Origin of the sequence: Idiomarina sp. UBA3176 (assembly GCF_002364295.1) — a bacterium.
Taxonomy (GTDB): Bacteria; Pseudomonadota; Gammaproteobacteria; order Enterobacterales; family Alteromonadaceae; genus Idiomarina; species Idiomarina loihiensis.
Map to the genome: position 1 here is coordinate 57,541 of NZ_DEXU01000024.1, position 57,671 is coordinate 115,211.

The window sequence follows — 57,671 nt, forward strand, 5'->3', positions numbered from 1 at the left end:
TGCCGTTGCTGATATTGTCCATCAGCACAACTGCGTCACGAATAATCTGAGAGCTTTTTAATGGACGAATGTTGACGTCGGTTGAATCAAGGTTCTGAAGCACCGTCGGTGTGCTGTTATCCAGCTCCGGCAAAGCAATAGGTTCTGGCTCAGGTTCAGCCGGCTCTTGTTCCGGTTCAGACTCTGGTTCGGTTGGAACCGGTTCTGGCTCAATTTCAGGCTCAGGTTCTTCAGACTCTTCTTCATACCCCTCAACCTGAACTTCGGTTGATTGCTGCTGATCAACTTCTACCGTTTCGGTTTGTTGCTTCTTGTCTTCAGAAGCCGGCAGCCACCACCATACTATGGCAGCGATAACCGCCAGCACAATAAGCGTAACAACAATCCAAGTCGTTTTGCGACTTGCTTCTTCTGTTGCCGTTGATGTTTCAACCTGATCGTCACTCATTGTGCGCTCCTTTATTTTTGCTCAGCACGACAAAAAACCAATTGTTTATCGCTGGACATAGCCTCATTGAAACTATAGCCGTTTGCATCAAATTCTTTTAGATCAGACACGGATTCTGGCTTTTGGTTCAGGATAAATCGCGCCATTAGTCCCCGTGCCTTCTTGGCATAAAAACTGATGACTTTATATTGACCATTTTTTTCATCTTTAAACACGGGTGTAATAATATCCGCATTTAATGCTTTTGGCTTAACCGCCGAGAAATACTCATTAGAAGCTAAATTCACTAAAGTTGAACTTCCCAGCTCAGCCAGGTCATCATTTAGTGTCTGCGTAATGGTATCGCCCCAGTATTCATACAGGTTTTTGCCTTTAGGGTTATCCAGCTTGCTACCCATTTCCAGTCGGTATGGCTGCATCAAATCCAGAGGTCTTAAGACACCATAAAGACCGGACAAAATTCGTAACTGCTTTTGTGCCGTATTAATGGCCTCTGAATTCAGACTGGCAGCATCTAAACCAGTATAAACATCACCATTAAATGCAAACATAGCCGGGCGTGCATTGTCTTCATTAAAAGGCCGTTGCCACTCCTGAAAGCGAGCAGCATTCAGGCCCGCCAGCTTGTCGCTAATTTTCATTAGCGACCCCAGTTGTTGCGGGCTTAGTTGCCGACAAACCTCAACCAGTTCTTCAGCGTTATCCAGCAACCGTGGCTGAGTAACATTAAGTTCCGGCAAGTCACTTTCGTAATCCAGGTTTTTAGCAGGTGAAACAACGGCCAACATGTCTATGCACTCCAATCAAATTATACCGTAAGGCTAGTTCAGCGGATCTTGGTCCGCACCTTCTTTTTCCACTTCCGGCGGCATTAAGTCTTCACGGCTAACACCAAATTTCAGTGCGACGGTACTGGCAATATAAATGGATGAATAGGTACCAATAACCACACCAAATAATAACGCCGTAGCAAAACCATGAATTAATGGCCCACCCAGGAAGAACAAGGTCAATAACACCAGTATCGTTGTCAACGAGGTCACTAATGTCCGACTTAATGTGTCGGTTAGTGCCCGATTAACGGCTTGAACTGGCGTTAACTTAGCAAACTTACGGAAGGTTTCCCGAATACGGTCACAAACCACCACCGTATCGTTAATTGAGTAACCAATAACCGCCAGCAGGGCCGCCAGAACCGTTAAGTCGAACTCTAGCTGTAATACAGAGAATAGTCCTAAGGTTAAAATGACGTCGTGCGCTAACGCAGCCACTGCGCCCACGGCTAAGCGCCACTCAAAACGCATTGCAATGTAAAGTAGAATACAGATTAAAGCGGTTAGCATAGCCAACCCGCCCTGCTCTATAAATTCGTCGCCCACATTTGGGCCAACAAATTCTATACGACGCATTTCAACGGTTTGGTCAAACTCGGTGCGCAGAGATTCAAGTATTGTGGTACCCAGCTGCTCCGCTTTTACTCCTTCCCGAGGCTCCAGACGAATCAGTATCTCTTCCTGCGAGCCGTAGTTTTGAACTACTGCGTCACTGAACCCTTCTTCATCTAATGCGCCACGAACACGACTTAAATCTGCCGCGCTATCAAAGCCAACTTCAAGTAAGGTTCCGCCAGTAAAGTCCAACCCAAAGTTGAGCTTATTGACTGACAACGAAACTATGGAAGCCACTACCAGTACTGCACTGATAATGCCCATAATTCCGCGGAAGCGCATGAAGGGAAGTCGTTCATCGGTTTTAATTATCTCTTGCATGGCTCCCCCTAAATAGACAGTTTAGACAGCTTTTTGCCGCCCCAAACTGAGTTAACAATGGCACGGGTTCCGACTATCGCAGTAAACATGGACGTTATAATCCCGATAGCAAGAGTGATAGCAAAGCCTTTAATAGGGCCGTTACCAATAGCGAACAAGATAAGCGCTGCAATCAGCGTTGTTACGTTCGCGTCGGCAATGGTCGACAAGGCGCTGTCATAACCGTGATGAATTGCCTGTTGAGGGCTTCGTTTCGCTTTTATTTCTTCACGTATGCGCTCAAAAATAAGTACGTTGGCATCTACTGCCATACCAACCGTCAGTACAATACCTGCCATACCCGGCAAAGTCAGTGTGGCTCCCGGAATCATCGACATAACACCGATAATAAGAACCAGGTTTGCTGCCAGAGCACAGTTGGCAACCAGACCAAACTTTTTGTAGTACAACAACATGAAGGCAAGAACTAAAACAAAGCCCCAAAAAATTGCCTGAGTACCAGAATCAATGTTCTGCTGACCTAAGCTTGGACCTACAGTACGCTCTTCGACAATTTGAATCGGCGCGATAAGTGCACCGGCGCGTAATAACAACGCTAAATTCTGAGCTTCGTTTGCGCCTACCCCGGTAATACGGAAATTGCTGCCTAAGCGAGACTGAATTGTTGCAACGTTAATAACTTCCGCGTTCTTAGTGAACTGTAAGTTACCTTCTTCGTCGCGCTCGTCTGTGGCTTTATATTCAATAAAGACGGTAGCCATAGGCTGACCAACATTGTCTTTAGTCGATAAAGACATCTTGTTACCGCCAGCGCCATCCAGAGTAATATTAACCTGCGGGCGGTTGTACTCATCATAACCAACCCCAGCATTAACAATATGGTCACCTGTCAGAATAACGTCTTCTTTCAGCAATTGATCCGGGCCGTCGCGCATTGGCATTAACTCGCTGCCAAAAGGTACACGACCGTTCTGTGCGTCACGCACGTCGTTCTCGGAATCAACCATACGGAACTCCAGCGTTGCTGTAGCTCCTAAAATCTCTTTCGCGCGAGCCGTGTCCTGTACGCCCGGTAGTTCCACCACAATGCGGTTTGAACCCTGCCGCTGAATAACCGGCTCGGCAACACCTAACTCGTTAACCCGGTTACGCATAATGGTGATATTTTGAGATACTGCGTAATCTTGAGTTTCGGCAAGCTTCTGCTCGCTCATTTGCAATTGCAGCAGTTGGTTTTCGTCATCTTCTAATAAGGTGTAACCCTGATAACGACCATCCAGATAGTTGGCAGCTTCTGCATAAGCTTCTTCATTACGAAGCTCAATTTCAACCGTCGTGTCATTAACACGAACAGCGCTGTAACGAATACGTTCTTCACGCAGTTCGGCACGAATCGTGTCCTTCATACCATCGACAATTTTACGAACGGCTTCGTCCATGTCGATTTCCATCAAGAAGTGTACACCGCCACGTAAATCCAGCCCCAGTTTCATTGGCTGAGCACCAACACTCTTCAACCACTCAGGAGTTGCAGGAGCAAGGTTCAAAGCGACTATGTAGTTATCACCTAAACTCTCCAGGATACTCTCCCGGGCTTTTAACTGCTCATCATCGGAATTCAGTCGAACTAAAAGCTGCTCTTCTTCTAAAGCTATACTTTTAGCTTGTATGCCAACGTTTTCCAGACTGCTCTTTACGCGATCCATGGTGCTGGTATCGATGGTCGCATTTCGGTTTGCGGAAATTTGAACTGCTGGATCTTCACCGTAAATGTTTGGCAGCGCATAGAGCGCTGCCACCAATACGACAAAAATAACCAGCAGATTTTTCCACAACGGGTATTTATTTAACACGTCGTGCCCCTGTTTCTAATGTCAGAGATTAGAGAGACTTCATTGTTCCTTTCGGAAGAACGGAAGTCACAGAACCTTTCTGAATGGTTACTTCAAGCTCGTCAGTCAAAGCAATAACGAGAAAGTCTTTATCTTCGCTTACTTTAGTGATTTTACCGACCAAACCACCTTGAGTCAGCACTTCATCACCCTTGCTCAAAGCACCCATCAGCTCTTTATGCTGCTTGACACGTTTTGCTTGTGGACGATAAATCATGAAGTAAAAAATTAACGCAAACATGACCAGCATGAAAATCAGTTCCATACCACCACTGCCTTGGCCGCCAGCGTCTTGCGCGTATGCTGAGCTAATAAAAAAGTCCATAAAATTCCCTCAGTTAATTTAAATTTATTATTAAATTTCGGATAACCATCTCACGATATGGGGACAGTTACTCCAGAATGCAATTCAATTTTTCTAAGGCGGCTATACTATCAGAAAGTTTAACGCCGCTCAGTATTATCAAATATCATATCCCAAACTTTTAAGCCGACGCCGTAAACCTATTTGAGACACTTGCAAATCCCACATCATTTTTTCAGTATCGGAACGGTTCTGTTCATAACTCTTTTTAATCTCTTCTTCGGATAAATCCTGCGCTGTACGAACCCCTTCAAAGCGCTGAATAAGCTGATATACCGATGCCCGTGAGATGCCCAGAGCTTTTGCTGTAGCCTGTAGCTCAAACCGGCAGCTACGCAAGGTTTCCAGTAACTCATCTCGACTAACACTGTTGGGCTTACGATGAACGCTGGTTTCATTTTCCCAATGCCCGGGGTTGCTCGGCTTAAGCATAGATAAAAGTTGCGGGTCAAGGTGCAGTTGCTCTTGCTCACGGCTATCAATAACGACCTGCCGCGCTACGTTGCGCAACTGTCGTACATTACCCGGCCAATGAAAGGTCAGCAGCTGGCTCATCAATTCACCAGGAATTTTGACATCATGAGAGCGGTCAGCGTAAAGCTTACGCCACTGCTCACGTACAAAATAGTCGAATAACAAACCAATATCTTCGCGACGTTCGGTTAATGGCGGGATGAACAACTGATAAGCTGAAAGCTTTTCAATTAGCATGGACAGCGTTGAATTCTCTTCAAAGCCACGAGAGTCCTGATGACTGGTCAGCATAATACGGCAAGTAATTGGCAGCGTTTCCTCTGTACCAACAGGTACTACGGATTTACTTTGTAGAACGGTATAAAGCAAACGATGTAAGCCCGGCGAGGCATCCTCGATGTCTTCCAGCACAATAGTACCGCTACCGGCTTGCTCAAAATAGCCAGGTTGCCGGCTACCGCCTCGATAGCTACCAAATAATTCAGCTTCTGCGACCGCATCATGTATGGCAGCCAGATTAACACTAATAAAAGGTTGTTCCCGACGTTCGCTGGCCTGATGAATTGCGTAGGCCGCCTGTTGTTTACCCACTCCGGCAGCACCTCTAATCATAACCGGCAAGTCCATCCCGGCCAGTTGAGCAACGCGATTCCGAATGGCACGAATATCCGAGCTAATACCAAACAGCACATCGTTGTCATCTACCGAGGAGTCTTGCAGCGGCAATAACTTTAAAAGTAAAACGATGCGGTGGTTTAAGCCAATAACGACACCGTTATCCAGGTCACTTTCTTTCAGAATATATTCGTCCTGAACACCACGCCCGGCAATAGTAACTGTTGTTTTGGTGCTATGCGCCTTTAGCTTAATACGGCCGCCTGATTCGCGCTGAAAAATGATTGGAGAACGGCTGATAAATTCATCAAGCAATGCTCTGCCAGCATTACCATTTTTGGCAAACTCAGGCTTTATCCTGCTTAGGTAGTCACTTCCTTCATTGTACAAATCCATTAACGCTGCGCGTTCACCAATCCGCGACCGATCAGGATGCGCTGCGATCACTAACATTGGAACTCGCTGATAGCTACTAACGAGATCGTCAACTACATGTTTTGTCGTGTATTCGGTTGCACTCATTTTGCTGTTCCTTAGCCCAACAGCAGCTTTTAAATTGGTGCCATCATAAAATTATGACGTCTAAATAGCCAATCAATTTGTGCTGGGAATCCATAAAGGTTAATGACAAACTAAGCCATACCATTGCTACTTTTTGATGACTCATGGAATTAATATTTTACTGGACAGACCATGCCGGTGTCGCGGTTTTTGCGGTAGCCGGTACGTTATTAGCGTTTCGCAAAAAGATGGATGGTTTTGGTGTACTCGTTTTAGCCTCAGCAACAGCAATTGGCGGCGGTACAACGCGCGACCTCATTCTTGGGTTACCGGTTTTCTGGACACATGACCCTGTCTATCTGTACACCATAATTGTCGCCGCTCTGCTCACTATTATATGGCTGCGGTTCAGAGCCTATATTCCTATGAACACACTAATGGTTGCAGATGCTATTGGTCTGTCGTTTTTTGCGACTATGGGCGCGGAGAAAACGCTATCAGCGGGGTTTCCGCCCTTTATCGCTATCATCATGGGCACTATATCGGCCTGTTTTGGCGGCATGCTGCGTGATGTTCTGGCGCGCGATATTCCAATGGTCTTAAAAAGCGAACTGTACGCCACCACCTGTATTATCGGCGCTACCGTTTATGTCCTGATTGTGCCCTATCAACCTTTAATAGCATTAGCTGCGGGCATGACCTCAACTTTGCTCATTAGACTTGGAGCAATCAAGTTTAACTGGTCACTGCCCGTGTTCCGGGATCATCAGGATCATTAGCTATGTTGAGCATGTTTTGTTTCTTTAATCCGCGGGGTAACTCATGTTAAGTATGATTGGTCTGGTTGGCGGCCTTGTGTTGCTTATCGTACTCACTTTAAAAGGAGTAAACCTGTTTATCAGTGCCCCTCTGTGCGCTGTTATAGTCGCGTTGTGTAGTGGAGTGCCGCTACTGACCGGCGAGGTCAATTTCGTTAGTGCTTATATGGATGGTTTTGCCAGCTTTGTTGCCGCCTGGTTCTTTATGTTTCTACTCGGTTCTCTATTTGGTAAGTTCATGGAGGATACCGGAGCAGCCGACAGTGTCGCGAGTTGGATCATCAATAAACTCGGTCGCAAGCAGGCAGTTCTGGCGGTGGTACTGGCCTGTGCCATTTTAACCTATGGCGGTGTCAGCGTTTTTGTTGTCGCTTTTTCGGTTTACCCAATGGCGCTCAGTTTATTTAAAGATGCCAACCTGCCTCGACGTTTTATTCCGGCAGCACTGGCTTTTGGCTCCGTCACTTTTACCATGACCTCAGCCGGCTCACCGGAAATCCAGAACTGGATACCCGTAAAATACCTCGGCACTTCGCCTTATGCTGCCTGGGAAGTCAGTTTGGTAGTCGCAGTATTAATGGCAACCTTTGGCTACTGGTGGTTAAGAAAGATTATTAACCGCGCCATAGCTAATGGTGAGAAGTTTGAAGCACGTGAAGGCGACCCGATATTGCTGGAGCGGAAACTGCCCTCACCCATTAGTGGCTTAATTCCACTGTTAGTTGTTCTGGGGCTATCTTTTACCTTTCACGACACCTTGCAGCAAAACGCCCTGATAGTAGCTTTGCTGGGCGGTGTAATTGCTATTGCCGTTATTAACTTTAAGCATTTTCACAAACCCCAGACCGCCATTCATGAAGCTACCACAGGGGCTTTAGTGGCTATTGGTAATACTGCGGCAGTGGTTGGCTTTGGCAGCATCGCCAAAATAACTCCGGCCTTTGATGCCGCCGTTACTGCCATGACTAGCTTGCCAGGCAATGAGTTGGTGGGCGCAGCGGTTGCAGTAAGTGTTATTGCTGGGTTAACCGGTTCAGCATCCGGTGGGCAGGCTATCGCCTTACCTGAAGTAGGCCCGCACTACATGGCGGCGGGGGTTAACCCCGAGCAATTGCACCGTATTGTTTCGATCTCCTCAGGAGCGCTCGACTCGCTGCCCCACAATGGCTACGTAGTTACCACTATTCGCGCTATTTGTAACGAGAAACACAGCGCCGCTTATTGGGCGGTTGCCGCAGTAACTGTTGTGGTGCCATTAATGGGTTTAGCCGTGGCTATTGGATTGTTTATGCTATAAAAATGGAACTCAAGAGCCGCCCAAAAGGCGGCCCTTGAGCTTATCCTTAAGACTGTCTCCAACTTTGGCTTTTAACAGCTCTTCCAGTTGTTTGCTCTGTTCACCAGATTCATTGTCCCATTGAGTCAGATTTTCCAGCAAGCCTTGCTGACCACCTAATTGCTCTGAAACTTTGGCAGTAAGGTCAGCTTTTATTTCGGCCAGTTTTTCGTCGGCCTCGCCCATCGCGGATTGAGCCAACGCATCGCCTAATTGGTCATCTAAATCGGATTCAAAACTCAGCGATGGCCGTTGAATATCACCGCCAATGTTGGTGGTAATATCTAACCGCTGTAGTTGCTTTAAAGCACCTGCAACCGCAGAAGTCAGTTTGCTGCTGCCCTCGGCTTCTAAGTCAAGATTCAGCATGCGTACCATGGCTTTCCCGTCCAGTTTATTCTCACGAACTAGCACGGTTCCATCACTGTCCATCATGGACGATAAAATATTGGCACTGAGTTCGCTGCTATTACTAAGCTTTAGGTTATTCAGTTTTGCGCCTTTTAACTGCCATTGCTGCTTCGCATCAATGCCCAGGTCAGTCAGCGATAATTCGCCATTCAGGTTAAACGCATTCCACAAGTCGCTGTTATCGGCCCGAGCCTGATACGTCGTCGGCTGACCCAGTAAATTATGCTGGTGGGTAATATTTTGCCAGTCGACATCAATAACCGTACCGCCAACCATAAATTCGGTGCGCGCCTTTTTAATTAAAAACTCCGGTGGTGCGTTGTCATCGGCAAAGGAAATTCTCTGCCCCTCGCCGCGCACCGGCTCTACCGTTGCAGAGTTGTCCGAACGCGCCAGCATAGGCCCCAGCTGTTCATAGGCAAGAAGTACGTACTTACTCCACTCCCGCGCTTTTTCGCCTAATAACAAACCAGTCACGTTCTCTAAACCACTTCCGTCCAGACTGAAAAACGACTTAATTCGGTCAATATCGTTACCCGGCGCGTTCTTAAGGTCGGCTATTTGCTGTTGCACCACCTCTTTCGCCTGCTTCACTTCATCACGAAAGTTGCTGACCGCCTTTTTATCTGCCCGAATCGAGTCTTTTAACTCATCTAAAGCCTCTTTTCTCGCCGCAATATCAGCCAGGCCTTCTACTTTGCCTTCGGTAATTTGCTTAATTTTCTCTTCGTATTCTTTTATTTTGTCTTTACTCGGCAAAGCTTCTCTAGCTGCTTTAACCTCTTGTTCTTGCTGCTCGTAGGCAGCTTTGGCTTCATCAATCACCGTTTCTGTACGCAAATCAACCTGGCTGACAATATCGTCCACAGAAGGTAAAGACATGGTCAGTTTATCCCAGGACTGACTGGCCCAATTCTGCACGTCTTCCTGATCCGGCATGACATAAACGTCACCCTCGCTTTCCCGTGGCTGATTAACACGAACGCCGGTCATAGTCAGCTGTTCAATTAAGGTTCGGCCAAGCACAATTTCTGTAGGGCTGATGTCCGCTGAAGCTTCACCAACCTGTACCCGGTTATTTTTCGGTGCATTAGGGTCGGTGACCTGGATACCGGCCAAAGTCAGAGATAAAGGTACCCAGCTATGCTCCACTCGCTCAATATTAACTTCAGCGCCGTTCAGTCTTCCCAGCGTGTGCTCTAATGTAACTTTTATAATAGCGTCCAGAAACAACCAGGAAATAGCGACCAACAACAATACGAACCCGGCGAAAACGGCCAGTCCCGGCCAGCGAATGATACTGCGCTTCATACTCACCCCCTCAAGTCCGTATAGATCTGCCAGAAACGGCTACCGCGAATAACCTGCACCACGCGCATTTTCATTATTTGAGCCTGAATTCTTTTACGGTAATTGGCAATAATCCAGTAACTCAACGCAGCTACAACCGGCGCGGCAATCAAAGCGATAACAAAGCTACCCATAGTTATGGTGTGATTAAACATGGACAGACGTCCTAAGGCAGTTGCATACAGTGCTTCATAAATGCCCTGCCAGCCTGACGCTTCTAATAAGCTCAAACCGACACTGTGGAACCAAGGGTCCAGCAGGTAAGCAATACCCGAGAAAATACCAAAAGACACAATGAATAGACTGAGGTTTACGCGGAATATTAATGCCGCCAATAAAATTATTAAGTTATGAATTCGCCATAGCGGGGTTATCCCCATAAACATTCCTAGTACTACAGCTAACGCCAGTGCCCAGGCGCTGGTTTCAGAATTCAAAGCTTTTAACAGCTTTGCCAGAATTGTCAGCATTCACCTGACTCCTTTGAAAAAGATAAAACAGCAAATCTGCTTGTTATCCGTCGTCTTTCTAATATAGTGTGAGTTGCATTTATTACGCAAATAATAAGCAAATAACTTACATTATTTTTAACGACTTCTGAGTACTTTACGACATGCAGCAACACGTTCACCTTATCATAGATAACGCCGCCGACTGGCAGCCTTATTACCCTAGTCAAAGCCTACTCACCGCAAGTGAATACTTACAATCGGCACACTTGCAGAGTCGTTATCATGTTCTAAATTTGTGTAACGACTTATCTTACCTGTCAACCGGCTACTACGTTAGTCTGCTGGCAGAGGCTCGCGGACAAAGAGTTATGCCGTCGGTTGCGACTATTAATGACCTGACCAACTTTTCCCATTATCAGTTACTGATTAATACCGCCGACCGATCACTCACTAAATATTTGCAGAATCGTGACGAAAAGTCGCTGTCGCTACTGATTTGTTTTGGCTTATGCGAACAGCCTGAACTGGCTTCTTTTGCACGCCAAATATTTGAGCGCTACCCATGCCCTATTTTAAAAGTTGAACTGGAATTTAACGGTCGCTGGCATATTAACAAGCTGACATCAGGTGCGTTGAATCAGTTAACTGATGAGCAACAAAGCTTTTTTGGTAACTCACTGGATCATTTCAGTAAACGAGTGTGGCGCAAAGCGCGCACCCGCAAAGAGTACCGTTTTGATTTGGCCATTTTGTATAACCCGGACGAAGCCATTCCGACCAGTGACAAAAAAGCACTGTCATTGTTTATAAAAGCCGCCAAAGAGGCCGATATTGAAGCTGAGCTGATTACCGCAAACGATTTCAATCGTCTGTTGGAGTTCGATGCGCTTTTCATTCGCGAAACCACCCGTATTAATCATTATACCTACCACTTTGCGAAAAAAGCCGAAGCCAACGGTATGGTCGTCATTGACCACCCGGACTCCATTGTTAAATGTGCCAATAAAGTGTTCTTAAAAGAGTTACTGGATAAACATAAGGTAGCGACACCAAAAACAGAACTCTTGTTGAGCCAATCAGATATCGACTACGAAGCAATAGGCGAACGTTTGGGTTACCCGGTTGTGCTGAAAATTCCTGACGGTTCATTTTCTATTGGCGTGGAAAAAGCAGAAGACTTAGCCCAGTTTAAACAAGTGGCAACGGAGCTTTTCGAGCAGTCCACTATACTGCTGGCACAAGAGTATATGAGAACCGACTACGACTGGCGTATTGGTGTACTGAATAACCGACCCATATACGCTTGCCAGTACTTTATGGCGCGTAACCACTGGCAAATTTATAACCACAGCGAGTCGTCCTCACGAGGTAAAAGCGGTTCTTTTGCCACTTTAGGCGTGCATCAGGCTCCTAAAGATGTGGTGCGGCTGGCATTACAGGCAACCCGCTTAATAGGTGACGGCCTGTACGGTGTAGATATTAAACAAACACCGCAAGGCCCTGTTGTTATTGAAATTAATGACAACCCGTCAATTGAATCTGGTGTGGAAGACAAACACTTAGGTTATGAGCTGTACCGGCTGATTATGGCTGATTTTGGACGACGCCTGGATGAATACTGAGTTTCGCATTGAGCGGGCAGACAAGAACGACCTTGAACAATTAGTTTCTTTAGAACGTGCAACTTTTAATTACAGTTGCATTAGTCGTCGCAGTTTTAAACGAGTAATTGAATCCAGCCATAACTATTGCTGGGTAGCACGTTCAGGTAACGATTTAGCCGGGTATGCTATTGCCTTTACCCGGCGTAACAGCAAAGTATGGCGCCTGTACTCAATAGCCGTAGCTCAGAGCTTTCGCGGTTTAGGGGTAGGTAATCTGCTTATGAATGAAGTGCTGAATTCGGCGAAAACCGCCGGCGCTAATGCCATGTCGCTGGAAGTGAAAAGCGACAACAAGGCCGCTATTCACTGGTATCAAAGCTGTGGTTTCGAAACCATCGATATTCTGCCGGAATACTACGATGACGGCAGCGACGGTTTCAAAATGCGCTTTACTTTTTATCCGGAAAGTCAGTAAACACGCCCTCTACGCCAGCTTGTTTTAACCACTGGCGTAATTGCGCATGAGACTCCACGCCTTCGGGTAAGTCATCGGCCCGCAAGGTATAAACATGAACATCCAGACCTTTCTCTTCCGCTGACTTTAAAACACTGTCCCATTCAGGCTCACCGTTTTCATTCACTCCGGTCAATACGTGGTTTACCCACAAGCCGACACCTTCAGCGTAGCTTTTTACTGACTCCAGCCCGGCGCCCGTGCGCATGGCGCTGTAATCAATATCGGTCTCTCCCCACTCATTGTCACCCACCAGCTGAATTAACGGAAAGTCCCAGTTAAATTCACGCTTTAAGCGACGTAACACTTCCGGGTCAAAAGACTGCAGATAAACCGGTGTTGGCCGTTTGTCGTGGTATCCGTTGTGAGCCAGGACAGACATCACGGCCGCCGTCGCGTCGTACCCTTGCTGCTGATACCAGCGCGGAGATTTGATCTCGATATAAATGCCTGTCGACATATCCCGAACGCGATTCAGCTCCTGAATCAGTTTGATTTCCTCATCCAGCGTTTGTATAGGAAAGTGAACATCGGGGTGAGAAAATCGCTTAGGGTAAACCAGCTCATAATCTTTATGCCGGGCGACCATAGTTAACTGTTTAAGCTCTTCCAGCGAAAAATCGACCACATAGTATTTACCATCGGGACGATGCTTTTCCGGAAACACTTCGGAGACATTGGTGACATGGTCCAGAATTTCATCATGCAGAACGACCGGAACGCTGTCACGGCTCAGTTGCACGTCTTGCTCTATGAAGTCCGCTCCCAGCCCATGAGCCATAACGGTGCTGGCCTGAGTGTGCTCGGGTAAATAACCGGAAGCACCGCGGTGCGCAATGTCCAGAAACTGCGGAACTTGAAGGTCATGGAACGGCGCATCCGGCGTCTCGTCCTGCGCCTGAACTGCGGTTGCTGATACCAATAAAAACAAACACCCAAAAATACGTTTAGTCATTGTTCCAGTTAACCTCTAGTACCTTATCGCCAAGCTCGCGATAACGCGTCATTAATACGTCAATGGGTTCCGGGTCAGGGTTTAACCCGCGTCCGCGCAAATATTCCGGGTTGTACAGCTTACTCACCGAACGTTCACCCAAGTCACAGGAAAAGGTCACAATGCGGTGTCCCGGACCTTTTCGTAAAGCTGCGGCCAACGCACCAGCCACGTTTAGCGCCGAGCTACTCCCCAGAACAATACCATCTTCGTCTCGGATATAACGTGACAACGTCACTAAATCTTGATCGGGCAAATTAACCGCGTGATCAATACGTGCCTGGCGGAAATTATCCACTAGCCGCATAATACCAATGCCCTCCGTCATAGAGCCGCCATTCGACACATATTCGCCGCTGCGTAAAAACTCATAGATACCGGAACCATCCGGGTCAACCACCCAAACATCCAGTTCCGGGTTCTGCTCTTTTAAGAAGCGAGAGTTACCACCAATGGTGCCACCGGTTCCAGCCACAGACACCAGAGCGTCAATTCTCCCTTCGGTTTGTTCCCATATTTCCGGGCCAGTATGAAGGTAATGCGCACGAGCATTACTGGTGTTTTCAAATTGGTTAGCCCACCAGCAATCATCGCGTTCTTCCGCTAAACGGCGCGCCGTATGGTAGAAGTGGTTTTCGTTCTTAAAAGGAACCGGATCAACCGCCATCAGTTCACCGCCATGCAAGCGGATCATGCGCTCTTTCTCCGGTGTCTGGTCATTGGGCATGACCGCTAACATACGCAAGCCGTAAGACTTTGCCACAACAGCCAGGCCAATACCGGTATTACCGGCGGTACCTTCAACCACCGTCATACCCGGCTTTAACTCGCCGCGTTCCATAGCGTCATCAATCAGTTGCTTAGCCGCGCGATCCTTAATGGAGCCGCCCGGATTCTGGAACTCGCATTTAATAAAGATATCGCATCCGGTTAAATCAGACAGCGACGGTATACGAAGTAAATCCGTCTGCCCGATAAGATCGCTCTGCCGCGCGCCAACTCTCATGCCACTGCACCCTTAATCATTCGCTACTGTAGGTAAATAGTATCTCCCCTGTACCCTTTTGGTTCAATAGCACTTTTGGTGCAATGCACAGAAGGGGCGCACGTTTTTTGTGCAGAAAAATTACGTAAATATTATTTATTCATAAATATCAGCTAGTTAAATTCTGGCACGCTTCGTGAAGTTAAAGGGTTGCTTAACAATATTTTAATAAGGAAAGCACCATGAAAATGCTCGTTGCGTTAATCAAACCCTTCAAGCTGGAGGATGTGAAGCAAGCGCTGTTTGAAATTGGCTGTAAAGGCCTGACAGTAACCGAAGTCCGGGGAGTAGGACGTCAAAAGGGGCATACCGAACTGTACCGGGGCGCCGAATATCAAGTCGACTTCCTGCCCAAAATGAAAATTGAACTGGCGGTTCCCGACGAAACCGTCGAACGAGCTCTGGAAGTAGTCATTGCCGCGGCTCATACCGGCAATATCGGCGACGGAAAAATATTCGTTATGCCGCTGGAGCAATGCGTTCGCATACGCACTGGCGAAACCGACCAAGACGCCCTTTAAGGAGCCCATCATGGAAGCACAAAACTTACAACAACTCACTTTCGCGGTAGACACCTTTTACTTACTCATATCCGGGGCGCTGGTTATGTGGATGGCGGCTGGTTTTTCCATGCTGGAGGCGGGTCTGGTCAGAAGCAAAAACACCACCGAAATTCTGACCAAAAACATCGTGCTCTACGCCATCGCCTGTATTGTTTACCTGGTTATCGGCTACAAAGTCATGTACCCCGATCCTTCAACCTCAGCTTACGCGGCTGACGCTAATTTCTTTTTTCAGATGGTGTTCGTTGCTACTGCTATGTCGATAGTCTCAGGTGCCGTTGCCGAGCGTATGAAGCTAATGAGCTTTCTGCTGTTCTGTGTCGTGCTTAGTGCGGTCATTTATCCGGTACAGGGCTTATGGACCTGGGGCGGTGGAATGCTGACGGAATGGGGCTTTGTCGATTTTGCCGGCTCCAGCATTGTGCATTTAACCGGTGCATCAGCGGCACTTGCTGCGGTTCTTTTACTTGGCCCGCGCTCCGGTAAATACCTGAGTGATGGCAGTATCAACGCTTTACCCGGCTCTAATATGCCACTGGCCGCGCTGGGTACCTTCATTCTCTGGTTTGGCTGGTTTGGTTTTAACGGCGGTTCACAGTTAGCGCTAAGCACCGTTGACGATGCCAATGCCATAGCCCGCGCCATGGTAAACACTAATACCTCGGCCGCAGCTGGCACTATCGCCACGCTGCTATTTACTAAGCTGTTGTGGAAAAAAGCCGATTTAACCATGATTTTAAACGGTGCCTTAGCCGGTCTGGTTGCCATTACCGCACAACCTGTTACCCCAGAACCCTGGCTTGCCGGCGTTATCGGCTTTATTGCGGGGCTTATTGTCGTGCTCTCCATTATTGGGCTGGATAAGCTCCACATTGACGATCCGGTCGGTGCTATTTCGGTACACGGTGTGGTCGGTATTTTCGGTACCCTTGTGGTGCCGCTCAGCGATGACGGTGCCAGCTTTGTTATTCAGTTAGCCGGTGTCGGTACCATTTTCTGCTGGGTGTTTTTCAGTAGTCTTATTGTCTGGGCTATACTGAAGCTAATATTGGGCATTCGTGTAACTAAAGAGCAGGAATATATCGGCTTAGATCAAGTCGATTGCGGCGTTGAAGCTTACCCTGAGTTTACGTCGAAAAAAGACGGGTAAAAGGCTTTTTATTGCCAGTTTCGCCCATTCTTGATAACGTTTTTAACCATCATTTTCCGGAATGGGCGAACAAATATGTCGACATCACGAGAGTATGTTGAAGAGCTTTTAGCAAAAGCAGATATCCGCATTAACGGTGACAGAGCCTGGGATATGCAGGTTCACGATGAAACCGTATTTGATCAGGCACTGTCGCGCGGTAATCTTGGCTTGGGTGAATCTTATATGGCTCGTTTGTGGGACGCCGAATCGCTTGACCAGTTTTTCTTCCAGCTACTGCGCTCCGGCATTCAGGATGAAGTTAACCCCGCCCGCCTTATTTTCCATTCCTTAAAAAGCCGAGTCTTCAACTTACAAAGTAAATCCAAAGCCTGGGAGGTTGGTCAGCATCATTACGACATGGGCAATGACCTTTATCAGTCTATGCTCGATGAGCGTATGGTTTACACCTGTGGTTACTGGGAAAAAGCCAAAGACGTTGACGAAGCACAACGGCATAAACTTGAACTGTGCTGTAAAAAGCTGGGATTGAAGCCAGGCATGCGCGTTCTTGATATTGGTTGTGGCTGGGGCAGCTTCATGCAGTATGCCGCTGAAAACTACGGTGTCGAATGTGTTGGTGTCACTATATCCAAAGAGCAGGTAGCCCTTGGCAAAGAGCGCTGCAAAGGTCTTCCGGTAGAATTCCGGCTACAGGACTACCGCGAGCTGGACGAACAGTTTGACCGCGTTATCAGCTTAGGAATGTTTGAGCATGTCGGTCAGAAGAACTACGACGACTATATGGATGTCGCTCTGCGCTGCACCAAAGAAGACGGCCTGTTCCTGCTGCACACTATTGGTAAAAACGTCAGTGATACCGCAGCCGACCCGTGGATCAGCAAGTACATTTTCCCGAATGGCGAAATTCCGTCTATTTCACAAATAGGAACGGCACTGGAAGAAAAGTTTGTCTGCGAAGACCTGCACAACTTTGGTGCCGATTACGATAAAACCTTAATGGCCTGGTTTGAAAACTTCGATAAAGCCTGGCCATCTATTAAGTCACAGTTTGATGACGAATTTTATCGTATGTGGAAATACTATTTGCTGTCCTGTGCTGGTGCATTCCGTGCGCGCGACATCCAGTTGTGGCAATGGGTGTTATCCCCCAACGGCAGTGTTGGGGGATACTCGCGCCCACAACTTTAAGAAACGCTATTAAACTCGTTCATAAAGATATCCCAGAACACCAAAAACAGGGCCGCAACCAGCGGCCCTAAAACAAACCCGGTAATACCAAACAGCGATAAACCGCCTAAGGTAGAAAACAGCACCAGATAATCCGGTAATTTCGTATCACGCCCTACCAAAACCGGGCGCAGTACGTTGTCGGCCAAACCAATAACTATTGCCCCGTAAGCCACCAGAATGGTGCCGGCTATCCAGTTACCTGTCGCATACAAATAAATAGATACAGGTAGCCATACCAGACTCGCGCCAACCGCCGGGATTAACGACAAAAAGGCCATGACGACACCCCACAGCAGGGCTCCGGGAATACCCAGTAACGCGAAAATTATGCCACCCAATGTGCCCTGAACTATTGCCACAACAATGTTTCCTTTCACTGTTGCCCGAGTTACCTCTGCAAATTTAGTAAACAGCTTACGTTCTCGTTCATCGCCCAAAGGCAGCGCTTTTACTAAAAGGTCAATCAGCAAGTGACCGTCCCGCAAAAGGAAAAAGGTCAAATAAATCATTAGCGAAAGGCTAATGATAAAAGAGAATGTATTTTGACCGATGCTTAACGCTTCTTCTGCCAAAAATTTACTACCACTAACGGCTCCTGATGATATTTTCTCCCGTACATCGCTGGCTTTAATATCAAACTGAGCAAGCAAGTCACTAATAACCGGAAACGCCTTTTGAATATCATCAAAGAGCTTACCGGGGTTAATTTTGCCTTCGTCCAGCCGCTGATAAAAACTAACCCCCTCCTGCACAAAGGAATATGAAATACCCAGCGCCGGAATCACCACAATAACCAATGCAATCAGCAAGGTTACAAGAGCTGCCCGGTTGGGCTTGTCTCCAAACGTCTTTTTCAGTTTTTGTTGTAGCGGGTAAAAAATAACAGTCACCACACAAGCCCAAAAAATAGCTCCCCAAAACGGTATAAGTACCCAGGCGAAGGCGATACTGACTAAAATCAATGTCAGTAAAAATGACCGCCGTTCTAAAGATTCCCGCATAGCTGGTTCCTTGATGTTAATGATTCTCGGCTTAAATACTTGACAGAAGTTAAGATTGATAACAACCTCAAGATAGCTAACTGCCTAATTTATCACAACTGATAAGAATAAATGCCTAAATTGGAAGACCCAAACAGCTTTACCAGCTGGCTCAAAGAAAGTGTCGTCAACTTCACCGAGATGAACGCCGAAAAACAGGTGTTCATGGGCTTCGTGTTGGCGATACTGATTGCGGCTATTATCAGGGTCATTGAGATAACGGGCGGGCTTCCGAGCCTTTACGAGCACCTACTTTACTTTCCATTGATTTTTGCCGGTTTACTGCTGGGGTCACGCATTGGTGCCCTGGCTGGTTTCATGTGTGGCCTATTACTCAGCCCCTTTTCTTTTTCCGAGTCGCTGATAAGCGGCAACGAAATTGTCGGCGGCTGGATGCTTCGCATGGTTGCTTATACTCTTGTGGCCACTATGGCGGGAATGGTTGCCAAAGTCATAAAAGAATTAAGTGGTGCCGAACAAACGGCCAAATTCAAATACCAGGGAACCGACCTTCCCAATATCAACGCCCTGCTAAGACAGTTAGAAAGCATTGGCCATGGAAAAGGCAGTTCACCCGATGACCTGGTCGATATTTTCAACTTCCGCTTACAGAATATGGACAAAATTCAGCAGCAAGTAGGAACTGAAAAAGCCAACGAACTTGTTAAGCAAATGGCTGTTCAACTAAAAAAACTCCTGGGGGATCAGGTTCACGTCGGTCAGACGTCAAGAAACGAATTGGTTGGGGTTCGCTCTGAAGCTGAAGAAAACTCAAAAGAACTTCAACAAAAAATAGAGAGCTTTTTGGAGCAACCCATAGTCATTGACGGTGTTTCTTATCAAATGGACAGCACCGCTGGTGTGCTTCGGGTTAAAAAAGAACAGCTGAAAGAAGATCACCAAAAAGTTTTTGACGAAGCCCAGTCACACGCCTTTAACGCTTTCCAAAAGAAACAACAGTTCTCGTTTCTGGAACAAGACGAGGCCATCGACCAGATTGAAGAAGTCACTTTTTCGCGTCAGTTTAACGAAGCAATGAAGAATAACGACATTCAGCTTTACTACCAGCCTCGGCTCAATACTAATTCCGGCTACTTCTCTGTACTGGAAGTGTCTGCGAAATGGGTACACCCTAAACGCGGTAGCATGAGTGTGGAAGAGTTTAAGCCAATGATAGAAGAGGCTTCTTTAACTCAGCAATTTACGTCATGGATTATTCAACGCACATTTAAAGACCTGCGGGTATGGCAAAAACAAAAAGTGACTGTACGCGTCGCTATTAACGTGACCATTAATGACATTGTCGACCCGCTTGTACTTAATGTGTTAGCGCACGAGCTGCAGGAAACCAAATTTCCAGCACAAAATATTAATATCGAGGTCAGTGAACGAGCCTTAATGTCACTTTCCGACAAATCGAAACGCTATCTGGAACGTCTACGCAGCATTGGCTGTAATGTTATTGCCTCGCATTTTGGGGAAGGCCGCTCCACTATACAGTCACTTTTTGTGCTGCCTGTAGATGCGGTAAAACTGTCTGAGGAATTAGTGCAAAAAGCCACGTCTCACAGCGATCAAAAACGAGAGTTAGCCTCTATGGTCAAAATGGCCAGAGCGCGAGGTTTAACAACCATAGCTACGGGCATCAATGATCGCGCTAAGCTACTACTGTTAAAGCAAATAGGGTGTGAAGAATTACAAGGCTCTATTCTCAGTAAGTCATTGAAGAAATCAGAAATACCCTGGGCACGGATACGATAATGAGAAATGAAAGAGAGTTAACACTGCATAGAGCATCGCGTAAACGATTTTTCAAACGACCGGAAGTTATTCTGGCGCTCAGCTATATAATAGCCGCTATCATCTGGGAAATAGGCGCTAACGCCTTAATTCCTAAGTTACCGGTGGAAGCCGACACGAAAAGCACCTTAATTCAATGGGAGCCCTGGGCGTTTGTCGCACTATCCATCATTTTTCTGTTTTTCTTTATTCGCCGCATTTGGTTTTTACGGTTTAAAAAGTCTCGTGAGTTACTGCATAGCTATCTCGGTAACAGCCCAACCGTACACTACGAGCTTAGGGCTCTCGATTCCGGCTTCTGCGTCGACTGGGTAAGCACAAACTGCGAACGCATTCTGGGATACTCAACAGAAGAGGTAATGGCACCGGGCTGGTGGCTGAACAACATTCATCCTAACGACGTAAAAACAGTAAAGAAAACAGCTCTACGCGGCTTTGAAGAAGAACAATTTGTTTGTGAATATCGCTTTCGTCACCAACAGGGGCATTACGTTTGGGTTAGAGACGAGGTTCGCCGTAGCAGTCAGAAACCGCTGCGCTTTCAGGGATCCTGGACGAATATTTCTGCCGACTACTATGATACCACCAGCATTAATTCCGGGAAGAACTCAGAGCATGACGTGTTGTCAGGCATTGCGCTTTTGGACGGGCGCCGTCGGGTAATAGCGATTGATACACCATTTACCGACATTTCCGGCTTGAACGAATCAGCCTGTCTGAATTCAAGACTCGAGGAACTCCTATCAGCAACGGAAATTGATGATATTGACGGAGGCTTCCCCTGTAACCAGAGTATTTTGATAGTGGGTCGCGATATAGATAATCAGCGTTACTCTGCCATTTTAACCGTTCGTGAAGCCCCGGCTAGTTTCCCCGGGGAAGCGGCCTACATTGCGACCTTAAGCGATGTCACCCGAATGAAATTGCAGCAGCGGCAATTGCAGAAGCTGGCCTTTTTTAACGACTTAACTGGCTTACCTAACAGCAACTCGCTGGCACTGGATTTAACCCGGTTATTAGATGAATTGCCCAGCGACAGATTGGCTGCCGTCATTGTAATGAACGTTAATCATTTCCATCAGGTGAATGACCAGTATGGCCATCATATTGGCGATAAAATTTTACAGCGCCTGGCGCTTAGACTGAAAAAAGCCGTTCCCTTCGGTACCAAACTTTATAACCTCGGTGGTGATGAATTTGCCGTCGTTTTGAATCATATTGTTGAATACATCGATATTCAGAACATTATTCTGGAAATTCAGGCCGCGTACGAACCGCCATTCATATTGTCGGACAGCCAGCGGCAGGTGCAACTGGCAGCCAGCATTGGCGCCAGCGTTTACCCACTCGACGGCTACGATGCCGAAAAGCTTCTGGCTCAGGCCAATTTGGCAATGAACTCTGCTAAAGACGAGCACAATGAGAGCAGCACTTACTTTAAACAAGAGCTGGAAACCCGCTCTTACGATGAAATTCAATTAGAAGAAGACGTCCGCAGTGTGTTGCAAACCGGGCAAATGCAGTTGGTGTATCAACCCGTTCTTAATATGCAGCATCAGGTGGTCGGCGTTGAGGCTCTGCTGCGCTGGGAGCACCCCGACCTTGGCTCATTAAAACCCGACCAGTTCCTGCCACAATTTGATGCCAATGGCATGCTGGACACCCTGGGAGTATGGGTGGTTGAACAGGTTATCGAGCAAATTGATCTCTGGCAGGAGCAAAACACCGTTCCGGGAAAAATCGGTATTAATTTGGCAACCGAGCAAATTTCACAGAAGCTTTATCAGACAGTCAGCCAGTTTGTTAAAAAGACCCCAAAGCTAGCGGCAAAACTGGAATTTGATTTAAGTGAAAGCAGCTTACAAGAACCCCTGCCGCACACTCTGGAAATTATTGAGAAGTTACATCAGCTTGGTATAACTCTGGTTATTGACCGGTTCGGTAAAGGCGTTGCCAGCATGCTGCATTTGAAAACCATGCCGGTGAGCAAAATTAAAATAGAAAGAGAGTTTATTCGCGATCTTGATACTAACGAACGCTCGCGCAATTTGGTGCGTGCGGTTATTCGCATGACCTCAGAGCTGGGGTTGGAAGTACAAGCGGTAGGCGTAGAAAACCAAGCACAGTTAGATACACTCGCCGAATTTGGTTGCCACTACTGGCAGGGTAAGCTTTACATGTTACCGCAAACCGCCGACACCGTATTTACTCAGGACACTAACTAGCCCGGTTTGCCATTAAGGCCTCATAAACCTCAGTAATATGAGGGTCGTTGACGCCCAGTTGCTGTAGCGCCAACTGCAACTTGACCAGGTATTCGGCATTGGGCCCGCTGGGGCCGGACGAACGAGCGATATGGCTGGCAATTTCCGACGCCGTAGCCTCGCCAAGAAACGCTTCATTGTCTTCTGTCGCAATATAAACAAGGCCTTCTTGTTGGCTGCCGTCACGAAAACTCATCGGCGTAGTAAATCTTAAATAACCGTTTTTTTCACGATGATCTAAATGCTCGAACACATCGGGTGAGACTTTGTAGGCCATTCCCGTGCATTCTTCACCCGGAGTTTCTGTTAAAGTCAGTACCCTGCCCGGAGCTTCTGGTGTGCCTCTATGGTCGTGCGACCCTTGCCAGAAACGTCGTGACCAACCTTGTATTGAGGCAGCCGCCCGTTCCAGATACGGAAAGTCGACTTTATAAATCAGTGAGCCATAACCAAATAACCAGACAGCCTCCAGGCCACTTAAGTCCTGCCGCTCTTTATTCATTGCAATGGTATCGTGTGACATACTGCTCAGTTGCCTATTCTCGCTTGGTGCTTTGTAGCCTGACGTTTACGTCAGGAACTATATCTCACCTGACATGAATGTCAGGCTACAGCGGCTTGTAGCCGATACGGAAGCCGCCCCAATGTTTTCCATTTACATAAACGGGTACCGATAAGTCGTGCATAACCTCGCCGGTATCGCGTTTGTAGGTCTGTAACAATAACGTTTGCGTGTGAGCTCCGCAACGTGCCCCGGTTTTGTCATTAAATAGCCGACGCGAGCGGTTGCCGACCAGGTCTTTCTTCGGATCACCTGTTAACGGCTTATTAAACGCATCGTTGTGCCGCGCTACATAGCCTTTCGGGTCAGTGGCTATAGCGTAAATAATGTGTTCATGTCGTTTCAGAGTAGGCTCCTGAATAGCGGGTAATATACTCTCGAAAAACTCCGTGTATGGTGTCTTGTATTTTACCGGCTCGGTTCCGGGAACCGCTTGATAATCCCGGGAGAACAGTTGAGAGGACGTCAGCTCGCCTTGCTCAATAGCCTGATCTAAACGTTGCCCAATTTGTTTAGCGGCGTCGGTTGCGGCCTGGTAAATCACTTTATGTTCAGCATCGGCATCATTTTCAACCAAGTGCGCGAACAATTGCTCCGACTGCAATTCCAGTTGCTCGGCCTGCCCGCTTACGTCATCCAGTTGCTGGTATTGTTCAGATAAGTCTGAGTTTACAGAATGCAGAAGCTCACCATTACGGGAAAGATCCTCTGCGTTCTCACCCATTAACCCGGTAATTTTTTGCAGTTGCTGCTCCACGGTTTCGGCTTGTTCTACAATGCTGGCCAGTTGTTCAATAATGCCCTCGGTTGTTTCCGACTGCTGTTCAATGTGCTTTGACAGTTGCTCAATATTATTGACCGCAACCGTGGTTTCATTATGAATCGCTTCCACCAAATTACTCACTTCTACGGTTGCATCCGAAGTTCGTCCGGCCAGCGTTCTGACTTCATCGGCTACAACCGCAAAGCCACGACCATGTTCACCGGCACGCGCCGACTCTATCGATGCATTCAGCGCCAGCAAGTTGGTTTGCTCTGCAATACTGTCAATAACCTGGGTCACTTTACGAATATCATCGGCTTTAGCCTGCAGACCTCTGACCGCTTCCGCACTTTCTCGGCTGTCCGCCACTACCAGAGCTATCTTCTGAGTGAGTTGCTTTATTCTCTCGCGGCCTTCGTGGCTTATCTGCTTGGTTTGCTCTGCAGCAACAGCCACTTCCGATGAAAAGCTTTCTATTCCCTTCGCCCGTTCGCTCACTCGTGACGAGTTATCCACACTTTCTTTCAAACGCTCGACAATATCTGCCAAAACGGATTTAAAACGGCTTATCGCAAAACTAAGCTCTGCCGTTGCTATTGCATTTTTACCGGAGTTTTCGGCCAGCTGATCCGTGCCGTCTCCCTCAGAGGGCTCTTCATCATCCGCTATTCCGGCGGCGCTAAAATAACGGGCATAAAACCAGCTCAGGGCAATAAATAATAAGCTTTGCAGACATAACTGCAGCCACAACCAGGGCACAAAAGCAAGGACAAGGACACCGGCGGCTATTGCCAAAGCCGTTATCAATAAAGGAGGTTTCACATCAACTGTGGACATTTATCTGCTTCCGTAAGGCGTAAAAAACGCAACGTACCATGTATAATTATCGAACAGTTTCCATGAAACTTTATGCTGCTGCACTACGACCTTGGTAGCAGGTGCAGACGGGCAACGCACCCGCCTGCGGTTTTTAAGGTTGGAAATTAACGATTTTTGTCGGTATCAGAGTCGTTGTCTGAGCCCAATTCTTCCTGCTGACGAAGGTAACCAGCGGCCTCTTCATCAGAAGTCTTCGACTGCGATTGCTGCAATCTGTCCTGGTCTGTTGGAATGGCGCGGGTCTGCTCATTTAACTGATGTATCTGTGAGGCATTGCCCAAATCGCGATTACTGGTTATAGAAGCAATAGACTCGCGGTCTTTCAGGAAGTCGATAACATCCTTACGGATAGACGCCATTTCGTCATCCGATTTATGCATTTCCAGAATATGTCGCGGATGCTCCAGATTTTTCATTCCGGTTGCAGCAAAAGTTGTCGACACAATACGTGACACGATAACCCAGGGGGTAATACTACTGCGAACCAGCGTATTTTCTGAGCGAGTACTGTCGTGAATACCGGTACCGGTTGAAATTTTAGACTCAGTAAAGGTTCCTTCGCACTTAAAGTAAATAAGCATGGATTCAAACTGAATTTCCGCATAAAACAGATGCGCGATATTAGCGGCTAAACCCGCAAATGCCCGCAGGACATAGCCAATAAGATAAAAATGAACGGCAGTCATGACTACGCCTGCTAAGGTCATTAAGTCGCTATAGGGAGTCTCTTCAGTCAGCCTATAGTTCATGCTATCAAGAAGTTTGACCACATCGACTGTTGCATAGGCTAAGAAAAACGTAAAAACCACACCGATAATGAACAAGCTATTACCCAGCAACAAGCTGACCAAGCGCGATTTATCAAATAACCCGCCCAGTCCCATAGGTTTTACCTGAGGCTGAATTTCCTGAATCATCTCCCCGCTAAAGGCTCCTTTGCCGTCAACGTGTTCCTGCAAGTTAGGATCCAATTCACGATACACACGGTTTGGCACTTCGCGATAACGACGGTTTGCCATGACCAGATTGTCCAGGTTGATAAAAATCTCTTTAGGGTGCACCGACTCCTGCCAGTTTTCCCGTAATTCAGAGACTTCAGAAACCGGATTCGCATGGGCTAAACGTCTTTTCAGCAACACCACAGTGACAGCCGTGCAAACTAAAGCGCCAACAAAAATGCCAAATAAGTACCAACCTGCATGAAAGTCCGGCAAAGCGGCATAATACTGCTCAACCGTTGCCGCCGTTACGTCTGTTGCAGCCATCCACCAGCTCACTACCAGCCCTACCACAACAGGCAATAACAAGGCGAAAGCAATAATCTTGACCAAATCACCACTGCCCATAGAGTCAATAGTCTGCTCTGCCCCGCGGGATATCGCCTTACCAGCGGCCTTCCATACGTGCATGATGTAAAGCGTCAATAAAACAGTGTAGACAGGGAAAGCCAGCACGCCTGCATCTCCGGCAAAACCAGCCAGGGACACAAAGGCAGCAAAGCCAAACGCAACCATTGCCGTAAGAGTACGCACCCAGGCGCCTAACAGGCGTTGCGCCATATTACGAATGGGATAAGGCATAAACAGTAATTTTGGAAATACCGTGTGAGCTATTCGCGCCAGTAAGCCTTTGGGCTCTATAAAGGTGCTGTTTTTACGGCCCATAAGCATTTCTTCCAGAGCCTGATCGTTATAAGCAACATAACGCGACTCTTCCTGCGCGGTACTGCGCTCAGACTTACTAAAGTTAGGAGCCAGTGACGTAGGGTGATTACGGCCAACAAAGTAACGCAGCATTGCCATAATGCCGCCGCTCAGTACTTTAATGCCGACTGCCAGAAGCGAAATACCGAAAATAGCCAGCACCCACCCCATAATCGGATCTTGCTTTACGGAACCAGCACCTGCTACCAGCAAATATACACCAAACAGCGATTGCACAACCCCACGAATACTGGTTACCAAGCCCTCTGTTTTAAACGGATTTTTTAATCCAAGATCAATCGAACCGTAATCAAACGCCACCGAACTTCCCCTACTCTATATGCCTATAAAAAATAAAGGCTTTAGGTTAGCGGTAAGTTAACTGCTGAGCAATAGAAAAATAAAAGCCTGAAAGCATTGAGCTCCATTGACATCAAGCCATGTGCGTAGCAATCTAAGCCTCTATTTTGCTATCAAGCGGCACAGACTATGAAAACCATCGTTGATCACCTGGCACAGTATGCGGCTTATCATCGGAACCGTAAGAATGTCATGACTCATCTTGTCGGTATTCCACTGATTGTTGTCGGCATCATTAGTTTATTATCACGGCCTGCGCTACCCTTGGACTACTTTTTGATTACCCCCGCCAACTTAGTTGTTCTGGCGGCGGTTATTTTTTATATCCGTCTGGATATCAAGTTAGGTTTGCTCATGACCATTTTGCTATGGCTGTCGCTGTCAGTTGGCCGCGACATAGCCGCATTACCAACCAGCTTATGGCTTAGCTGGAGCATTGGTCTGTTTGTTGTCGGCTGGGTATTTCAATTTATCGGCCATTATTTTGAAGGCCGCAAACCGGCTTTTGTTGATGATATTATGGGCTTAGCCATTGGCCCCTTATTCGTCGTAGCAGAAGTCGTATTTATGTTGGGCTTTAGAAAGGACTTAAAAGCAGCGGTGGAACAAAAATTATGATGGAACTGGATTACCCGCAGTGGTTTCATGATTGGGCGGCAACCCAACCCTGGGCCTATACAATTGGAGCCTGCTTTTTCCTTGTTATAGCGGTTTGGTTGTCTCAGCTTGTGACCAAACACGTTTTACTGCGTGGTATTTCCCGTCTGCTGTCTCAAACCCAGTTAGGCAGTGACCCGGGTATAGGCATTCGCGTTATTGTCAGCCGCCTGGCTCAGGTTGTTCCTGCGTTAGTGCTGTCCGGCGGTATTTATCTGGTACCGGATTTACCGGAAACCGCCACCACCATCATACGCAACATCAGTATTGCATACCTCATCCTGACTCTGGCGCGTTCGTTTAGCGCGGCCATGACTAGCGTTAACGAAATATACAGTCGGCAGCCTGACGCGCATACAAAGCCAATAAAGGGTTATCTGCAAATTGCGAAAATAGTGGTCTATGTGGTAGCGACTATTCTCATTATTGCCTCATTGCTGGACCGCTCTCCGGTTATTCTCCTGTCCGGTATTGGTGCCATGGGTGCGGTTGCCATGCTGGTATTTCAGGACACCATTCTGTCACTGGTCGCCAGTATTCAGCTCTCATCTAATGACATGCTTCGTGTCGGCGACTGGATTGAAATGCCCCAGTTAAACGCTGACGGCGATGTCATTGATGTGGCACTGCATACGGTTAGGGTTCAAAACTGGGATAAAACCATTACGAACATTCCCACCAAACGTCTTATTTCCGAGTCGTTTAAAAACTGGCGGGGCATGCAGGAAAGCGGTGGACGCCGTATAAAACGAGCGTTATACATTGACCAGAACAGTATTCACTTTTTGTCCGCTGAGCAGAAGAAAAAGCTGAAACGTTTCTCGCTACTTAGCGATTATCTGGAACAAAAAGAAAAAGATATATCTGAATGGAACGCGGGTCTGGAAAAGAAAGGCTTCGACCCTATAAACGGACGTCAGGTAACCAATATTGGTACCTTTCGCGCCTACGTGAAACAGTACCTCAAGCAGCGACCCGACATACACGAAGGAATGACACTGATGGTTCGTCAGTTAAACCCGGGGCCTCAGGGTTTGCCCATTGAAGTGTACTGCTTTAGTAACGATACCGCGTGGGAAATCTACGAAGGTATTCAGTCCGACATTTTTGATCACTTGTTTGCCATACTGCCACAATTTGACTTACAGGTTTTTCAGGAAACCTCAGGGCAGGACGTTCGTTCGGCGGTACAAGCGCTGGAGCTTAAACCCAAAAGTGATGATGAATAAGTTAAGACTGAACTAACACTTTACTGTCATTAAGTCTTCATGTTTACGGAGTAATTTCTTTTACTCTGGGAAAAATGCATGGAGTAAAACAGTGAAGCAATTTAACCGACGTGACTTTTTAAAGCTATTTGCAGCAACGGGCGCAGCAGTCACCGTATCAACCGCATTACAGGGCTGTGCAAGTGTTGGCAAAACCAGTGAGCGCAGCTCCGTCAAGTTTGACCATGGCGTAGCCAGTGGCGATCCAACTTCAAACGCCATTTTGTTGTGGACGCGCGCCGTGCCGGAAAATAGTACAGAAAAACAAGTAGCGCTGGGCTGGGAACTGGCCGCCGATGAAAACTTTTCAAGTATCATTCGTTCTGGAACAGCCACAACAAGCGCCAGCAGAGACTACACAGTTAAAGTCGACGTTACTCAATTATCGCCAAACCAGCGTTACTACTATCGTTTTTTAGGTAAGAACAGCAAAAGCCCCTCTGGCAAAACGCAAACGCTTCCTGAATCTGGCTTAAAACCGCTGAAGTTTGCGGTTTTCTCCTGCTCTAACTACCCCGCCGGTTACTTTAACCCATACTCCGAAGCAGCAAAGGACGATTCTATTGATGCGGTCATTCATTTAGGTGACTACATTTACGAGTATGGCGCAGGCGGTTACGCCACCCAAGGTTCGCAAGAAATTGGCCGCGGCTTACCCGACAACAATAATACAGAACTTTTTACCCTGACTGATTATCGTCGCCGCTACGCGCTTTACCGCACCGACGAAGGGTTACAGGCACTGCACGCACATGCCCCTTTTATTGCCGTGTGGGATGACCATGAAATTAGCAATGACACCTGGAAAAACGGTGCAGAAAACCACCAGGAAGATGAAGGCAGCTTTATTGAAAGGCGCGCAGCCGCAGTTCAGGCGTATTATGAGTGGCTGCCTATTCGTCCGCCACAGGGCGAAGCCAACCTCACTATTTATCGTGATTTCAAATTCGGTGACTTAGTTGATTTGATCATGCTGGATACCCGCGTTATCGGACGTGATAAACAGCTGAATTATGACGACTACCGCGATGCAGAAAGCGGTCAGTTCAATACCCAAAAATTCCAGCAGGACATGTCTTCTGACCGCAGCATCATGGGCAAAAAGCAGTTACAGTGGCTGGTTAATAAACTGAATAACAGCTCAGCGCGCTGGCAAGTTTTAGGTCAACAATTGCTTATGGGGAAAATGAACTTTCCTTCGGCCGCATTCGCGGCAGATGACCGCAGTAAAGTCACACCACTGCTGTTACAAATAGCAGAGCTTAAAAAGCGCCTGCAGAACGGCGAAGAGTTAACACCTCAGCAGCAGGCGATGGTCACTCAGGTTACGCCCTACAATCTCGATGCCTGGGACGGTTACCCCATTGAACGTGAAATGCTCTATCGGGCAGCGAAAAAAGCCAACAAACAACTGGTGGTTATTGCCGGTGACACTCACAACGCGTGGCACAGCGAACTGCGTAGTTCAGATGGAGCTCATATTGGGGTGGAGTTTGCCACGTCTTCGGTATCATCTCCGGGAATGGAAGCTTACCTAAGTCTGGACACAAAAACTGCAGAACAGCTGGCAAAAGCACTTCCTACGCTTATAGAAGACTTAAAATATACCAACCTGCATCAGCGCGGTTATATGAACCTCTTTGCATCCGAGGACGCGGTAGAAGCAGAATGGGTGTTCGTGGACACGATTCGTAGCAAAGACTATCGGGTAGTGAATAAGCACAGAGCGCGCTACACGGGAAGTTAGTTTCTAGCTCGTAAAATAAAAAGGGAACCATGACACAGGTTCCCTTTTCTCGTTTAGCGTAAATTTACATGCCAAACTTCTTGGTAAACTCTAAATAGAATAAACGCGGTGGACCTGAAATAAAGGTTGGGTTACCAAAACTCCCGCCCGTATTCCCGGCATCAACCAGGTATTCTTTGTCGAACAAGTTAGTTGCTTTCAACGCCAGACTCCAGTCAGCAGAGTCATTATAAAGACCCAGCGACGCATTCACTAAAGAGACCGAATCCTGACTGATATCCAGGCCAGCTACCGGTGCATTTTCTGGTTCAAAGAACACTTCTGACCGATAGGTACCGACTACAGAGCCACGCACTGCGTATTGACTGGAAAGCGCTGCTTCGTATATCACCCCAAGGCTTGAAGTCCATTCAGGCTGAAGGCGGAAGCGGTTACCGGCTAAACTCCCGTTGGTGCTGTCGTCATCAATTTTCGCATCCAGATACGCCAGGTGGCCAAATAGCTCAATGCCTGCGCCTAAATTCGCATTAATTTCAGTTTCGACACCAAAGTTCGTCGCAGAGCCTGCGTTTGCGGTGTAAAAGTTACCCGAATCGTCCTGCAGCGTTACCTGAAAGTCTGAATAGTCCTGATAAAACACTGACGCAGAATAACGTACGCGGTTTTCCGTTAAGCTTCCTTTAAGGCCGGTTTCGTAGTTCCAGATAACTTCCGCCGGAATTAACCCAAAATCCCCTACGGCTTCACCGTCGGCATCAAGAGTCGAGCTCACATCAACAACTTCCGAACGACGACCTTTTGAAACCGTTGCAAACCAGTTGTTATCGTCATTCAGCTTGTAAATAATATTAAAGCGAGGCAACCATGCGTCTGAACTGTTACTAGCAGTGAACACTTCTCCATCCGTTGAAACAGTCGGCAACAAGGTTTGTGTTGGCAGACCCAACAGAGGTAACAACTGGCTGTTCGGCATGGTCGCAGCAAAGCCACTTTCCCGATCTTCTGAAACGTAACGAATACCCGCAGCAACTTCGGTTTTATCGTTTAACTGATAAGTGAAGTCAACAAAGGCAGACCAGGACTCATTATCGCCAAAGTTGGTAAACTCGCCGGCGTATGGAATTTCCTCTAAGGCTCCCCCGGTTAATACCGGTGTCAGTTGGTTGACTGAACCATCGGCATTAATACAGGGCAAACCACTGGGTAAAGCCCCGGCGCAGTTCAGGAAAATAGATTCTTCGGTGCTAAAGGGGACACGCTGGCTGCCGTCTTCTGTAAAGTAATTGATACCCCACAGCATTAATAGGTTATCGCCAGCATAGTTAAAACGAAATTCCTGACTGAACTGGTCGCCCTCGGCATCTTCACCAAACTCCAGGAACCATGCCTGAGTGCCGTCTGCGTCAAACACTTCCAGTGAATCGAAGCTGCGGTAACCACTCACCGAGGTAAAGCTTAAGCGCGGGCTAATGGTCCAGTCCAGGGTTAAATTAATATCATCGACGGTTCTGTCCAGACCCAGTTTTTCGCGACCTAGTACCGAGGCCGAGTAAGGACTGCCGGTCATTTCAACAAAACTGTAGGGGCTGGTGTCGCCGCCGGTTGGTGCGAAAATACCATTTTTAAATGAGGTTCCGGTATCTTCGTTTTTCTCGTAACTGTAAATTAAGTCAGCAGTTACCGTATCGCTGGGCTGAAAACGAAGTGAACCACGCAAGGCTTGTCTGTCAACGCCGTTCATGTCGTCCTGGTCAGGAGCTATGTTCTCAATAAATCCGTCGCGTTCACGGTAACTGAACGCCAGTCGTCCGCTGACTAAGTCGCTGCCGCCGTTAATGAAGCCGCCCACTCGTTTCTGAGACTCATTACCCGCGCCAACACTCATTTCGGCAGAGAAATCCGCTTCTGGCTTACGGGTTATAACACTAATGGCGCCAACCGATGCAGCCGTACCAAATAACGTTGCCTGCGGGCCTTTAACCACCTCAACACGCTCTATATCAAACAGTTCAAAGTAGGAGCCACGTGAGCGTGAGACATCCACTCCGTTGTAATAAACCGACACCCGCGGAGATGCCTGAGCCGAACCGCTGTCTGAGGTAATGCCACGAATAACAAAACCAGGGTTGTTCGGGCTTTGTTCCTGAATAACCAAACCCGGCGTCAGATCGGAAATCATATCCAGTTCGTTTAAGCCCAGCTCGTCCAGACGGCTTCCTTCAAACGCACTGATACTGGCAGGCACATCATTAATAGACTGCACACGCTTTTGTGCAGTCACTTCAATTCGCTCAAGTTCATCTGAGGTGTCCTGTTGCGCAAAAGCAACCGGCGCACTTAACGCACAAAGCGCAGCAACAACAGAGTTTAATACTTTATTTGTTGGGAACGGTAATGCCGATGTTTTCTTATAAGTAGTCATAACCCTTAAAACCTTAATGTGAGTGGTTAACGCGTTAACGCCGGGCTAATGTACTGAGGTCAGTTGACGATACGATGACGAATAAATGACGCATTTGTTGCTGATCTGTCAATTTTGTTGAGCCGCCTTTTAAATACTTGTATGGTCTCTAGTCCTTTATATTTAAAAACATTAAAGCGGGTGGTATTACTTGATAAAGCTTCCTCCAAAACTGGCAGTCTGCGGGCTTATTATTTTCTGCCTGACTTATTCTCATGCCTCTGCTGGTGACAATTCTTTGCAGCAAGTGTCTTTCCAGTCAGTGCTCGAACTGCCTTCCGGCAGCCCCGATAACAGCTACAGTTACGGCTCTCACCCCTCCCAGTTTATTCAGTATTGGAATGCACCAAAGCAGCCAAACACGGCCGCTAATGTGATTTTTATTCACGGTGGTTGCTGGCTAAAAGAATACGATATTACTCACACCAACCCGGCAAGCAGTGCAATGAGAAAAGCGGGTTTTAATGTCTGGTCTGTTGAATATCGCCGTTTGGGCGAGCAAGGCGGAGAGTGGCCGGCGAGTCTCAATGACGTGAAAACCGCAATTCGCTTTATACAGCAAAAGCTCAATAATCAGCCGGTAGCGGTTATGGGCCACTCTGCCGGTGGGCACCTCGCACTTCTGGCTACCACCCGGAATACGCCCTCGGCTGAAAATATAAACGCAGTTATTGGCCTAGCCGCCATTACAAATATGGTCAGTTACACTCAGGCGCAAGGCAGTTGCAACCGTGCAGCCAGCAACTTAATGAAAACAGCTTACACCAGCGAAGAAGACTATCGTGCTGCCAGCCCAACAGCACAAAAGCTCCACGCCAACACCTGGCTGATGCAGGGTACCAAAGACAAAATTGTCCCCATGAGCCAAACCGCTGATATCAACGTAAAGACAGAACAACTTGAAGGCGCAGGTCATTTTGACTTAATACACCCAAACTCAACTGCCTGGGAAGCCATTATTCAGCGACTGAACAAAGAGCTAAAACCATGAACTTTACTGACATACAGGAACTCGACAGCATTGACCCCTTTGCCCGGCACCGTGAACAATTTAAGCTGCCGGTTAATAAGGTTTATCTGGATGGCAACTCGCTGGGTGCAATGACCAAAGCAACGGCAGCCCGTATACAGCAGGTTATCCAGCAGCAGTGGTCGCAGGATCTTATCAGCAGTTGGAACGAACATAACTGGATTAATTTGCCGCAACATGTCGGCGAAAAAATTGCCCGCCTGATAGGCGCAGCACCAGAGCAGACTATTTGCTGTGACTCAATATCGGTGAATTTATTTAAGACGCTGGCAGCGGCACTGTCACTGGCTCAAAGCCATGACTCTGAGCGCAACATAGTGCTATCCACCAAAGATAACTTCCCGACAGACTTATACATGGTGCAGGGAATTTCACAGTTTGTTGGTGAACACCGTTGTCAGCTAAAGCTGGTTGATGAAAACGAGCTGGAGCAACAGATTGACGATAAAATCGCAGTAGTTTTAGCAACCGAAGTGAATTTCAGAACCGGAAGACGGCTTGACGCTAAACAACTTATTACCAGCGCACACAGCCACGGAGCCCTGGTTATTCTGGATTTAGCCCACAGCGCAGGGGCAATGCCCGTGCACCTGGACGACTGGAAAGCAGACTTTGCGGTTGGCTGTACTTACAAATATTTAAATGGCGGCCCTGGCGCGCCAGCCTTTATTTATGCCGCAAAACGTCATCACCAGAATATGAGTCAGCCTTTAAGCGGCTGGTTCGGACACGCCCGCCCGTTTGATTTCACACCAGACTACGAGCCCGCTACCGGTATTCAACAAATGCTGACCGGCACCCCTTCTATTCTCGCCATGGCAGCGGTCGATTCCGCGCTCGAAGCTTTTGAGAACGTGGACCTGGAAAAGTTAAGAGAAAAGTCCTTACAGCTGGCCGACGTTTTCCATCAATTACTAGAAGCCGCGTCACTGAATAGCAACCTGGAACTTATTTCTCCTCCGCAACGGGAGCAGCGAGGCAGTCAGTTGTCGTATCGTTATGAGCACGCCTATGGCTTATGTCAGGCACTTATTCAAAGAGGCGTAATAGCTGACTTTCGTGCCCCAAATTATATCCGCTTTGGGTTTACCCCTCTTTATAACAGCTTTGAAGATATCTGGAAGGCCATTGAGCAGTTGCGGCAAGTTATTGAAGCCAAAGAACATCTCGATTCTCGTTGGCAAAGTCGTAATACCGTAACCTGAAACAAAAAAGCCTCAGCCGATGTATTCGGCTGAGGCTTTTCATTACCATCTTTTTATCACCAAACAATAATTACATCATTTTCGCGATTGGAATTTTCTGACCGTTCAGTACACCTTCACCGTTTTCCATCTGGAATTCGCTGCGGTACTCGTCGTCTTCTTCCTTCAGCAAACCTTGTTGTATGTACATATCAATCATCATTGGTGCTTGTTGTTCAGCCATTTTCTGCAGTTCAGCTTCATCGGCACCAGGCATTTGCATACGCATTGTTGACAACATCTGCTGTTCAGCAACCCATTTCAACAACGGCTTATCAATAGCAATGGATGAGTCAACAATCAGGCTGGAAAGCCAGAATTGCGTGTCTTCCATATTGTCCGGCATTTGGTTTACACCCGCCAATTTAGCGCTTAGATCACCTTTAAATTCGCCCGGCTCCATTTTCCCGCTAAATTCACTAATAACGAACTCAGGCTCTGCCTGCAGTAACTTAGGTAGGTTTTCCTTTACCAGCTTTTGCGTCGCAACTTCTATTTCGTCGGGGTTCTGGTCATAAATCTTTTGCATCATTTGGTTATAAGCAAGCAAGAACTCAGAATCGATGTTATTAAAAGCCATCTTTAACTTCAGATCGTCAAGGTCAAAGTCTTCGGCTTTCAGCGACTCTACAGAATAGTTCATATCAATATTCATGCTTTCTTTGTCGTCGCTGAAATAACTAACGAATTCAATTCCAAGATCTTTCAATTCAAATAGGTCGACATCATCCGGCTGGCCTACAATGATTTTATCAAGCTTCATAGACATTTCGCCTTCATAAAGCTCGCCCTTCACAATTTCCAGCATGTTGCCTTTAGCTTCAGTGCTTATTTCAAACTCACCAATGCTGATAGCCTGGCCCTCAATAAGACCTTCTGCGCCTTCCAGTTTTCCTTCGTAACTGAACTCATCCGAAGAAATGGAACCTTCACCTTCATAGCCAGTAAAGGTCAGTGACGTTTGCTCATCATTCGGTTTAGAACTGAACGCGACAATTTCATCGTCATAACTAACACCACCAAAAAAACCTGCTGAACCCGTCAGGTGATAAAAAGGCGTGTTCTCTTCCCATTCAATATACTCACGTAACCCATCGTCCTTTGCATGAGCTTCAAACGAAGCCATACCCAGACCAGGAGAAAATTGAGTCAGAACCGGACCGTGCTGAACATCAATAACCACTTCAAAAGACAAGTCATCAGGTGCTGACCCTTCCGGGTAAATAGAACCGAAATCTACGCCCAGCGATATTGTTGCAGTTGAACCGAACCAGCCACTATCAAATGAGACCATACGAGCGTTATAAGCGGGTAATTGATTTATCACTTCAACATGTTGCTTTAACGCACCCTCAACTTGAGGGCCAACGAATTTAGGGCCTATGAGAGCGCCTGCAACTACGACGATACCGACGCCGCCAAGGAGTCCTTTCTTATTCATATTATACCTTTCATTTATAGGGCTGGATTGTAATTATAATGTTGTAAATCATACAGAAATTTTTTATCAACGGCAAAATTTTTGAGTGTAAAGCCCTCGTAAATCAAACACGAGTTATGATGTGAGCTTTTATGTAAGCTATAGAGTAGTAAGTAACAAGCTTTTGTTTAAAACAGGTGTAGCCAATATGACCAGAGTATTAATTTCTACAGCTATGGCGTTGCTTTTGCTTGGGTGTTCGTCAGGAGACTGGCGCGATGCGTCCAGAGACCCCGCTGGTATCGCGCCTGATCCTGAAATTGAAAAGCAAGCCATAATAGAAGCCTATGCAGCCGATGCCTTTGGCTGGCGTGGCTGGTTTGCGGTTCATACCTGGTTGGCGGTAAAACCTGAGAATGCCAGTGAGTATACCGTATACGAAGTTGTGGGCTGGGGTGTGGAGCACGGGCGCCCGGCACTGCGCATTTATGAAACAGCAACACCTGACCGCTATTGGTATGGTGCCGAACCCGAAAAAATACTCTCCGTATCGGGAGCTCAGGCCGCTGCTATGATCACACGAATTGAAGAAGCGGCGTCGCGCTACCCCTGGGCAAATGAATACGAAGTGCTCCCCGGCCCCAACAGCAATACCTTTCCGGCCTGGATAGCCATACAAGTTCCGGAACTTGGCCTGAAACTACCTTTCAGTGCCATTGGTAGCGGTTACGCGGATAATGATCAATAAGTAAAAAAATGGGATAATGGTAACTATTGCTCGCTGACAGCAGTCAACTTATCAACCGCGGTGCCCCCTAAATGGAAATCAATGTAAACTTTCTCGACAATATGCGCCTTGAGGCGAAATTCGATGACTTCACGGTTATTTCGGATCAGCCTATTCGATACAAAGGCGATGGCTCCGCCCCCGGTCCTTTTGACTACTTTCTGGCGTCTTCCGTTATGTGTGCGGCACACTTTATTCGCCTTTATTGCGACGCCCGTGATATTCCAACCGAGAATATCCGTATTTCACAAAACAACGTTGTCGACCCCGAAGACCGCTATAAGCAGCTGTTTAAAATTCAGGTTGAGTTACCGGCCGATATTTCCGAGAAAGACCGCAAAGCCATTATTCGGGCAGCCGAGCGTTGCGCCGTTAAGCGCGTTATAGAAAACGACTTAGAGTTTGACGTCGAAGCCGTCGAAAGCATTACTCAGGACGCTCAGGCGTTACTGACCATACGCCCGGACAGCGACAGCCAAACCTTTATTGAAGGCAAAGACTTACCGCTGGAACAAACAATTGCCAACATGACCGCCATACTGGCGGACTTAGGCATGAAGATAGAAATATCCTCCTGGCGCAATATTGTCCCGCATGTCTGGTCGCTGCATATTCGCGATGCCGCCTCTCCTATGTGCTTTACCAACGGCAAAGGCGCAACTAAGGAAAGCGCGTTGTGCTCTGCACTGGGCGAGTTTATTGAGCGCTTAAGCTGTAACTTCTTTTATAACGACCAATACTTTGGCGAAGAAATAGCAAACGCCGAATTCGTACACTACCCCAACGAAAAATGGTTTAAATCCGGCGCGAACGACGAGCTACCCGCGGAGATCCTCGATGAGTACTGCCGTGAGCTTTATGACCCGGAAGGTGAACTGCGTGGTTCACACTTAATTGATACTAACTCAGGCCGTGCTGACCGCGGTATTGTGTCCTTGCCATTTGTGCGCCATTCCGACGGCGAGACGGTCTATTTCCCGTCGAACTTAATTGAAAACCTGTATTTAAGTAACGGCATGAGTGCGGGTAATACATTGCCCGAAGCTCAGGTTCAGTGCTTGTCGGAAATTTTTGAACGCGCCGTTAAAAAGCACATTATTGAAGACGAAATTGCCCTACCCGATGTGCCCCAAGCGGTGCTTAACAAGTACCCGAATATTCTGGAAGGAATAAAAGCCTTAGAAGAACAAGGCTACCCGGTGTTAGTTAAAGACGCATCATCGGGCGGTCAGTTCCCGGTGGCCTGCGTTACCTTAATGAACCCACGCACCGGCGGTGTTTTTGCTTCTTTTGGTGCGCACCCAAGCTTTGAAGTGGCGCTGGAGCGCAGCCTGACCGAGTTATTGCAAGGCCGCAGCTTTGAAGGTTTAAACGACCTGCCGGCACCAACTTTCAACTCCATGGCCGTAACCGAGCCAAATAACTTTGTTGAGCACTTTATTGATTCGTCGGGTGTGGTGTCCTGGCGTTTCTTTAGCGCTAAGTCCGACATTGAATTCGTTGAGTGGGACTTCAGCGGCTCTAACCAGGAAGAAGCCGATACGCTGTTTGGTATTTTGCAGGACATGGGCAAAGAAGCTTACATAGCCGTGCATGAAGATTTAGGCGCGCCGGTATGCCGTATTCTGGTGCCGGGCTATTCGGAAGTTTACCCCGTGGAAGACCTTATTTGGGACAACACCAATATTGCTCTGCAATACCGCGAAGACATTCTCAACCTGCACCGCTTAACCGATGAGCAGCTAGAAGACTTAGTTGAGCGCCTGGAAGACAGTCAGCTTGATAACTACATGGATATCATCACCCTGATTGGCATTGAGTTTGATGAAAATACGGTTTGGGGTCAGCTCACCATTCTTGAATTGAAACTGCTCATTTACCTCGCGCTGCAACGCCATGACGACGCTTTCGAATATGTAGAAATGTTCCTGCAATTCAACGACAACACGGTTGAGCGTACGCTATTCTACCGTGCCATTGAGGCCGTACTGGAAATTACTCTGGACGAAGAGCTAGAGTTGGATGACTACCGCTACAACTTAGGCCGTATGTATGGCGAAGAGACCATAGAAGCCGTTATAGGCTCTGTTAAAGGCACTACGCGCTTCCACGGTCTAACGCCAACAAATATGCAGCTTGAAGGTCTGGACAGACATTTACGCTTAATAGAAAGCTACAAGAAACTGCACGCGGCACGGGCTGAACGGCAGGTTTAAAACTAAAAGTTCAGCCCGACAAAGGCTCCGCGGTTACGTTTAGCAACAGCCTGCATGAAGGCAGCAAAGGTTTCCGCGTTGCCTTGCGCGCGGCTAAAGCCTATTCCATGAATACGCATTACCGGCTTGCCATCGGCTCCCTGGTTCTGACTGGTTATCTGCCGAACTATGGCGTCTAAGTCACTGGCCCGGTAGTCGTCACCAAAAACGTACAAGCTGGTTGTGCCTTTGGTTTTTTTATATAGTTTAATGGCTTTCAGAATACCCAGCTCAGGCGCACTTTTACCGCCGGTAAAGTTTGGCATTTGTTGCATGGCCATTTGTCTGAACCGTTTGCTGTCCGGTAACCAGTCACCCGCTTTACTGCTGAACATAAAGTCACCGTCGGCGGCCATAATCTGAAAGCCCTTCATTTTCGGGTGACTTTCTATAATGTCGTTAACGACGCTAATGACCCGGCTCCAGCCCCGGCCTCCCGACATGGAGCCGGAATTATCAATAACAAACACCACGTACTCAGCGTCGGTTGGGATACCGCCTACGTCATCATCCGGTGTGTCAGTGCTGTTCGGCGTGTTTAGCATTGCCGTGGCTTGGCGTATTTCAGCCCTTAACGACGAGGCTTTATCCTGCAACTGTTGCAGGGTTTTCTGTGCCCGCGGAATAGAGCTTTCTAAATTCTTCTCCTGCTCAGTGACTGATGCGGTCTTTTGCTCGGCGGCAGACAGTTCATCTTGTTTGTCTGATAAAGCGCCCTGAAGCTCCTCCACCGACTGCTGCGCCAGCAATACTTCTGCAACTAAGGTACTGAGGTTAGCCGGCCCACGTTCAGTGTCTTCAGTACCGTTTTTCGCTAACAACACCAGCATAATCACCGCACCAAAGGCACAGGAAATAATGTCCAGAAAAGCCAGGTTAAACACCTCTATTGGCGCACGCTGAATTTTTCTCATTATGGCCACTCCGGAGCGGGTGATAAGAAAGTACCGCCGCTAACCCGCGACCAGTTCCAGTAAAGCGGAGAAGCGTAGGGGTCACCCTCTATCGGCAGCAGTATAATATTGTAGCGAACACCTTTAGGCGCAAGATCAACCGTCTTTACCATCAGCGCCTGACGGCAGTCTGAGGAAATAGATTTCTTCGTCGAAATAAAATTACGACAGGTGAGAGGCAGGCCGTCTCCCAATGTTGGCAGGCCATCCGTTACTATGTATACGTCAGTAATATTCGGGTTCGTCTCAAATAACGTACTAATGCCCAGCTGAAGGTTAGTGCCGCCCTCTGGCACAACCGCGCCTAAGTCCTTCACAATAGAATTCATAGAGCCGCTGACAGAGGCGGTACTGACATCTCTCTGCCCTAGGCGTTTTGCCGTATCGGAAAAGGTCACCACACTCACTTTTGAGGTTTGCGGAAGCCGTGCCAGCAACCATTGAGCAACCCGGCGCGTCCTTATCCATTTAGCGGTAGACACTTTTTTGCCGTCGCTCAAAGCCAGTTTGCTCAGCACGTCAATTAAGTTATCGCCCATCATAGAGGCGCTCTTATCTACCAGAATGCCTATTTGCTCGCCTTCCACTTTCATGCCGGTAATAAAGTTCTGCTCACCCGTACCCGAAAGCTCAACGTTGGCTGACTTCTCAACTTCTTTGGACAAGGCCGCTAACTGGTTTTCCAAATCGGCAACTACGGCCAGCTGAGTCGACAAGTCCTGCAAAGCTTTGGTTTGATCCTGGGTGGTGTCGTTTTTCGCTTCTTTAGAGTCTTCCTGCTTAGCCGACTCCAGCGCAATTTTGTCATTAATTTCGTCAATGGATTTTTTCAGGCGCTGCTGCTCATCCATTGACGCCGCCAGCTCCTGCTCAAGCTTTTCTTTTTCTTCTGAAGGGTCGGGCGTAAAAGCTTTAAAATCTATCAGGATAAAAATAAGGATAACGGCGCCCAGCCCGCATGCCATGACATCCAGAAAAGATAGATTAAAGCCGTCGCCAGCCTGGCGTGTTCGTCGCATCTGAGTCGCTCAATTAACTGTGTAAATGAGACAGCAAGTGTTTCTCGCAGGACTCTTGCGTGCGGATCACCATCTTGTCCTGACGGCTGTTCAGCAAGTGCATAAACAACATCAGAATCAAAGAAATGAACAGCGCAACCAACGTTGAGTTAAAAGCCACCCCCAGCGATGCAGTCATACCCGCAATGTCACCATCCAGTGCTTTGTCAGCCTGCGCCAGCGCCGAGCCAATACCGCGAACCGTACCCACGAAACCAATAGACGGAATAGCCCAGATAATGTAGCGGATCATGTTGTTGCCGCTTTCTAACTGAATGGCAATATTGTCTACCGACGACTCAATAGTGTCAGCCGCATGCTGAACGTTTTTGGTGTTCTTAAAACGACGAATACAGTTAATCCAGGTGCTGTATGCGGGGGTTTCTTTATAAGCCGAGCTTTCTAAATCATTTAATGCCGCATCAACGTCCAGCGCTTCAGATTTGTCGTAGCTTTCCAGTAAGTCGCGCGAGTAAATTTCTTCTTCGTCAATTAACCGCCACAGCTTATACAGCATAAGGAATAAGCAGAACAACATGAGCGAAATACACACCTGCTGTTCAACATCTTTGAAGATAACCGAAAATGCAGTTAAGGCTTCGGTGCCTTTCTCTGCCATTGCCACTTCGGCGGCCGGGCGAATAAGTCCTGCATACAGCAAATGTATAAGAGTAAAAATGGCCAGTAGCACACCACCACTGACAAAAAAGTTAGGGCTCATTGAAAGCGTATTATTTTTAGACATTATGCATTCCGGGCGTTAAATGTTGGTGGGGAAGTCTTGTGGTGCATCCAAAGACACAAAATAAGCCGTCGCGCTGCCGGCCAAAGCCAGCAGTATGACGCCCAAAATCACGCGTTTTTTCATGATGTTTCTCCTCATCATTCATGATACCGGGCTATTCTAAAGCCGATATCCTCTGCCGAAGCACTTTCGCCGTCGCGAACGCTGGCACGAATATTCTTCATGCGTCCGGTTTTATAAGACGCACCTTTGACCACATTCCCATTGCCGCGAGCCGCGCCCAGGTAATCGGTGTAAACCCGGTCAAGATCGGGCGGGTTCAAAGTATAACTGTCGTGCACCCATTCTTTCACGTTACCGTCTAAATCAAAAAAGCCGCCGCGCTCTGCTTTAAAGCTGCCTACCGGTGCTTTACCGGCAAAACCGTCATTGTAACCACGTAAAATGAAAGTTTGCTGACCTTTTGCAGACTCATCGGCAAAGTTGCCCTGCTTGTCACGCAGGTGATCCTGGCTGCCCCACACGTAAATAGTGGAGTCGGCTCTGCGATTAATTTTGGCAATGTATTCCCACTCGGCTTCAGTCGGCAAGCGGTAACCACGCGAGCTAGCATCGGTTCCCACCACTTTACCGTTACTGACTTTATAAAAAGGCTGCAGGCCTTCCTGTTCGCTCAGCCAGTTGGTAAATAACGCAGCTTCATCCCAGGACACATTCGTAACCGGCATTTTGGTTTTACTACCCGAGCCTTTAAACGCGGCAAACTGCGCTTCGGTAATTTCGTGGCGCGATATCCATACGTCCCGTGAGAAATCCACTTTCACCTGATGCTCATTACGTCCGCGGTTTGGCTCATTAACCGGCGATCCCATAGTGAATTTTTTCGGCGACAGACGGTTCATTTCAATGCCTAAAGTACTGACAAACAACGGTCTGCCTTCTTTTCTTCTGGCATCAAACTCACGCAGCATCTCGGCTTTTACGTTCACCAGCCGATCGCTGCTTGGCTGAAACTCCTGCTTAACCGTACGGTAACCGGTTTTACGAAACTCAACGTCAGAAGGCAAAGCTTGCAAAGTGGTCCGAAGCGGCGTTACGCCCTGCTTTTGTCCGTTAATGTAAACGTCGCTGGGTTCGTTGGAGGTAAAAGCTACGTCGCCCATTTCCAGGTCTAAGTTAAAGGTCAGCTGCTGATTTTCGGCCGGCCCCAGCTTAATTGTCCGGCTTTGCTTAATGTAGCCGGCCTTTTCGTAACGAATAACATGTTCTTTATTGGCATCGACGCTAATTGGACTTTTTGCCGGCGCGCCGTTAACCAGTAACGCGCCGCCCTTCGGGTTCACTGAGACATTAACAGTTGCCTGCACTGGCTGAAGACGGTAATTACGCTTCGGTTCTTTATTGCGCACGGTTAAAGACACGGTGTCCGTTACCGGTTCATACCCCGGATAATTCACCACCACAGGGTAGTCGCCACCCACTTTAGCAACAGTTACCGGCGTTGAACCCACCTCTTTGCCATCAAGAGTAACCGACGCGCCAGCCGGGCTGGAGTTAATAGAAATAGTGCCACTAATAGGGGTTAGCCGAAGTTGATATTCAACTTTACCGTCTATTAACGCCTCAATAGCCACTGAGGCCGGTTCGTAAGCCGGATGCGAGGCCGACACCGTATAAGTTCCGGGCGCGAATTCACCCTCAAAGGTAGAAGCCGTTTCTCGCTGCTCACCGTTAACTGACCAGACAATATTATTTGCGCCCGGCTCTGTTGTTATCGTCACTTTTGCCGGCTTAGGCTCCAGCTCAACTTCAATGGTTGAAGGGCTGTTGTCATTTACCTGCACTTCTTTGCTTTGGTACTTGTCGGCAGACACGGCTACAAGGCCACCAGAGCCTACCGCGTAATATTTATTGTCGATGAAAAAACCAATACCGGAATTAACCGCAAAGCGCTGAGTTTGCGCCGCTTCTGCTGGCTTTACAGTAAAACTGTAGCCTTTGGTTAAAAACAGCCAGCCAAAATAAATAACCAGCAGTGCAAGAATACTGACCGAGAAGCCAATAGCCATTAACCGTCGTTTACGTCGTCCTTTCTCAATGGCTTCGTCAAGTGTGGCCACGAAGTCTCTCCTGTTTTTTAATTATTCTACGCTAAATTATGCTAAACGCGTTCGTTACACTGAACGTTAATAACAATTGGCGTGCCCGACTTCTCCACCACAACATCGACAATGGTTGAGCGGTAGCCTTCGCGGCGGCCTTCTAATTGGTACTTACCCGGCTTTAACTGGATGGTTTTTTCTCTTACCTCACCCACAACACCAACACCCAGTACTTTTATATAAGTGCGGTTGTCAGAACGAATCGTCACATCTATGGGCTGATTTTCCTTTTCAATAAGCTGCTCAACCTGGTTTATTTTTTCACCCAGCTTTGCGCTCAATTGCGTGAGCCCACTGTATTTGGACACCGCATTCACGGCATTTTGGCGAATGTTGCTGTCAGCAAGCCGGCCCGGTCTTTCAATATAAACATCCAGCGCACTGCTGGCGGCTAATATTTCTTCCGCGCTTTGTTTAGCCTGCTGCACAACCCGGCTGTCCGGATAATCGACCAAACCCTTTTCTGCCAGCATCTGTACCGTCTGCCATTCGTCGGCACCGGCAAACACCTGAATGCGTTTTTCTAACGACTTCACACCCTGACTTTTTAGTTCAGCGTCAATTTGCGCCTGCAGGGTTGCCAGTTCCGGCCGGTTGTTGTCTATAGCTGAAGCTTTGGTTAATGCCTGCTGGGCGCGATCAAAGTCTTTTTTATCAATGGCATTGACCGCCGTTGCCAAGGCACGGGCAAAACGTTGTTGTTTAATTTGCTGTTCCACTTTCGCCAAGGCTGCCTTTGCATCCTGCTGTTGCGGATCAAGCTTAAGAATTTGTTGATAAGCAGCACGCTGCTTCTCTATGTTGCCTTCTACACCGCCCACTCTTGCCTGTTCATACAGGTCGGCTACTTCATGGTAGGTGTCTATGCGTTTCTGCAACGCCAGCGCGTCGCTATAGTCGCCTTTTACCTTTAAAGCCTGAGCATTCAGCTGAGCAGCGTCATCAATATCGTCGGCAGCAAAGGCTTTTGCTGCGTTTTCATAAGCCTGCTTATAAGCCTGGTCAAACGCGCTTTGGTACTCTGTAATATCTGTGTTGAGTTGCTCGACAGTGGTTTGCGCCTGGCTGTAATTACTGGCGCCATAGTCATTAAAAGCCTGATCTATGTCGGCCTGAAAAGCCTCAACTTTGGCGGGCTGCCACGTCGATATATACGGGGTAGCAACAAGCTCAGAAACGCGCTGATTGGTCTCATTTAAGGCCGTTTGCAGCGCTTTTCTGTCTATTGCCTGGTTAGCGGAACTTATCTGCGGCTCGCTTTTCTCTTGTTTTTCCGCGACTACCTGCGTGTTACCCGAAACCGGAAAATAAGCGAGCAAAGTAACGACAACGCCAATCAGCAAACAGGCAAAAACAGAGGCAATTACACCGGTTATTATGACTTTTTTCTTTTTAGCACGGTTTTCTGCTATTTGCTGATCAACAGACGACATCGTTACCTTTCCTTAGGTGAATTAAAGCTGAGTTAACGGCGTTGATTCGAGATCATAAATCTCTTTCAGCTTTTCACGTAATTGCGCGTATTGCTCACCAGCGGTACCGGTTAATTCAATGTTCTGGTCATTAAGTTCTACCACCTGCGGAGTTACTTTTATGTCCAGGTTTTGTCCCATTTCATCAAGCAATGCGCGTTGAGTGCCTAATTCACGGTTGGTTTTTATTGCTTCGCTTAAGCTGTAAACCGCACCTAAACCTGCCGCAGCACTGGCCACCTGACCCGCGCTAGAGCCTGAGTTTTTACCCAGCAAAATAGCAGCCGTAGCTAAAATACCAGCACCAACCTGCGCACGGGTTCTTTCTGCTTTTTTGCGGCGAATATCAATAGCAACCGGTAAGGTTTCTTCCTGATAAGCACGGTACGCGTCATGAGTGGTTGCGTAAAACGTGTCGTAGCTGTCCTGCAATGAATCAACAAACTGCTGGTCTTTCGCTTTAATCACATTAACCCGCTGATACATTGGGTCTGATTCAGCCGGAGCTCCGTTCAGCGTAATCGTTGAGCGGTTCGAGAAGAAGCTGCTGGACTCTCCCAGGTAGCCGCCAAAGGCTTCAGGACTGTACATAGAGGCGTAACGCATATCTGAAACCGCCTGAATGGTTTTCTTCTCTTCTTCAGACTTTTGAATTAGCAAGTCATAAACATAACCTGCAATGCTTTCAAAAATTGGGCCGTATGGGTTTTCACCTTTTCTTAACGCGTCACGGTAAAAGCCTGCGCCTACCTGATACTCAAACTCTTCCTCGCCCCAAATTTGGTTACTGGCGTCCATAACACGAACACCAATTTCAACGGTTTCGGTATCTGAGTAATTAATTTTGCCCAGGACGTAAACATCGGCGCTGACATTCGCATCGGGAGTAACATTCACAGCACCAAAGGCTTCCGTGTCAGAAAGTGCTTCGCGGGTATTTACGGCGAAACGGTTCGCTTCTAAACGGCGTACCTGTGGCCAAATGTCTTCTTCAACTATGGCTTCATCATCAATATTGCCGGAACTGTCTTTCGGCAAACCCGGGTCAAACACAGGAATAGCCACATTAAGGTAAACATTAGAGTTGTAACTGTAGCTACGCTCTTCTTTGCCCAAGGCTTTAGAGTCTGACGGACCATTCATGCTTGGGCCAACGCTGGTAACATTCGTTTGGGTTGACTGGCAGCCTGCTAATGTAAACATTGCTGAAAGCGTCATAACGACTGAAAATCGTTTTAGTTTTTTTAGTTGAGCTAGTGTATTCATGTTCTTCTTCCGTTAATTATTAACATCCGTACTCAGCCATTAAGCCTTTAAAATGCTCTTTCTCAGCTTCTGTTGTTGCCGAAGCCATGCCTTCTTTCACTGCGTCGCATACGGCAGAACTGCCGCCACCGCTGTTGCCACGCTTATGATCTTTTGTATCCACCGAAGTTTCCGATGCCGTTGATGTAGATTGCTGTTGCTGCTCACTCGAGTTTGCGCCGCTATTACCCGAGCTGCCGGCAGAACCCGAAGCACCACCTGCAGCACCAGAACCGCTACCACTGGCAGCATCAGCAAGGCTGCCGGAAGCCGACGCAGTGGCCTCTTCCATACACTCTGCCGAGTCATCTAAAGAGGCAAACAGCGCCGCCTCTTCAAGCGCAATGCGTTCTTGCAGAGTGAGAGTGCTGGGGTCGACGTCGTCGAACTCTATGTAGGCGCAGTCGGAATAGCTTTTCTCCTGCGCTTCAGCTACACCACTGCTCAAGCAAAACACAGCCAGAAAACACACGGGCGCGTATGCAAAGAAGTTAATGAGTGATGAACTGATTTTATCCACGGCAGGAACCTATAAAATGACTTGAGGGGTATTACTTATCTTTAACAAGTTAAGGTTATTATATTCCTTAATGTAAATAAACTGTAAATGTGAAATTTCTGCGGGGAAGCTGGCTGATTGCTGCTATTTACATCACTCCATCATTACCCTGGAAACGCTGTAGCATGAAGTCAATCAACAGCCTTACCCTATATGGAATATTGTCTCTGTCCCGGTAGAGCATTTCACACCCGCGGGCCTGGTTGCTCCAGTCCGGTAAAATGTGTTGAATTTTGCCCGACTCGAGCAGAGGTTGCGCGTGGTAGTCGGGAATAAAACCAACACCTATGCCACCGGCTATCACTTCAGTCAGTAAACTCATGTCATCCACTTTTAAGCGTATGTTGTCGGTAGCCGTATAAGCCTGCTTTTCACCCGAGTGAATATGCTGCAGACTCCAGGTCAGCATAGGCGAACACAGCACCGTGGGTAACCCGGCTAAGTCGGCGGGAGCCTTTATGTGGGATACGTCCAAATTTGCCGGACCGCAAATAGCAAAACGAATATTGGTTAACTGTCGGCCAATCCAGTGAGTTGCGCTGTGATGACCAATGCGAAAAGCCAAGTCCATGGCTTCTTCATCAATGTCGATAGTTTGGTTTGATAGCTTTAAGTCGAGCTCAATGTCCGGATACTGCTTCATAAACGCATTAAAATGATGAACCAGTACCTGAACGCTGAAATTAATTGGGGCAGAAATTCTTATCGTACCCTTGGCCTCGTTTCTGTCTTGCTGCAGGCACGCAGCCACATTGTCCAGCTCGTCGAAAATAGGCGCACTTCTGCGGTAATACCGTTGCCCCGCAAAGGTTAGTTGCACACGGTGAGCGTCCCTATTAAAAAGCCGCAACGCTAAGTCTTGTTCCAGCTTGGCAATTCTGCGGCTGAGCGTGGAAAGCGGCATTTGTAAGGCAACCGCCGCTTGTTTAAAACTGCCATACTGCGCCACCATACAGAAGCAGCGCATGTCATCCAGTGAGTAATTAGGTTTCATATTTGGAATTTTAACTCCCATTTTCTCTTATTTATACCGTAAATAGAATCTATACACTGTCAGCCATGTTTTCTCAAGTTTCTTCCTGCGGAGATACGTATGAACCGCTCAGCCAATACAAACGCTGTTTTGCTATTACTATTATGCGCTTTCTTCTGGGGAGCTTCCTTTCACGTAGGCAAACACGCTCTGGGAGAAGTTCACGCCCTGACGTTAGTTATTTGGCGTTTTGCTATAGCCGCCGCTTGTCTGTTTGCCTTTATAAAGTGGAAGCGCATACCCATACCCGAGTTAAAAGCTAAACAATGGCTGTGGGTCGTTGGCGTTTCAGTTGTAGGCGTAGGCGGACTCAACCTAGGGCTATTCACCGGCCTGGCTCAAACCAACGCCAGCAATGGCGCTTTGATTATGGCACTAAGCCCGTTAACCACATCGCTAATTGGCTCTTTATTACAGCGTAAGCTGCTGACCCGCGGTGCCGTATTCAGCCTGGTGGTTTGCTTGTCGGGCGTGTTGCTAGTGCTGACTAACGGCGAACTGAAACGCTTACTCAGTTTCGAATTTAACCACGGTGACCAGATCATCTTTTTAGGTATGTTGTGCTGGAGCCTCTACACCTACTTAACACAAGGTATTAGCCGCTGGATGCCTATGATCCCCTATACCTTTATTGGCATGTTAGCCGGCCTTGGCGTTATTTCTGTAGTAGCGGCGTTTAGCGCGGAAGCCCACCCTGTTCAGGAAAGCCTGGCAATAAGCCAAATTGTCTTAGCCGACTTACTCTTTATTGGTGTTTTTGGCACCGTGGGTGGCTACCTTTTATGGATTTCCGGCGTCAAACAGCTTGGTGCCGCAAACGCCTCTTTGTTTTTCAACTTCGTGCCCATTTTCGCCGCACTTACCGCCGTCACTTTTGGCCAGAACGTTACCGGTTTACAGCTGCTTGGTATGGCGGTTGTCATTTCAGGACTGCTACTGCCCCGACTGACTCATTGGCGACAGCAGCGCTTTGCACGAATGGGGTGAGATGTGTTTTAGCGTGACAGTAGTGCTTCTAATTAAGTGACCACATTTAGTTGACCACTACAATTCACAGATTTTTTTAAATTCGAAGATCGCTAGAAAGATTTTACGTAAAACACCTTGCAGATTGTCAACTAATAGTATAACTTTATACAACAACTTACCCATCTTCCACGCGTGGCGACATACAGACCCCTGGAGTTGGGCGAAAGAACCGACCTTTGCGTCGGTTTTTTCATTTCAGGGATGGAAAGTTTGAGAACAAGAATTTATATCGATGGCTACAATTTGTATTTTGGCTGTTTAAAGGGGACTCCCTATAAATGGCTTAACCCAGTCTCGTTATCTGAAAAACTTCTCACTCGCTCAGGCGCTCCGAATTCGAAGTTAGACCCGCTTGCAGTTAAATTTTTCACAGCTGAAATTAGTCAACGAGCAGCTGCTGACTCCAATTCTCTTAATGATCAACGTGCTTATCACTTAGCTCTCAAGCTCCACTTGGGTGACCGTCTGGAAACCTTCAAAGGTAGCTACTCAATTGATAAAACAAAATTCCCTAAAGTAGAGTACGGTAACGACGGTAGGGAGTTAGAGCCACGCGCTTCTGAACGCATTAAAATCTGGAAAATGGAAGAAAAACAAAGTGATGTTCACCTTGCGCTTGAAGCTGTTTACGACGCGATGATGGAACCAGAGCTAGAACAAGTCGTTTTTGTAACGAACGACACAGACTTTGTACCTGCTCTAAAGAAAATTCGAGAATACAACAAACTAAACCGTCATCGTCAAATACAAATAGGTGTTGTTATTCCTATAAAACGGTACGAAGACTACCGTAAACCCAATAATAGCTTAAGCACCCTATCCGATTGGACTATTCATTTTATAGATGAATGTGAGCTTGCTCAGTCTCAGATGCCTTGCCGCGTTCGAGGCGCAAGAAAATCGGCAATAAGGCCTTTTAGCTGGTTCAAGCACCCCGAAGAAATTGAAAAAATTATATCAATTTTAAGTGATAAAACCCTAGAAGCAAGTCCTGCTAAAGCTTGGAAGTGGCTTGAAAAACCACTTTATCCATCGGAAGATCTTGAGAATATTAACGGCTTACCCTGCGACCAGCTAGACAATAAAGATTCGCTAAAAATCATTCTACAGCACGTTCAAGCCTATGCGGCCTATAAACGCTCACGACTCTAATTGACAGTGTTAGTTAAATCGACATTAATCTTGTAGTTAAACCATCGACTCACCAACTAATTTTCATTAGTAATAACTAATACTGAAAGCCTTTAAAAATGGTGGCCCCTCCCAGATTTGAACTGGGGACCAACCGATTATGAGTCGGGTGCTCTAACCACTGAGCTAAGGGGCCATTTTTGATTGGAAGCTGTGAAGCGGCGCAAATTATACGAACTTTTTAGGCTTTTGTCATGGGTATCAGCACGTTAAATCGTGAAGTTTTATCAACTTTTTCATAACTGATGTCGCCACCCTGGCTGTGCAGTGTGTCCCGCACTACCTTAAGCCCTATGCCATACTGGGTTGGTGCCAGCTCGTCGGCGTGGAAAAGTAAATGCTTGTTTTTCTCTTCTATGCCCGTGCTTTCGTCGCTAACGGCAATTTTTATAAAGTTTTCTTCAGCAGTTGCCTGCAACATAATTTCGGAATTTACCGGCACAAAGCTCATTATATGGCGTATTAAATAGTCCATTGCAAAACGCACAAGTAAGGGGTCAGCCTCTAGCTTCAGCCCTTTTTCTGCTATGGCGGTTAGCGTAATATCTTTTTCGTTACTATGGCCTTCGTGGTAGTCGGCCAGGTTCTGCAGAAAGTCTTCTACATCCAGTGACACGGCTTTGCCATTGCCCATTTCTGAGGTAACTTTCTCAAACGAATTAAACAGTTCGGTTAGCTGCGAAACCTTGCCCTTAATGTCGTCTTCACTCATTTTTGAGAGCTTGCGCTGCATGTCTTCCAAATCGGCTAATACCAGCGCTGTCATTGAGCGCGCAATGCGCCCTACCAGGGTTTTCTGGTTAGCCATAATAACTTTGTTCATCTGCTGGCTAAGCTCACGCTCTTTGGCCTGAATTTTCTGACGCGCCTGGTACAACAACAGCAATAATGGCTGAATTTCTGGTATCTCGGTGGTAACGGTAACGGCCTGAGAGCTGTCTTCGGCCTGCACCACAATGCGGTCACGTTCAGAGTGCCAGTTGCGGTTAAACACCGACTCGCACACCACCAATATGCCACCAATAATGGCCAGCAAAACAAAGAGTACGCTGACAATAATAGAGAAGTCTGCCGGTACCAGCTGCACTTCTTTTTTCAGCCAAATGCCCAGGTTGTAATGGTTGGTCTCGGGGCAGGCGGCGACCACGGTTGCCACACGGTCATTCGACTGTACCGAAACTACCTCGCGTTGCTGCTCTAAAGAGCGCTGTACTGCGGAACGAACAATAGGAACATCGTCATTACTAATGCCAATTTCCGAGGCGCTACTGCCGCTGGTTGGGAATGCGAAGCCCATAAAGCCTTGGGCTGTGTGCCAGAAACCACCTTTAACGCCCTTAGTGTCAGCTATAGCGTCGCTGAGCGCCTGATGCATTAAGTCGGGGTTGGCTACTTGTTGTTGCGGTGATTCAGAAGCAGGGAACAGGCTATTTACCGCTAATTGCACATTCTGGCAGGAGCGACTCATGGCATTTTGATTGCGCTGCAGGGTTTCGCCTGCAGAAAACCAGAACGCAACTAGCAAACCGCCGACAGCCACTGCAATTAACGCAATAGCCAGACGGCGGTTATGTTTAGTGTGAGATGAGAGAGACTGCACTTACCTCACTCTCTATTTTTAAGGTAAATTGTAAAAACTGCGGGCATTTTGATAAAAGACTTTATCAACTGCCTCTTCGCTATCCAGAGCATTCACAATATTGGTGATATCTGAAGGCTCGAATGAACGATTACTGCGTGTGCCCGGTAAATCGGTACCAAACATCAACGCGTCCGGGTTCGTTTCATTCAGGGTTTTAATGGCCTCTTCAATATTCACTTCAGTACGACCAAAACCACTGGCTTTAATTTTTACGCCACCTTCGGCTAAACGACGAACCTGAGACAAGCCCGACTTCGCCATACCTAGGTGGTCAACACTGAGTTTCGGCAGTTTAAGCAGAGTAGGAACCATGTCGTCCAGCTCGCGGCTGTCAACATAGATTTCCAGGTGCCATCCGGCTAAGTCCCAAATGCGCTTACCAAAATCAACAATACCTTCAATATCACGATGCACACCGCGCTTCAAGTTAACGCGCACACCGCGAATGCCGTGCTCTTTCAACTGCTGAATTTTTTCATCGCTAACAGTTCCCGGCAACTGGGTAACACCCACAAAGTTGTTGCCCAGGTTCTCCAGCGCGGCTTTCAGGTAGCGCTGTTCAAAACCCTGGAACGAACCTGACACAATGACTCCGCCTTCAATAGGCATGCCACGTACCAGGTTACGATAGTCATCAATGTAAAAAGGCTCAGGGATATGACCTTGGTTTTCAATTAGCGGAAACTCGTCATCATAAATGTGTAAATGCGAGTCAATAATACGTTTCGGCCAATTGTCACGGTTGTTACCCATGCTGCCTCCTTTGTCAGAGAATATCTTACTCATCCAAGAACGATTTAAGCTGCTCTGAGCGGCTTGGATGGCGAAGCTTTCTTAATGCTTTGGCTTCAATTTGACGAATTCGTTCACGCGTCACATCAAACTGCTTGCCCACTTCTTCTAAAGTATGGTCGGTATTCATATCAATACCAAAGCGCATACGCAATACTTTCGCTTCACGTGCCGTTAAACCACCAAGCACATCGCGAACCGAGTTACGCAGGCTTTCTGATGTTGCCGAGTCAATTGGCAAGTCCAGCGTGCTGTCTTCAATAAAGTCACCCAGATGCGAATCTTCATCGTCGCCAATTGGGGTTTCCATTGAAATAGGTTCTTTCGCTATTTTCAGTACTTTGCGAATTTTGTCTTCCGGCATCATCATGCGCTCTGCCAGTTCTTCCGGCAGTGGCTCGCGGCCCATTTCCTGCAACATTTGGCGAGAAATACGGTTCAGCTTATTGATGGTTTCAATCATATGAACCGGGATACGAATAGTACGCGCCTGGTCCGCAATTGAACGGGTAATTGCCTGACGGATCCACCAGGTTGCATAAGTTGAGAACTTATAACCACGGCGGTATTCGAATTTGTCCACGGCTTTCATCAAACCAATGTTACCTTCCTGAATTAAGTCCAGGAACTGTAAGCCGCGGTTGGTGTATTTTTTCGCAATGGAGATAACCAAACGCAGGTTAGCTTCAACCATTTCTTTTTTCGCACGGCGCGCTTTGGCTTCGCCAATGGACATGCGACGGTTAATTTCTTTAACTTTACCAATGGTTAAGCCAGTTTCGCGTTCAACATCAACCAGCTTGTTTACACAGCGTTCAATTTCGCCGCGCACTTCTTTCAATGTGTCGGAGTAGCTTGCACCAGAGTCAATTTCTTTATCAACCCAGGCCATGTTGTTTTCATGGGTAGCAAAAGCTTTCATGAAGTTGCGTTTAGGCATTTCGCCCTGTTCAACGCTTATCTTCATAATAATACGTTCCTGCACACGAACACGCTGCATCATGGCACGCATGTCTTTAACCAAACGGTCAAATTGCTTAGGAACCAAACGGAACTGTTTGAATAAGTCGCTTAACTTATCGATTTCAACACGAGCACCGGCACCATCACGGCCATGCTTAGCAATCGCCTGACGTGTAGCTTCGTATTGTTCGCGCAGTGCATTAAATTTGCTGCGTGCAAATTCCGGATCAATACCAGTATCCGCTTCTTCCTCGTCTTCGTCATCATCGTCGTCTGATTTTTCCAGCTCTTCGGTTGGAAGTTCAGAACCAACGTTAGTAGCGGCTACAGGCGCTTCGTCTACTTCGTCTGGGTCGATGAATCCGGAAATAATGTCGGTTAAGCGCAGCTCTTCGGCTTCGTAAGAGTCCCACTGCTCAAGCAAGAAGTTAATGGCTTCCGGGTATTCTGCAACAGAGCACTGAACCTGGTTAATGCCTTCTTCAATACGCTTGGCAATGTCAATTTCGCCTTCACGAGTCAGTAGCTCAACGGTCCCCATTTCACGCATGTACATGCGCACTGGGTCAGTTGTGCGGCCAATTTCGCCATCGACAGAGGCTAATGCTTGCGCAGCTTCTTCGGCAGCGTCTTCATCTGCAGCACTTTCTGCCATCATCAGATCATCGGCATCGGGTGCGCTTTCAAACACGCGAATACCCATGTCGTTGATCATGCGAATAATGTCTTCAACCTGATCGGAATCAACAATTTCCTGCGGTAAATGGTCATTGACCTCAGCAAATGTCAAAAACCCTTGTTCTTTGCCTTTCGCAATAAGGACCTTAAGTTGCGATTGCCGATTCTGCTGCATACAGACGTTCCACCTGTGACTGTGAATGTAGAGTATCCAAAATGACCAAATAGTATATCAGAATACTGATTTTGAAGCTAGCGTAAGGCGTACCCTGATGTACTATCTTGCCTTACTTAAATACTGAATCAGCGTCTGATATTCCTGACGCTCAACTCGTGTTAATGCACCTTCCTGCTCTTTCTTTAAAAGTGCGTTCGCGCGCTGCTCAAAATATTGGTCAATTAGATAAATAAATATATCGTTAAATTCTTGCTCAACGTTATCTTCGTCAAGCTGATGTTGCCATAACGCGAGTTTCTGCAAAGGCTGGTAATACTCGGTATCGCGCCAGCCTTCTAACACCTGCGCCGTGGTCATTTGGCGTTCTGCACACTGCTTGTGCAAAGCTATTAGTAAATCAATGCCGCTAACCTGCAGTTCTCGTAGTTCCTCACGAACCGGAACCGATTGCGCCAGTTGCGGGTATTGCAGTAACAAAGCAATGGCTTTGCGTAACGGCGTCATTTTTACGCTTTCTTTTGGTCGCGACTGACGTTGCGGCTTTTCAAACTGACGCTCCAGTTGCGACGTTTCGCGGCGAAGCTTTTCTGCTAACCGCTGCATTAAGGTGTCGCGATAATATTCACTCGCCACTTTCTCAATTAAGGGTTTTGCAATATTCAGTAATTGAGAGCGTCCGGCATCGCTACTAACGTCAATGTCGGCCTGTAAATGCTCGAAGAAATATTCAGTGAATGGTGTCGCCTTTTTTAATTCACGCTCAAAGGCTTCGGCACCGTGCTCGCGCACAACTGAATCTGGGTCTTCACCTTCCGGCAAGAACAGAAACGCCATATCCAGGCCGTCGCGCAACAGTGGCAACGCATTTTCTAATGCACGCCAGGCAGCGTCGCGGCCTGCGCGGTCACCGTCGTAACAACAAACAATTCTGCCACTAGTACGGAATAAACGCTGTAATTGTTCACTGGTAGTAGCCGTACCCAACGACGCAACGGCGTAGTGAATGCCCGCTTCGGACAAAGCCACCACGTCCATATACCCTTCGACAATACAAACCTGTTCTGGTTTCCTTACGGCCTGTTGCATATGCCAGTAACCGTATAACTCACTGCCTTTGTGAAACAGGCGGGTTTCCGGAGAGTTTAAGTACTTAGGTCCGTCGCCATCAATAATGCGACCACCAAAGCCCACCACCCGGCCACGCCGGTCATGAATAGGAAACATGACCCTGTCACGAAAAAAGTCGTAATGCCGGCCTTTCTCGTTACGGTTAATAAGCTTTAATTCCAGTAACTGCTGGCGTTGCGGGGCCGAGCTACCAAATGTGCTTAGCAGGCCGTCCCAGGCGTCGGGTGCATAGCCAATTTGAAAACGTTTTACCGTTTCGCCGCTTAAACCCCGACCTTTTAAGTAGTCTATAACCCGATTTGAGTTTTCATGGTGCTTTAACTGATGCTGGAAAAAACGAGCTGTTTTACTCATAAGCTCCGAGTCGTCCTGCATCTGTTGTTGTTTCTTTTGTGCTAGCTGAGGGTTCTCCGGTTGTTCCCGAGGAACCTCCACTCCCATAATGCCGGCCAGTTCTTCCACCGCGTCGGGGAAGTTTAAACCGTCAAATTCCATTAGAAAATCAATAGCGTTACCGTGCACCCCACAGCCAAAGCAATGGTAAAACTGCTTGTCTTGGCTAACGGTAAACGACGGCGTTTTCTCATTATGGAACGGGCAACAGGCCTGATGGTTTCTACCGGCCTTTTTCAACGGTACGCGGCTATCAACTATTTCAACAATGTCTGCTCGTTCGAGCAAGTCATGGATAAAGCTTTTGGGGATCAGGCCTGCCATATTGTTTCAATACCGAAGTTGCGAAAACAAGAAAGTTGCGAAAACAAAAAGTAGCAGAAACACGAAAGCCGCGACGATATAGTCACGGCTTTCAGCACTTTACGGAAAAGTGAACACTCAAATTGTCGTAGGTATGGTCTTAGTAAAGACGAGTACGACGAGCGTTATCACGAGACAGTTTTTTCGCGTGACGCTTTACCGCAGCAGCTTTCTTGCGCTTACGCTCTGAAGTCGGCTTTTCATAGTGCTCGCGACGACGAACTTCAGAGAGAACACCTGCTTTTTCACAAGAG

Annotated in this window: 47 protein-coding genes and 1 tRNA gene (2 of these 48 only partly in view); 18 read left to right on the plus strand and 30 right to left on the minus strand. The window is 47.5% G+C overall.

Annotation, left to right across the window (positions count from 1 at the left end; all coding sequences use genetic code 11):
- From B2U97_RS11695 to B2U97_RS11720, 6 genes are all read right to left on the minus strand, one after another.
- A protein-coding gene (locus B2U97_RS11695; RefSeq protein WP_272988180.1) for a DUF3014 domain-containing protein crosses the window boundary here: on the minus strand, positions 1 to 448 show its 5' portion. It extends 437 nt beyond the left edge of the window; the window shows 448 of its 885 coding nt (coding positions 1-448); it begins with the start codon at positions 446 to 448; its stop codon lies beyond the left edge, outside the window.
- Between the two features lie 11 nt (positions 449 to 459).
- A complete protein-coding gene (gene yaaA / locus B2U97_RS11700; RefSeq protein WP_272988178.1) occupies positions 460 to 1,236 on the minus strand; it encodes a peroxide stress protein YaaA in 777 nt (258 codons plus the stop codon).
- A 33-nt stretch (positions 1,237 to 1,269) separates the two neighbouring features.
- Positions 1,270 to 2,217, minus strand: coding sequence for a protein translocase subunit SecF (gene secF / locus B2U97_RS11705; protein ID WP_110014136.1), 948 nt, complete (start codon positions 2,215 to 2,217; stop codon positions 1,270 to 1,272).
- An 8-nt stretch (positions 2,218 to 2,225) separates the two neighbouring features.
- Entirely contained in the window at positions 2,226 to 4,070 is a 1,845-nt protein-coding gene (secD, locus tag B2U97_RS11710; protein ID WP_110014137.1) for a protein translocase subunit SecD, read from the minus strand.
- A gap of 28 nt (positions 4,071 to 4,098) precedes the next feature.
- On the minus strand, positions 4,099 to 4,434 hold the full coding sequence (gene yajC / locus B2U97_RS11715; RefSeq protein WP_011235377.1) for a preprotein translocase subunit YajC: 336 nt from the start codon (positions 4,432 to 4,434) through the stop codon (positions 4,099 to 4,101).
- Between the two features lie 138 nt (positions 4,435 to 4,572).
- On the minus strand, positions 4,573 to 6,084 hold the full coding sequence (locus B2U97_RS11720) for a sigma 54-interacting transcriptional regulator (protein ID WP_272988174.1): 1,512 nt from the start codon (positions 6,082 to 6,084) through the stop codon (positions 4,573 to 4,575).
- Between the two features lie 143 nt (positions 6,085 to 6,227).
- On the opposite strand from B2U97_RS11720, the gene B2U97_RS11725 reads away from it, so the two are divergent.
- Together B2U97_RS11725 and B2U97_RS11730 are read left to right on the plus strand one after the other, a co-directional pair.
- Positions 6,228 to 6,842 carry a trimeric intracellular cation channel family protein gene (locus B2U97_RS11725; protein ID WP_011235379.1) on the plus strand — a complete coding sequence of 205 codons (615 nt, stop codon included), beginning with the start codon at positions 6,228 to 6,230 and terminating at the stop codon, positions 6,840 to 6,842.
- 43 nt (positions 6,843 to 6,885) lie between these two features.
- On the plus strand, positions 6,886 to 8,178 hold the full coding sequence (locus tag B2U97_RS11730; protein ID WP_034822225.1) for a GntP family permease: 1,293 nt from the start codon (positions 6,886 to 6,888) through the stop codon (positions 8,176 to 8,178).
- 9 nt (positions 8,179 to 8,187) lie between these two features.
- Here the strand turns inward: B2U97_RS11730 and B2U97_RS11735 are convergent, their stop codons facing one another.
- Together B2U97_RS11735 and B2U97_RS11740 are read right to left on the minus strand one after the other, a co-directional pair.
- Entirely contained in the window at positions 8,188 to 9,939 is a 1,752-nt protein-coding gene (locus tag B2U97_RS11735; protein WP_110014139.1) for a TIGR03545 family protein, read from the minus strand.
- Positions 9,940 to 9,941: 2 nt separating this feature from the next.
- Positions 9,942 to 10,448 (minus strand): DUF2062 domain-containing protein, encoded by a 507-nt coding sequence (locus B2U97_RS11740; RefSeq protein WP_110014140.1) that lies wholly within the window; start codon positions 10,446 to 10,448, stop codon positions 9,942 to 9,944.
- 143 nt (positions 10,449 to 10,591) lie between these two features.
- On the opposite strand from B2U97_RS11740, the gene B2U97_RS11745 reads away from it, so the two are divergent.
- Both B2U97_RS11745 and B2U97_RS11750 read left to right on the plus strand, forming a co-directional pair.
- A complete protein-coding gene (locus B2U97_RS11745) occupies positions 10,592 to 12,052 on the plus strand; it encodes a RimK family protein (RefSeq protein ID WP_034822220.1) in 1,461 nt (486 codons plus the stop codon).
- The gene (locus tag B2U97_RS11750) at positions 12,042 to 12,509 is read left to right on the plus strand and encodes a GNAT family N-acetyltransferase (protein WP_110014141.1); all 468 of its coding nucleotides are present in this window, start codon (positions 12,042 to 12,044) and stop codon (positions 12,507 to 12,509) included. Before B2U97_RS11745 ends, B2U97_RS11750 begins: the two co-directional genes overlap by 11 nt.
- On the opposite strand, the gene glpQ is transcribed toward B2U97_RS11750, so the two are convergent.
- Both glpQ and B2U97_RS11760 read right to left on the minus strand, forming a co-directional pair.
- The gene (glpQ, locus tag B2U97_RS11755; protein WP_011235390.1) at positions 12,484 to 13,503 is read right to left on the minus strand and encodes a glycerophosphodiester phosphodiesterase; all 1,020 of its coding nucleotides are present in this window, start codon (positions 13,501 to 13,503) and stop codon (positions 12,484 to 12,486) included. The genes B2U97_RS11750 and glpQ overlap by 26 nt on opposite strands.
- Positions 13,496 to 14,548 carry a cysteine synthase A gene (locus tag B2U97_RS11760; RefSeq protein WP_011235391.1) on the minus strand — a complete coding sequence of 351 codons (1,053 nt, stop codon included), beginning with the start codon at positions 14,546 to 14,548 and terminating at the stop codon, positions 13,496 to 13,498. The genes glpQ and B2U97_RS11760 overlap by 8 nt, the downstream gene beginning before the upstream one ends.
- 221 nt (positions 14,549 to 14,769) lie before the next feature.
- Here B2U97_RS11760 and B2U97_RS11765 point away from each other — a divergent pair, with 221 nt between their 5' ends.
- The 3 genes from B2U97_RS11765 (at position 14,770) to cfa (ending at position 17,491) form a co-directional block, all read left to right on the plus strand.
- Positions 14,770 to 15,108, plus strand: a complete 339-nt coding sequence (locus B2U97_RS11765; RefSeq protein ID WP_011235392.1) for a P-II family nitrogen regulator — start codon at positions 14,770 to 14,772, stop codon at positions 15,106 to 15,108.
- Between the two features lie 10 nt (positions 15,109 to 15,118).
- Positions 15,119 to 16,300 (plus strand): ammonium transporter, encoded by a 1,182-nt coding sequence (locus B2U97_RS11770; protein ID WP_034822216.1) that lies wholly within the window; start codon positions 15,119 to 15,121, stop codon positions 16,298 to 16,300.
- 75 nt (positions 16,301 to 16,375) lie between these two features.
- Positions 16,376 to 17,491, plus strand: coding sequence for a cyclopropane fatty acyl phospholipid synthase (gene cfa / locus B2U97_RS11775; RefSeq protein WP_114981694.1), 1,116 nt, complete (start codon positions 16,376 to 16,378; stop codon positions 17,489 to 17,491).
- Here the strand turns inward: cfa and B2U97_RS11780 are convergent.
- Positions 17,488 to 18,534, minus strand: coding sequence for an AI-2E family transporter (locus B2U97_RS11780; RefSeq protein ID WP_011235395.1), 1,047 nt, complete (start codon positions 18,532 to 18,534; stop codon positions 17,488 to 17,490). The genes cfa and B2U97_RS11780 overlap by 4 nt on opposite strands.
- 111 nt (positions 18,535 to 18,645) lie before the next feature.
- Here B2U97_RS11780 and B2U97_RS11785 point away from each other — a divergent pair, with 111 nt between their 5' ends.
- Both B2U97_RS11785 and B2U97_RS11790 read left to right on the plus strand, forming a co-directional pair.
- The gene (locus B2U97_RS11785; RefSeq protein WP_114981693.1) at positions 18,646 to 20,334 is read left to right on the plus strand and encodes an EAL domain-containing protein; all 1,689 of its coding nucleotides are present in this window, start codon (positions 18,646 to 18,648) and stop codon (positions 20,332 to 20,334) included.
- The gene (locus B2U97_RS11790; RefSeq protein ID WP_034822209.1) at positions 20,334 to 22,598 is read left to right on the plus strand and encodes an EAL domain-containing protein; all 2,265 of its coding nucleotides are present in this window, start codon (positions 20,334 to 20,336) and stop codon (positions 22,596 to 22,598) included. The genes B2U97_RS11785 and B2U97_RS11790 overlap by 1 nt, the downstream gene beginning before the upstream one ends.
- Here the strand turns inward: B2U97_RS11790 and B2U97_RS11795 are convergent.
- From B2U97_RS11795 to B2U97_RS11805, 3 genes are all read right to left on the minus strand, one after another.
- Complete coding sequence (locus B2U97_RS11795) at positions 22,591 to 23,160, minus strand: gamma-glutamylcyclotransferase (protein ID WP_114981692.1); 570 nt, start codon at positions 23,158 to 23,160, stop codon at positions 22,591 to 22,593. The two genes, B2U97_RS11790 and B2U97_RS11795, sit on opposite strands and share 8 nt — an antisense overlap.
- An 85-nt stretch (positions 23,161 to 23,245) precedes the next feature.
- On the minus strand, positions 23,246 to 24,799 hold the full coding sequence (locus B2U97_RS11800; protein WP_114981691.1) for a methyl-accepting chemotaxis protein: 1,554 nt from the start codon (positions 24,797 to 24,799) through the stop codon (positions 23,246 to 23,248).
- Between the two features lie 146 nt (positions 24,800 to 24,945).
- A complete protein-coding gene (locus B2U97_RS11805; RefSeq protein ID WP_114981690.1) occupies positions 24,946 to 26,865 on the minus strand; it encodes a hypothetical protein in 1,920 nt (639 codons plus the stop codon).
- A gap of 168 nt (positions 26,866 to 27,033) precedes the next feature.
- Here B2U97_RS11805 and B2U97_RS11810 point away from each other — a divergent pair, with 168 nt between their 5' ends.
- From B2U97_RS11810 to B2U97_RS11820, 3 genes are all read left to right on the plus strand, one after another.
- The gene (locus B2U97_RS11810; protein ID WP_034822170.1) at positions 27,034 to 27,522 is read left to right on the plus strand and encodes a DUF962 domain-containing protein; all 489 of its coding nucleotides are present in this window, start codon (positions 27,034 to 27,036) and stop codon (positions 27,520 to 27,522) included.
- On the plus strand, positions 27,519 to 28,790 hold the full coding sequence (locus B2U97_RS11815) for a mechanosensitive ion channel family protein (RefSeq protein ID WP_011235402.1): 1,272 nt from the start codon (positions 27,519 to 27,521) through the stop codon (positions 28,788 to 28,790). The genes B2U97_RS11810 and B2U97_RS11815 overlap by 4 nt, the downstream gene beginning before the upstream one ends.
- A 91-nt stretch (positions 28,791 to 28,881) precedes the next feature.
- A complete protein-coding gene (locus B2U97_RS11820; RefSeq protein ID WP_114981689.1) occupies positions 28,882 to 30,576 on the plus strand; it encodes an alkaline phosphatase D family protein in 1,695 nt (564 codons plus the stop codon).
- A gap of 64 nt (positions 30,577 to 30,640) precedes the next feature.
- Here B2U97_RS11820 and B2U97_RS11825 read toward each other — a convergent pair whose 3' ends face one another.
- The gene (locus B2U97_RS11825; protein WP_114981688.1) at positions 30,641 to 32,998 is read right to left on the minus strand and encodes a TonB-dependent receptor; all 2,358 of its coding nucleotides are present in this window, start codon (positions 32,996 to 32,998) and stop codon (positions 30,641 to 30,643) included.
- A gap of 190 nt (positions 32,999 to 33,188) precedes the next feature.
- Here B2U97_RS11825 and B2U97_RS11830 point away from each other — a divergent pair, with 190 nt between their 5' ends.
- Entirely contained in the window at positions 33,189 to 34,028 is an 840-nt protein-coding gene (locus B2U97_RS11830; RefSeq protein ID WP_114981687.1) for an alpha/beta hydrolase family protein, read from the plus strand.
- Positions 34,025 to 35,272 (plus strand): kynureninase, encoded by a 1,248-nt coding sequence (gene kynU / locus B2U97_RS11835; protein WP_286824579.1) that lies wholly within the window; start codon positions 34,025 to 34,027, stop codon positions 35,270 to 35,272. The genes B2U97_RS11830 and kynU overlap by 4 nt, the downstream gene beginning before the upstream one ends.
- 70 nt (positions 35,273 to 35,342) lie before the next feature.
- Here the strand turns inward: kynU and B2U97_RS11840 are convergent, their stop codons facing one another.
- Complete coding sequence (locus B2U97_RS11840; protein WP_286824584.1) at positions 35,343 to 36,752, minus strand: YdgA family protein; 1,410 nt, start codon at positions 36,750 to 36,752, stop codon at positions 35,343 to 35,345.
- A gap of 187 nt (positions 36,753 to 36,939) precedes the next feature.
- On the opposite strand from B2U97_RS11840, the gene B2U97_RS11845 reads away from it, so the two are divergent.
- Together B2U97_RS11845 and B2U97_RS11850 are read left to right on the plus strand one after the other, a co-directional pair.
- Positions 36,940 to 37,479, plus strand: a complete 540-nt coding sequence (locus B2U97_RS11845; protein ID WP_286824586.1) for a DUF3750 domain-containing protein — start codon at positions 36,940 to 36,942, stop codon at positions 37,477 to 37,479.
- Positions 37,480 to 37,550: 71 nt separating this feature from the next.
- Positions 37,551 to 39,734, plus strand: a complete 2,184-nt coding sequence (locus B2U97_RS11850) for an OsmC domain/YcaO domain-containing protein (protein ID WP_286830534.1) — start codon at positions 37,551 to 37,553, stop codon at positions 39,732 to 39,734.
- A 2-nt stretch (positions 39,735 to 39,736) separates the two neighbouring features.
- On the opposite strand, the gene B2U97_RS11855 is transcribed toward B2U97_RS11850, so the two are convergent.
- The 8 genes from B2U97_RS11855 to B2U97_RS11890 form a co-directional block, all read right to left on the minus strand.
- On the minus strand, positions 39,737 to 40,687 hold the full coding sequence (locus B2U97_RS11855) for a VWA domain-containing protein (protein WP_272989076.1): 951 nt from the start codon (positions 40,685 to 40,687) through the stop codon (positions 39,737 to 39,739).
- Positions 40,687 to 41,745 carry a VWA domain-containing protein gene (locus B2U97_RS11860; RefSeq protein WP_114981681.1) on the minus strand — a complete coding sequence of 353 codons (1,059 nt, stop codon included), beginning with the start codon at positions 41,743 to 41,745 and terminating at the stop codon, positions 40,687 to 40,689. The genes B2U97_RS11855 and B2U97_RS11860 overlap by 1 nt, the downstream gene beginning before the upstream one ends.
- 13 nt (positions 41,746 to 41,758) lie before the next feature.
- Positions 41,759 to 42,529 carry a MotA/TolQ/ExbB proton channel family protein gene (locus B2U97_RS11865; protein ID WP_011235411.1) on the minus strand — a complete coding sequence of 257 codons (771 nt, stop codon included), beginning with the start codon at positions 42,527 to 42,529 and terminating at the stop codon, positions 41,759 to 41,761.
- 137 nt (positions 42,530 to 42,666) lie between these two features.
- Positions 42,667 to 44,649: a PEGA domain-containing protein gene (locus B2U97_RS11870; RefSeq protein ID WP_286823175.1), complete on the minus strand. Its 1,983-nt coding sequence runs from the start codon at positions 44,647 to 44,649 to the stop codon at positions 42,667 to 42,669.
- 41 nt (positions 44,650 to 44,690) lie between these two features.
- Entirely contained in the window at positions 44,691 to 46,124 is a 1,434-nt protein-coding gene (locus B2U97_RS11875) for a tetratricopeptide repeat protein (protein WP_286830536.1), read from the minus strand.
- Between the two features lie 21 nt (positions 46,125 to 46,145).
- Positions 46,146 to 47,429, minus strand: a complete 1,284-nt coding sequence (locus tag B2U97_RS11880) for a hypothetical protein (RefSeq protein ID WP_286823177.1) — start codon at positions 47,427 to 47,429, stop codon at positions 46,146 to 46,148.
- Positions 47,430 to 47,448: 19 nt separating this feature from the next.
- Entirely contained in the window at positions 47,449 to 47,988 is a 540-nt protein-coding gene (locus B2U97_RS11885; protein WP_272990507.1) for a hypothetical protein, read from the minus strand.
- Positions 47,989 to 48,115: 127 nt separating this feature from the next.
- The gene (locus B2U97_RS11890; RefSeq protein ID WP_272990509.1) at positions 48,116 to 49,021 is read right to left on the minus strand and encodes a LysR family transcriptional regulator; all 906 of its coding nucleotides are present in this window, start codon (positions 49,019 to 49,021) and stop codon (positions 48,116 to 48,118) included.
- A 99-nt stretch (positions 49,022 to 49,120) separates the two neighbouring features.
- Here B2U97_RS11890 and B2U97_RS11895 point away from each other — a divergent pair, with 99 nt between their 5' ends.
- Positions 49,121 to 50,047, plus strand: a complete 927-nt coding sequence (locus B2U97_RS11895) for a DMT family transporter (protein ID WP_272990513.1) — start codon at positions 49,121 to 49,123, stop codon at positions 50,045 to 50,047.
- Between the two features lie 252 nt (positions 50,048 to 50,299).
- Entirely contained in the window at positions 50,300 to 51,241 is a 942-nt protein-coding gene (locus B2U97_RS11900) for an NYN domain-containing protein (RefSeq protein ID WP_034822182.1), read from the plus strand.
- A 99-nt stretch (positions 51,242 to 51,340) separates the two neighbouring features.
- Here the strand turns inward: B2U97_RS11900 and B2U97_RS11905 are convergent.
- The 6 genes from B2U97_RS11905 to rpsU form a co-directional block, all read right to left on the minus strand.
- Positions 51,341 to 51,416 (minus strand) — tRNA-Ile (locus B2U97_RS11905).
- 45 nt (positions 51,417 to 51,461) lie between these two features.
- Positions 51,462 to 52,880 carry a sensor histidine kinase gene (locus B2U97_RS11910; protein WP_034822135.1) on the minus strand — a complete coding sequence of 473 codons (1,419 nt, stop codon included), beginning with the start codon at positions 52,878 to 52,880 and terminating at the stop codon, positions 51,462 to 51,464.
- A gap of 18 nt (positions 52,881 to 52,898) precedes the next feature.
- Positions 52,899 to 53,675, minus strand: coding sequence for an amidohydrolase family protein (locus B2U97_RS11915; RefSeq protein WP_011235426.1), 777 nt, complete (start codon positions 53,673 to 53,675; stop codon positions 52,899 to 52,901).
- Positions 53,676 to 53,700: 25 nt separating this feature from the next.
- On the minus strand, positions 53,701 to 55,530 hold the full coding sequence (gene rpoD, locus B2U97_RS11920) for an RNA polymerase sigma factor RpoD (protein ID WP_034822133.1): 1,830 nt from the start codon (positions 55,528 to 55,530) through the stop codon (positions 53,701 to 53,703).
- Positions 55,531 to 55,632: 102 nt separating this feature from the next.
- On the minus strand, positions 55,633 to 57,378 hold the full coding sequence (dnaG, locus tag B2U97_RS11925) for a DNA primase (RefSeq protein WP_114981667.1): 1,746 nt from the start codon (positions 57,376 to 57,378) through the stop codon (positions 55,633 to 55,635).
- 139 nt (positions 57,379 to 57,517) lie between these two features.
- On the minus strand, positions 57,518 to 57,671 hold the 3' portion of the coding sequence (gene rpsU / locus B2U97_RS11930) for a 30S ribosomal protein S21 (RefSeq protein ID WP_011235429.1). It continues 62 nt past the right edge of the window; 154 of the gene's 216 nt are visible here — the last part of the coding sequence; its start codon lies off the right edge, out of view; its stop codon occupies positions 57,518 to 57,520.

Bases quoted from the DNA above. Each gene is read 5' to 3' on its own strand.
- B2U97_RS11855 (WP_272989076.1), bottom strand. From the start codon at position 40,687: ATGAGAAAAATTCAGCGTGCGCCAATAGAGGTGTTTAACCTGGCTTTT.
- B2U97_RS11735 (WP_110014139.1), bottom strand. From the start codon at position 9,939: ATGAAGCGCAGTATCATTCGCTGGCCGGGACTGGCCGTTTTCGCCGGG.
- B2U97_RS11750 (WP_110014141.1), top strand. From the start codon at position 12,042: ATGAATACTGAGTTTCGCATTGAGCGGGCAGACAAGAACGACCTTGAA.
- B2U97_RS11730 (WP_034822225.1), top strand. From the start codon at position 6,886: ATGTTAAGTATGATTGGTCTGGTTGGCGGCCTTGTGTTGCTTATCGTA.
- rpoD (WP_034822133.1), bottom strand. From the start codon at position 55,530: ATGCAGCAGAATCGGCAATCGCAACTTAAGGTCCTTATTGCGAAAGGC.
- B2U97_RS11740 (WP_110014140.1), bottom strand. From the start codon at position 10,448: ATGCTGACAATTCTGGCAAAGCTGTTAAAAGCTTTGAATTCTGAAACC.
- secF (WP_110014136.1), bottom strand. From the start codon at position 2,217: ATGCAAGAGATAATTAAAACCGATGAACGACTTCCCTTCATGCGCTTC.
- dnaG (WP_114981667.1), bottom strand. From the start codon at position 57,378: ATGGCAGGCCTGATCCCCAAAAGCTTTATCCATGACTTGCTCGAACGA.
- B2U97_RS11790 (WP_034822209.1), top strand. From the start codon at position 20,334: ATGAGAAATGAAAGAGAGTTAACACTGCATAGAGCATCGCGTAAACGA.
- B2U97_RS11860 (WP_114981681.1), bottom strand. From the start codon at position 41,745: ATGCGACGAACACGCCAGGCTGGCGACGGCTTTAATCTATCTTTTCTG.
- B2U97_RS11720 (WP_272988174.1), bottom strand. From the start codon at position 6,084: ATGAGTGCAACCGAATACACGACAAAACATGTAGTTGACGATCTCGTT.
- B2U97_RS11745 (WP_034822220.1), top strand. From the start codon at position 10,592: ATGCAGCAACACGTTCACCTTATCATAGATAACGCCGCCGACTGGCAG.
- B2U97_RS11840 (WP_286824584.1), bottom strand. From the start codon at position 36,752: ATGAATAAGAAAGGACTCCTTGGCGGCGTCGGTATCGTCGTAGTTGCA.
- B2U97_RS11815 (WP_011235402.1), top strand. From the start codon at position 27,519: ATGATGGAACTGGATTACCCGCAGTGGTTTCATGATTGGGCGGCAACC.
- B2U97_RS11865 (WP_011235411.1), bottom strand. From the start codon at position 42,529: ATGTCTAAAAATAATACGCTTTCAATGAGCCCTAACTTTTTTGTCAGT.
- B2U97_RS11765 (WP_011235392.1), top strand. From the start codon at position 14,770: ATGAAAATGCTCGTTGCGTTAATCAAACCCTTCAAGCTGGAGGATGTG.
- B2U97_RS11770 (WP_034822216.1), top strand. From the start codon at position 15,119: ATGGAAGCACAAAACTTACAACAACTCACTTTCGCGGTAGACACCTTT.
- B2U97_RS11760 (WP_011235391.1), bottom strand. From the start codon at position 14,548: ATGAGAGTTGGCGCGCGGCAGAGCGATCTTATCGGGCAGACGGATTTA.
- yaaA (WP_272988178.1), bottom strand. From the start codon at position 1,236: ATGTTGGCCGTTGTTTCACCTGCTAAAAACCTGGATTACGAAAGTGAC.
- glpQ (WP_011235390.1), bottom strand. From the start codon at position 13,503: ATGACTAAACGTATTTTTGGGTGTTTGTTTTTATTGGTATCAGCAACC.
- cfa (WP_114981694.1), top strand. From the start codon at position 16,376: ATGTCGACATCACGAGAGTATGTTGAAGAGCTTTTAGCAAAAGCAGAT.
- B2U97_RS11795 (WP_114981692.1), bottom strand. From the start codon at position 23,160: ATGTCACACGATACCATTGCAATGAATAAAGAGCGGCAGGACTTAAGT.
- B2U97_RS11850 (WP_286830534.1), top strand. From the start codon at position 37,551: ATGGAAATCAATGTAAACTTTCTCGACAATATGCGCCTTGAGGCGAAA.
- B2U97_RS11880 (WP_286823177.1), bottom strand. From the start codon at position 47,429: ATGAATACACTAGCTCAACTAAAAAAACTAAAACGATTTTCAGTCGTT.
- B2U97_RS11810 (WP_034822170.1), top strand. From the start codon at position 27,034: ATGAAAACCATCGTTGATCACCTGGCACAGTATGCGGCTTATCATCGG.
- B2U97_RS11800 (WP_114981691.1), bottom strand. From the start codon at position 24,799: ATGTCCACAGTTGATGTGAAACCTCCTTTATTGATAACGGCTTTGGCA.
- yajC (WP_011235377.1), bottom strand. From the start codon at position 4,434: ATGGACTTTTTTATTAGCTCAGCATACGCGCAAGACGCTGGCGGCCAA.
- B2U97_RS11890 (WP_272990509.1), bottom strand. From the start codon at position 49,021: ATGAAACCTAATTACTCACTGGATGACATGCGCTGCTTCTGTATGGTG.
- B2U97_RS11725 (WP_011235379.1), top strand. From the start codon at position 6,228: ATGGAATTAATATTTTACTGGACAGACCATGCCGGTGTCGCGGTTTTT.
- B2U97_RS11825 (WP_114981688.1), bottom strand. From the start codon at position 32,998: ATGACTACTTATAAGAAAACATCGGCATTACCGTTCCCAACAAATAAA.
- B2U97_RS11895 (WP_272990513.1), top strand. From the start codon at position 49,121: ATGAACCGCTCAGCCAATACAAACGCTGTTTTGCTATTACTATTATGC.
- B2U97_RS11780 (WP_011235395.1), bottom strand. From the start codon at position 18,534: ATGCGGGAATCTTTAGAACGGCGGTCATTTTTACTGACATTGATTTTA.
- kynU (WP_286824579.1), top strand. From the start codon at position 34,025: ATGAACTTTACTGACATACAGGAACTCGACAGCATTGACCCCTTTGCC.
- B2U97_RS11915 (WP_011235426.1), bottom strand. From the start codon at position 53,675: ATGGGTAACAACCGTGACAATTGGCCGAAACGTATTATTGACTCGCAT.
- B2U97_RS11785 (WP_114981693.1), top strand. From the start codon at position 18,646: ATGCCTAAATTGGAAGACCCAAACAGCTTTACCAGCTGGCTCAAAGAA.
- B2U97_RS11845 (WP_286824586.1), top strand. From the start codon at position 36,940: ATGACCAGAGTATTAATTTCTACAGCTATGGCGTTGCTTTTGCTTGGG.
- B2U97_RS11875 (WP_286830536.1), bottom strand. From the start codon at position 46,124: ATGTCGTCTGTTGATCAGCAAATAGCAGAAAACCGTGCTAAAAAGAAA.